Annotated in this window: 52 protein-coding genes (1 of these 52 running past the window's edge); 33 read left to right on the forward strand and 19 right to left on the reverse strand. The window is 45.9% G+C overall.

The window, feature by feature from the left end:
• Positions 1–400: 400 nt before the first annotated feature.
• The 4 genes from phaC to AC2204_RS18830 all read right to left on the reverse strand — a co-directional run bounded on the left by phaC (position 401) and on the right by AC2204_RS18830 (position 4,703).
• On the reverse strand, positions 401–2,182 hold the full coding sequence (gene phaC / locus AC2204_RS18815; protein ID WP_318927358.1) for a class I poly(R)-hydroxyalkanoic acid synthase: 1,782 nt from the start codon (positions 2,180–2,182) through the stop codon (positions 401–403).
• Between the two features lie 68 nt (positions 2,183–2,250).
• Complete coding sequence (locus AC2204_RS18820; protein WP_107285271.1) at positions 2,251–2,598, reverse strand: phasin family protein; 348 nt, start codon at positions 2,596–2,598, stop codon at positions 2,251–2,253.
• A 117-nt stretch (positions 2,599–2,715) separates the two neighbouring features.
• Positions 2,716–3,921: an acetyl-CoA C-acetyltransferase gene (locus AC2204_RS18825; protein ID WP_318927360.1), complete on the reverse strand. Its 1,206-nt coding sequence runs from the start codon at positions 3,919–3,921 to the stop codon at positions 2,716–2,718.
• A 41-nt stretch (positions 3,922–3,962) separates the two neighbouring features.
• Positions 3,963–4,703, reverse strand: a complete 741-nt coding sequence (locus AC2204_RS18830) for an SDR family oxidoreductase (protein ID WP_318927361.1) — start codon at positions 4,701–4,703, stop codon at positions 3,963–3,965.
• A 740-nt stretch (positions 4,704–5,443) separates the two neighbouring features.
• On the opposite strand from AC2204_RS18830, the gene AC2204_RS18835 reads away from it, so the two are divergent.
• From AC2204_RS18835 to gntR, 13 genes are all read left to right on the forward strand, one after another.
• Entirely contained in the window at positions 5,444–6,400 is a 957-nt protein-coding gene (locus AC2204_RS18835) for an AAA family ATPase (RefSeq protein WP_318927362.1), read from the forward strand.
• Positions 6,397–7,365, forward strand: coding sequence for a DUF58 domain-containing protein (locus AC2204_RS18840; RefSeq protein WP_318927363.1), 969 nt, complete (start codon positions 6,397–6,399; stop codon positions 7,363–7,365). Before AC2204_RS18835 ends, AC2204_RS18840 begins: the two co-directional genes overlap by 4 nt.
• On the forward strand, positions 7,358–7,903 hold the full coding sequence (locus tag AC2204_RS18845; protein ID WP_318927365.1) for a DUF4381 domain-containing protein: 546 nt from the start codon (positions 7,358–7,360) through the stop codon (positions 7,901–7,903). Before AC2204_RS18840 ends, AC2204_RS18845 begins: the two co-directional genes overlap by 8 nt.
• Positions 7,896–8,861: a vWA domain-containing protein gene (locus AC2204_RS18850; RefSeq protein ID WP_318927366.1), complete on the forward strand. Its 966-nt coding sequence runs from the start codon at positions 7,896–7,898 to the stop codon at positions 8,859–8,861. Before AC2204_RS18845 ends, AC2204_RS18850 begins: the two co-directional genes overlap by 8 nt.
• Positions 8,854–10,761 carry a VWA domain-containing protein gene (locus AC2204_RS18855; RefSeq protein WP_318927368.1) on the forward strand — a complete coding sequence of 636 codons (1,908 nt, stop codon included), beginning with the start codon at positions 8,854–8,856 and terminating at the stop codon, positions 10,759–10,761. Before AC2204_RS18850 ends, AC2204_RS18855 begins: the two co-directional genes overlap by 8 nt.
• A 4-nt stretch (positions 10,762–10,765) precedes the next feature.
• Positions 10,766–12,448: a BatD family protein gene (locus AC2204_RS18860; RefSeq protein ID WP_318927370.1), complete on the forward strand. Its 1,683-nt coding sequence runs from the start codon at positions 10,766–10,768 to the stop codon at positions 12,446–12,448.
• A gap of 284 nt (positions 12,449–12,732) precedes the next feature.
• A complete protein-coding gene (gene sstT, locus AC2204_RS18865; RefSeq protein ID WP_318927372.1) occupies positions 12,733–13,974 on the forward strand; it encodes a serine/threonine transporter SstT in 1,242 nt (413 codons plus the stop codon).
• A 361-nt stretch (positions 13,975–14,335) separates the two neighbouring features.
• Positions 14,336–15,352, forward strand: a complete 1,017-nt coding sequence (locus tag AC2204_RS18870) for a TRAP transporter substrate-binding protein (RefSeq protein ID WP_318927374.1) — start codon at positions 14,336–14,338, stop codon at positions 15,350–15,352.
• Between the two features lie 93 nt (positions 15,353–15,445).
• The gene (locus tag AC2204_RS18875; RefSeq protein ID WP_318927376.1) at positions 15,446–16,000 is read left to right on the forward strand and encodes a TRAP transporter small permease subunit; all 555 of its coding nucleotides are present in this window, start codon (positions 15,446–15,448) and stop codon (positions 15,998–16,000) included.
• Entirely contained in the window at positions 15,993–17,315 is a 1,323-nt protein-coding gene (locus tag AC2204_RS18880) for a TRAP transporter large permease (protein WP_318927378.1), read from the forward strand. The genes AC2204_RS18875 and AC2204_RS18880 overlap by 8 nt, the downstream gene beginning before the upstream one ends.
• Positions 17,316–17,444: 129 nt before the next feature.
• A complete protein-coding gene (locus AC2204_RS18885) occupies positions 17,445–17,978 on the forward strand; it encodes a gluconokinase (protein WP_318927381.1) in 534 nt (177 codons plus the stop codon).
• On the forward strand, positions 17,971–19,464 hold the full coding sequence (gndA, locus tag AC2204_RS18890; RefSeq protein WP_318927383.1) for an NADP-dependent phosphogluconate dehydrogenase: 1,494 nt from the start codon (positions 17,971–17,973) through the stop codon (positions 19,462–19,464). Before AC2204_RS18885 ends, gndA begins: the two co-directional genes overlap by 8 nt.
• A gap of 124 nt (positions 19,465–19,588) precedes the next feature.
• On the forward strand, positions 19,589–20,590 hold the full coding sequence (gntR, locus tag AC2204_RS18895) for a gluconate operon transcriptional repressor GntR (RefSeq protein WP_318927384.1): 1,002 nt from the start codon (positions 19,589–19,591) through the stop codon (positions 20,588–20,590).
• Between the two features lie 86 nt (positions 20,591–20,676).
• Here gntR and AC2204_RS18900 read toward each other — a convergent pair whose 3' ends face one another.
• From AC2204_RS18900 to AC2204_RS18915, 4 genes are all read right to left on the reverse strand, one after another.
• Positions 20,677–20,874 (reverse strand): YtxH domain-containing protein, encoded by a 198-nt coding sequence (locus AC2204_RS18900; protein WP_318927386.1) that lies wholly within the window; start codon positions 20,872–20,874, stop codon positions 20,677–20,679.
• Between the two features lie 207 nt (positions 20,875–21,081).
• Complete coding sequence (locus tag AC2204_RS18905; RefSeq protein ID WP_318927387.1) at positions 21,082–21,411, reverse strand: hypothetical protein; 330 nt, start codon at positions 21,409–21,411, stop codon at positions 21,082–21,084.
• Between the two features lie 185 nt (positions 21,412–21,596).
• On the reverse strand, positions 21,597–22,070 hold the full coding sequence (locus AC2204_RS18910; protein WP_318927389.1) for a hypothetical protein: 474 nt from the start codon (positions 22,068–22,070) through the stop codon (positions 21,597–21,599).
• A gap of 246 nt (positions 22,071–22,316) precedes the next feature.
• The gene (locus AC2204_RS18915) at positions 22,317–22,631 is read right to left on the reverse strand and encodes a hypothetical protein (protein ID WP_318927390.1); all 315 of its coding nucleotides are present in this window, start codon (positions 22,629–22,631) and stop codon (positions 22,317–22,319) included.
• Positions 22,632–22,990: 359 nt separating this feature from the next.
• On the opposite strand from AC2204_RS18915, the gene AC2204_RS18920 reads away from it, so the two are divergent.
• Entirely contained in the window at positions 22,991–24,034 is a 1,044-nt protein-coding gene (locus tag AC2204_RS18920; RefSeq protein WP_318927391.1) for a GMP reductase, read from the forward strand.
• 398 nt (positions 24,035–24,432) lie between these two features.
• Positions 24,433–25,158 carry a carbonic anhydrase gene (locus AC2204_RS18925; RefSeq protein WP_318927393.1) on the forward strand — a complete coding sequence of 242 codons (726 nt, stop codon included), beginning with the start codon at positions 24,433–24,435 and terminating at the stop codon, positions 25,156–25,158.
• A 78-nt stretch (positions 25,159–25,236) separates the two neighbouring features.
• Here AC2204_RS18925 and AC2204_RS18930 read toward each other — a convergent pair whose 3' ends face one another.
• Positions 25,237–25,491, reverse strand: a complete 255-nt coding sequence (locus AC2204_RS18930) for a hypothetical protein (protein ID WP_318927394.1) — start codon at positions 25,489–25,491, stop codon at positions 25,237–25,239.
• A gap of 379 nt (positions 25,492–25,870) precedes the next feature.
• On the opposite strand from AC2204_RS18930, the gene AC2204_RS18935 reads away from it, so the two are divergent.
• Positions 25,871–26,368 (forward strand): hypothetical protein, encoded by a 498-nt coding sequence (locus tag AC2204_RS18935; RefSeq protein WP_318927395.1) that lies wholly within the window; start codon positions 25,871–25,873, stop codon positions 26,366–26,368.
• Complete coding sequence (locus tag AC2204_RS18940; protein WP_318927396.1) at positions 26,355–27,350, forward strand: hypothetical protein; 996 nt, start codon at positions 26,355–26,357, stop codon at positions 27,348–27,350. Before AC2204_RS18935 ends, AC2204_RS18940 begins: the two co-directional genes overlap by 14 nt.
• 151 nt (positions 27,351–27,501) lie before the next feature.
• Here the strand turns inward: AC2204_RS18940 and AC2204_RS18945 are convergent, their stop codons facing one another.
• The 5 genes from AC2204_RS18945 to AC2204_RS18965 form a co-directional block, all read right to left on the reverse strand.
• On the reverse strand, positions 27,502–27,789 hold the full coding sequence (locus tag AC2204_RS18945) for a hypothetical protein (RefSeq protein ID WP_318927397.1): 288 nt from the start codon (positions 27,787–27,789) through the stop codon (positions 27,502–27,504).
• Positions 27,790–28,084: 295 nt separating this feature from the next.
• Complete coding sequence (locus AC2204_RS18950; RefSeq protein WP_318927398.1) at positions 28,085–29,827, reverse strand: methyl-accepting chemotaxis protein; 1,743 nt, start codon at positions 29,825–29,827, stop codon at positions 28,085–28,087.
• A gap of 274 nt (positions 29,828–30,101) precedes the next feature.
• Positions 30,102–31,286 carry a mannonate dehydratase gene (uxuA, locus tag AC2204_RS18955; protein ID WP_318927399.1) on the reverse strand — a complete coding sequence of 395 codons (1,185 nt, stop codon included), beginning with the start codon at positions 31,284–31,286 and terminating at the stop codon, positions 30,102–30,104.
• Positions 31,287–31,446: 160 nt separating this feature from the next.
• A complete protein-coding gene (locus AC2204_RS18960) occupies positions 31,447–32,235 on the reverse strand; it encodes an FCD domain-containing protein (RefSeq protein ID WP_318927400.1) in 789 nt (262 codons plus the stop codon).
• A 106-nt stretch (positions 32,236–32,341) separates the two neighbouring features.
• Positions 32,342–33,325, reverse strand: a complete 984-nt coding sequence (locus AC2204_RS18965; RefSeq protein ID WP_318927401.1) for a TRAP transporter substrate-binding protein — start codon at positions 33,323–33,325, stop codon at positions 32,342–32,344.
• Positions 33,326–33,626: 301 nt separating this feature from the next.
• On the opposite strand from AC2204_RS18965, the gene AC2204_RS18970 reads away from it, so the two are divergent.
• The 8 genes from AC2204_RS18970 (at position 33,627) to AC2204_RS19005 (ending at position 41,337) form a co-directional block, all read left to right on the forward strand.
• Complete coding sequence (locus tag AC2204_RS18970) at positions 33,627–34,139, forward strand: TRAP transporter small permease (RefSeq protein ID WP_318927403.1); 513 nt, start codon at positions 33,627–33,629, stop codon at positions 34,137–34,139.
• 19 nt (positions 34,140–34,158) lie between these two features.
• Entirely contained in the window at positions 34,159–35,460 is a 1,302-nt protein-coding gene (locus tag AC2204_RS18975; RefSeq protein WP_318927404.1) for a TRAP transporter large permease, read from the forward strand.
• A gap of 75 nt (positions 35,461–35,535) precedes the next feature.
• Positions 35,536–36,999, forward strand: a complete 1,464-nt coding sequence (locus AC2204_RS18980) for a fructuronate reductase (RefSeq protein WP_318927405.1) — start codon at positions 35,536–35,538, stop codon at positions 36,997–36,999.
• 62 nt (positions 37,000–37,061) lie between these two features.
• Positions 37,062–38,486 (forward strand): glucuronate isomerase, encoded by a 1,425-nt coding sequence (uxaC, locus tag AC2204_RS18985; protein WP_318927407.1) that lies wholly within the window; start codon positions 37,062–37,064, stop codon positions 38,484–38,486.
• Positions 38,483–39,451 carry a sugar kinase gene (locus AC2204_RS18990; RefSeq protein WP_318927408.1) on the forward strand — a complete coding sequence of 323 codons (969 nt, stop codon included), beginning with the start codon at positions 38,483–38,485 and terminating at the stop codon, positions 39,449–39,451. Before uxaC ends, AC2204_RS18990 begins: the two co-directional genes overlap by 4 nt.
• Positions 39,448–40,074: a bifunctional 4-hydroxy-2-oxoglutarate aldolase/2-dehydro-3-deoxy-phosphogluconate aldolase gene (locus AC2204_RS18995; protein ID WP_318927409.1), complete on the forward strand. Its 627-nt coding sequence runs from the start codon at positions 39,448–39,450 to the stop codon at positions 40,072–40,074. The genes AC2204_RS18990 and AC2204_RS18995 overlap by 4 nt, the downstream gene beginning before the upstream one ends.
• 89 nt (positions 40,075–40,163) lie before the next feature.
• On the forward strand, positions 40,164–40,823 hold the full coding sequence (locus AC2204_RS19000; RefSeq protein WP_318927411.1) for a hypothetical protein: 660 nt from the start codon (positions 40,164–40,166) through the stop codon (positions 40,821–40,823).
• A gap of 1 nt (position 40,824) precedes the next feature.
• Positions 40,825–41,337, forward strand: a complete 513-nt coding sequence (locus tag AC2204_RS19005; protein WP_318927434.1) for a YgjV family protein — start codon at positions 40,825–40,827, stop codon at positions 41,335–41,337.
• Between the two features lie 110 nt (positions 41,338–41,447).
• On the opposite strand, the gene AC2204_RS19010 is transcribed toward AC2204_RS19005, so the two are convergent.
• The 3 genes from AC2204_RS19010 to AC2204_RS19020 all read right to left on the reverse strand — a co-directional run bounded on the left by AC2204_RS19010 (position 41,448) and on the right by AC2204_RS19020 (position 44,920).
• Positions 41,448–41,825 carry a hypothetical protein gene (locus tag AC2204_RS19010; RefSeq protein WP_318927413.1) on the reverse strand — a complete coding sequence of 126 codons (378 nt, stop codon included), beginning with the start codon at positions 41,823–41,825 and terminating at the stop codon, positions 41,448–41,450.
• 8 nt (positions 41,826–41,833) lie between these two features.
• On the reverse strand, positions 41,834–42,301 hold the full coding sequence (locus tag AC2204_RS19015) for a NanQ anomerase/TabA/YiaL family protein (RefSeq protein ID WP_318927414.1): 468 nt from the start codon (positions 42,299–42,301) through the stop codon (positions 41,834–41,836).
• A 297-nt stretch (positions 42,302–42,598) separates the two neighbouring features.
• Positions 42,599–44,920, reverse strand: a complete 2,322-nt coding sequence (locus tag AC2204_RS19020) for a glycoside hydrolase family 3 protein (protein WP_413466724.1) — start codon at positions 44,918–44,920, stop codon at positions 42,599–42,601.
• Positions 44,921–45,656: 736 nt separating this feature from the next.
• Between AC2204_RS19020 and AC2204_RS19025 the strand changes: the two genes are divergently transcribed.
• Entirely contained in the window at positions 45,657–46,013 is a 357-nt protein-coding gene (locus tag AC2204_RS19025; RefSeq protein ID WP_318927415.1) for a YibL family ribosome-associated protein, read from the forward strand.
• A 114-nt stretch (positions 46,014–46,127) separates the two neighbouring features.
• Here the strand turns inward: AC2204_RS19025 and AC2204_RS19030 are convergent, their stop codons facing one another.
• Complete coding sequence (locus tag AC2204_RS19030) at positions 46,128–46,328, reverse strand: cold-shock protein (RefSeq protein ID WP_318927416.1); 201 nt, start codon at positions 46,326–46,328, stop codon at positions 46,128–46,130.
• Positions 46,329–47,051: 723 nt separating this feature from the next.
• Between AC2204_RS19030 and AC2204_RS19035 the strand changes: the two genes are divergently transcribed.
• The 7 genes from AC2204_RS19035 to fbpC all read left to right on the forward strand — a co-directional run bounded on the left by AC2204_RS19035 (position 47,052) and on the right by fbpC (position 56,663).
• Positions 47,052–48,260: an ammonium transporter gene (locus AC2204_RS19035; RefSeq protein WP_318927417.1), complete on the forward strand. Its 1,209-nt coding sequence runs from the start codon at positions 47,052–47,054 to the stop codon at positions 48,258–48,260.
• Between the two features lie 172 nt (positions 48,261–48,432).
• Entirely contained in the window at positions 48,433–49,062 is a 630-nt protein-coding gene (locus AC2204_RS19040; protein WP_318927418.1) for a response regulator, read from the forward strand.
• Between the two features lie 42 nt (positions 49,063–49,104).
• Positions 49,105–50,718, forward strand: coding sequence for an MASE1 domain-containing sensor histidine kinase (locus tag AC2204_RS19045; RefSeq protein ID WP_318927421.1), 1,614 nt, complete (start codon positions 49,105–49,107; stop codon positions 50,716–50,718).
• 147 nt (positions 50,719–50,865) lie between these two features.
• Positions 50,866–52,197, forward strand: a complete 1,332-nt coding sequence (gene uhpC / locus AC2204_RS19050) for an MFS transporter (protein ID WP_318927422.1) — start codon at positions 50,866–50,868, stop codon at positions 52,195–52,197.
• A gap of 111 nt (positions 52,198–52,308) precedes the next feature.
• Positions 52,309–53,343 (forward strand): ABC transporter substrate-binding protein, encoded by a 1,035-nt coding sequence (locus AC2204_RS19055; RefSeq protein ID WP_318927423.1) that lies wholly within the window; start codon positions 52,309–52,311, stop codon positions 53,341–53,343.
• Between the two features lie 146 nt (positions 53,344–53,489).
• Positions 53,490–55,586, forward strand: a complete 2,097-nt coding sequence (locus tag AC2204_RS19060) for an ABC transporter permease (protein WP_318927424.1) — start codon at positions 53,490–53,492, stop codon at positions 55,584–55,586.
• An 18-nt stretch (positions 55,587–55,604) separates the two neighbouring features.
• On the forward strand, positions 55,605–56,663 hold the full coding sequence (fbpC, locus tag AC2204_RS19065) for a ferric ABC transporter ATP-binding protein (protein WP_318927425.1): 1,059 nt from the start codon (positions 55,605–55,607) through the stop codon (positions 56,661–56,663).
• A gap of 213 nt (positions 56,664–56,876) precedes the next feature.
• Here the strand turns inward: fbpC and AC2204_RS19070 are convergent, their stop codons facing one another.
• On the reverse strand, positions 56,877–57,671 hold the final stretch of the coding sequence (locus AC2204_RS19070) for a Lon protease family protein (protein ID WP_318927426.1). The gene runs 1,581 nt beyond the window's last position; only the last 795 of its 2,376 coding nucleotides appear in the window; its start codon lies beyond the right edge, outside the window; the stop codon is at positions 56,877–56,879.

Genomic DNA, 57,671 nt, shown 5'->3' on the forward strand with positions numbered 1-57,671 from the left:
GACTGTGCCAATATCATTCCTCTGCAGGAATCATACTGTTCGGTCACTCAGTTCATTGATAAATCTTTCGACTTAACTTTTTCACGAGTGCCCACACAGATTGCATGGTCAAATTGTTAAAGAACGTTATTGCCTCGGCTACCTACTCGGTAGTTTGTCGTGACAACGGAATCGAATTATAGGGAGATATTCAAACATAACAATCGTTTTTTACAATTCACCTGCCAATAGCTCAATAATCAAGCATAACAAGGTAAGAATGGCGTGGAATAAACAATATTGTTTTGGCGTTCGTGTAACCCTAACATAGAAAAAGCCGACAAATGTTTGCCAGCTTTTTTCTATCTAGTTATTTAAGCAGCGCTAAGCCGGTTAAATAACTGCTTACACTACTGCTCTTTTACACCGTCGAAGCTTCAATCGGCAATGTTTGTAACACATATGAGCCCGGTGCCGCTGCTATCACAGGATAATTGGCATTTCCTGATGTTCGAGCATCAACCTGTTCACCTGTATTATAGTTCGCCAACCAGCTATTCCAGTGAGTCCACCATGAGCCATCCTGGCGGTTTGCTCCATTTAGCCATTCTTCAGCGTCTTCAACCTGATTATTATTCGTCCAGAAACCATATTTATTTTTATCCGGATGATTAACAATGCCTGCGATATGACCGGACTCACCAAGCACAAAGGTTGAATTACCATTCAGCATTTGAGCTCCACGGTAAGTACCTTGCCAAAGGGCAATATGATCTTCTTGGGTAGAGATAAAATAGGTCGGAACTTTAACTTTCGTCAGATCAATATATACGCCCCCCACTTTATAACCCTTAGGATCGACTAGTTTGTTCTCCAGATAAAACTGGCGAAGCAATGTACTGTGGCAAGCGACTGACACATTGGTACTATCACCATTCCAATATAAAAGGTCAAAATCAATAGGGCTATTACCTTTAAGGTAATTATTGATGTAGTAGTTCCAATACAAACTGTTTTCACGTAACAAGCTGAAGGTTACACTCAGTGAACGACCATCCATGTAACCCTTAGCTTCATTCTGCGCTTCAATTGCAGTAATAATTGGATCATTGATGTAAGCACCAATTTCACCTGGTTGTGAAAAGTCCAGTAATGTTGTAAATAGCGAAGCAGACTTAACACGATTACGCATACGCTTGGCAGAAAAATACGCTAACGCTGTCGCCAACAAGGTACCACCTATGCAGTAACCAGCAGTATTAATTTGCTTTTCACCCGTAATATCTGTAACAACATCAATCGCTTTTACAGTCCCATCAAGTACATAATGCTCAAAATCAATATCAACCATCGTTGCGTCAGGATTGCGCCACGACATTATGAATACCGTGTGGCCCTGCTCTACCAACCAACGCATCATCGAATTCTTCTCACGAAGATCCAAGATGTAGTATTTATTAATAAACGGAGGAACAATAAGCAGCGGTGTTTGATTTACTTTTTCAGTGAGAGGCTTATATTGAATCAGCTCGAATAGCTCATTCTTGAACACCACATCACCCGCCGTATTCGCAACATTGTCACCCAGCTTAAAGGCATTATCATTGGTCATGCGAATTTTGAGCACATCGGCACTTGCCTTCATGTCTTCCTGTAGCAGTTCCATGCCTTTGACTAAGTTCTCGCCATTTGTTTCAACTGTAAGTTTTGCGAGTTCCGGGTTGGTCGTTATAAAGTTGGTTGGTGAAAGGGCATTAATTGCCTGGCGCGAAAAGAACCCTAGTCGCTCTTTAGCTTTTTCATCTAATCCTTCAATCGAGTCGATGCTTTCTCTCATCGTATTACTGAAAAGCAGATAAGATTGTTTAATGTAGTTGTAGTACGCTTCGTTTGCCCATGCGGGATCACTGAAACGCTTGTCATCTTTTGCCGGCTTAACTAGATCGTTGTCTTCACCGCCATTCATGGCGACATTCTGCCAAATTTTCATTTGGTTATCCCACCACTCCATTTGCACTTTTGCAAGAACGGCAGGTTGTGCGGATGCTTTCTCAATCAGCTGTTTTGTATCATTAAGACTTACTTCGTTTAGCGCTTGATTAAGAGGGCTGTTATAGACTGTTTTGCCAGAGTTTTCCTTCCACCATAGCTGGTTTATGTCCTGGAGCTTGGCAAAATAGTCAGAAAAGAAGTTATAGTTCATTACAATGACCTCTGTACCTGGGCTAATAATGCCGCCCTCAGAAAGGGGCGGCAGAGTGGTCATATCACTTAAACTGGATTCACTTGCTTTACATTTTCAGCAACAAGTTCTTCAACATCATTTTTAAACGTCTGAGCCACTGCAGAAAATTTGTTGCTATCATCCATTAGCTGCTGGGAAAGTTTAGTTAATGTTTCTAGCTGCTGGCTATTGAATGCTGTCAACGATTCAAGATCTTTCACTTCACCCACAGCTTTAAGCTGAGATAAACCAAGATCGCTATAAGCACGTACAGCTGCAAGCTGAAGTTCAGTAAGATCTTCGACATTCTTAGTGAAGAGTTTGTTGAACTTGACGTAAGGTGCAAGTGTCTTTTCTGTTTGCTCTGAGAAAGATTTAAACATTTCCGTATACATAATCATAATTCCTTAAATAACAAAAAGTAATTAACGAAGTACCTGTCCAAGAATTAGTTTTTAATTCAGGCTGGTACAATCTGGGAACAACTGCTCTTTATCTGGAGCAACTGAGGGTTAAACCTTCTTCAATACGATGGCAGTACCCATACCACCACCCACGCAAAGTGTGGCCAGGCCATATTCCGTTCTACGACGACGCATTTCGTGTAGAAGGCTGACAATAATGCGGTTACCTGATGCGCCCAGAGGATGACCTAGTGCAATGGCACCACCATTAACATTAGTACGTTCGGCAAGGTCTTCAACCGAAGTGTTTAATTTATTAGCCACTTCATGCAACACACCCAACGCCTGCCCAGCAAATGCTTCATTAAATTCAAACAGACCGACCGACTGAATATCCAAATCAGCTTTACCCAAGGCTTTTACAACCGCAGGAACAGGGCCAAGCCCCATGACTTCTGGCGCAACGCCAGCTTGCGCATAGCTTCTAATTTCTGCCAGAGGAGTCAGGCCATATTTTTCAACCGCAGCTTCAGAAGCGACGATAATTGCGCTACCGGCATCATTAATACCGGACGCATTGCCCGCCGTTACTGATCCATCCTTTTTAAAGGCCGGACGTAGCTTCGACAGACCTTCAATAGTGGCATCGGCTTTAGGGTATTCATCGGTATCAACTAAGCTGGTTTTACGACGAACGGTCACTTCAACAGGTGCGATTTCATCAACAAACTTCCCTTGTTCGATGGCAGCCACTGCTTTTTGCTGACTAGATAAAGCAAAGTTATCTTGTTGTTCGCGAGTGAGGCCAACTTTTTCAACCACATTTTCTGCGGTCATACCCATGTGATAATCGTTGAAAACATCTGTCAAACCATCCGCAATCAATAGATCGGTCAGCTCCATGCTGCCCATTTTCTGACCATCACGAATTTGTGATGAGACAGCGAAAGGAATTTGTGACATAGATTCCGAGCCAGCAGCAACCACTAGGTCGGCATCGCCCGCTTTAATATGTGCAGCGGCGTCCATCACGGCTTTCATGCCACTACCACATACCATATTCAGGCTATAAGCCGGCACTTCATTGGGAATACCGGCATAAATAGCGGCCTGACGACCCGGCCCCATACCTTGCCCCGCCCCCACTACGTTACCGAGTACAACTTCATCAATTGCGTCAGCAGCTACATCGGCCTGGGCTAAAGCAGCTTTGATCGCTACAGCTGCAAGGTTCGCGGGGGAAACCGTTTTAAGAGCACCGTTAAAACTACCAATTGGTGTACGTTTAGCGGCAACAATAAATACTTTAGTCATGATCTTTTTGCGTCCATTCTTCAAACGTATTTAATACAGGCTTAGCGCATGTATAAGCCGCCGTTAACTGATAATGTTTCACCTGTAATATATGCGGCTTCGTCACTCGCAAGGAAAGTCACTGCAGCTGCAATTTCAGCAGGGCGAGCCAGACGTTTCATTGGAACTTCAGCTTTAATCCCTTCAAGTATCTCTGGTTTAATCGCTTCAACCATTGCTGTGCCGGTATAGCCAGGGGCTATCGCATTTACCGTAACGCCGGATCGAGCACCTTCTGCGGCGAGCGCTTTTGTAAAACCAATCATGCCTGCTTTAGCTGCAGAATAGTTGGTTTGACCAAACTGACCTTTTAAGCCATTGACAGAAGTGATATTGATAATGCGGGCATTGCCATGTTCACACATTACACCGAACAGAGGATGAGTCACGTTATAGAGACTGTTCAGATTTGTATTAATCACATCATTCCATTGCTCAACCGACATACGTTTGAATGTCGTATCACGTGTAATTCCAGCATTATTAACCAGCACATCAATGTAACCTTCTTCCTGCAACAATGTTGCAATCGCCTCTTTGCAATAGGCCGTATCTGTAACATCAAGCGGGAACAAGCGAACCTGCTCATCTGAATAATTATTCTGTTTAAACCATTCTTTTGCTTCTGCTTCAATTTTAGGGTAATACGAAGCAATTACACGATAACCGGCCTTCACTAAAGCTTCTGTAATTGCAGAACCCATTCCACCGTTTGCACCAGTCACTAATACTTTCTTACTCATTAAATCAGACTCCATCCTATCAATACAAATCACTATATGCCTGTAATCACTATATTTACCGTCAGAAAACACGTTATAAATATGAATATCAATCCAGATAGAACTTAAGCTTTATCCTTGAATATCTTTCCATCGTAGCGATTTAACATGACACATTTATGTTCCATTTGTTGCACAAGAATTATAAGAACACATACACATATCAACATCAATACACAGCATTGGTGGTCTTACCAATATACCTGAATAGAATCACAAATATTTTTCTTGCTATGCAAATGATACATTTATGCTATAAGCATGGGTTCTAAGATGTAATATTGATAATATGTTAAATAGCAAGGTGCGGATTTATACCAAAGAAGAAACAATAAGGTTAACGAACATCTGGCAGCATTATATTCCATGGCCTCGTGCATCTATGCCCTCGTTTTATTCACTAAGATGATTGAGCGAGCCTGGACATAAGAAACGAGCCAGGCAGTGTCTGGCTATAAAGAGACTGGTAAATAGTTTCATGCCGCAAGGTGGAAGAGATCTTCATACCAGATAGCACTTCTTCATGAATGAACATCTGAATACGCTATAATTCAACAAGGTGGCATCATGATCGAGCCATCACTGGACACCAATCGCTGAATATTATAAAAATCATACTGCGTGAACTTTATTGTATTTTCTTAGTCTGACTCTCACTCTTTCCTGTTGGACTGTTTGTATTCCAAGGACATGACCAATCTATGTTAGCAACAACTTTTCAACGTCTTAAAACCTACCTGGAAAGCCAGGTAATTGGACAGCCTGATCTCGTAAAACAGTTATTGATTGCCTTGCTTGCTGACGGGCATATTCTGGTAGAAGGGCCCCCTGGCCTTGCTAAGACCCGTGCTGTCAAGGTGCTGTCTGATTGCATTGAAGGCAGTTTTCACCGAATTCAATTTACGCCCGATCTGCTGCCTTCCGATCTGACTGGAACGGATATCTTCCGTCCGGAAACCGCTGAATTCACTTTCCAGCCAGGTCCGATTTTCAATTCACTATTACTGGCCGATGAGATCAACCGCGCCCCCGCGAAAGTACAAGCGGCGATGCTAGAAGCAATGGCAGAAAAGCAGATCACTACCGGTCGCAAAACCTATTCTTTACCTGAACTATTTCTGGTGATGGCAACCCAGAACCCTATTGAGCAGGAAGGCACCTATCCTTTACCTGAAGCACAGCTCGATCGTTTCTTACTGCAGCTCAATGTGAACTACCCGGATGAGGCCAGTGAACTGGAAATTCTGCGCTTAAACCGCGGCGAAGCCCTGGGGATTGTAAAATCAAAGCCTGTACAAATCAGCCAGGCGGAAATCTTTGCAGCCCGAACCGATGTATTGAACATCCATATGGCAGAAGATATCGAGCATTACATTATTCGCCTGACCATGGCGACACGCCAGCCTGAACGCTACAGCAAACAACTGGCGAGTTGGTTACAGATGGGTGTGAGCCCAAGGGCTTCTCTGGCTTTAGATCGCTGTTCCCGGGCAAATGCCTGGTTGAATGGCCGTGATTTTGTTACCCCCGAAGATGTTCAGCAGATGGCCTACCCGGTATTGCGTCATCGCCTGTTACTCAGCTATGAAGCACAGGCCGAAGGTATTGCGGCAGATTCCGTGGTGAGCCAGCTAATCGCTCAGGTTGCCTGCGCATGACACAAAGCGACATGACCGCCTCCCTGCCCGCCCACAGCGATGGGGTTAATCTATCGCTGGCAGAGTTGATGCAATATAAAAACCAAGCCATGCGGTGGTTGCCACCGGCGAAAAGTATCTGGTCACAACTTAATGGCCAGCACATGAGTCGCCAGAAAGGCCGAGGAATGAACTTCGCAGAAGTTCGCCCATATCAGGCCGGCGATGATATTCGGGCAATTGACTGGCGGGTTACAGCGCGAACCGGGAAAACCCACACCAAGTTATTTACCGAAGAACGTGAACAGCCTGTTATGTTACTGATTGATATCAGTGACAGCATGAAATTTGGCTCGCAACTGATGTTAAAATCGGTTCAGGCTGCGCACTTCGCCAGCTTATTAAGTTGGCTTGCGGTACGTGAGAAGGACCGAGTCGGTGCCATCATTTATGACGGTAACCAGCTTATAGAGTGTAAACCGACAGCACGCCAGCAAGGACCGCTCCGTGTTATCAACGCGTTAATCGGAGCACATCAGACTTTCGGTGAGCAAAAAAGTACCACGGTGCAAGCAAAAAACGGACACTCACTTCCATTTTCCGCTGCTCTCAAGCACTTGCACCACTTATGTCCGAAAGGCAGTGAAATTGTGATTATCAGTGATTTCTATCAGCTGGAAGATGGTGATAAACGTCGCCTGAGCCAGTTGCGCTATCACAACCGGATCCAATTTGTGCGGATTCATGATCCCTTAGAGCAAGGCCAAACTGCATTCAGGGGGAATGAAAATGTTACTGATAGTAAGCAATCACTCTGGCTCGATTTCTCCTCAAAGAAAACCCGGGAAAAACTCAGCCAGCAGTATGAAGCGCATCAATGCTTTATCCGGGAGATGACCCGGACGCTGGCGATCCCACTCCACGACTTATCTTCAGCTATACCTTTACTTCAGCAGTTAGGAGGTCAACGCATTCATTATGGCTGATCAAACTCTTGCTCCTCTTCCTATCGCCGATATTCATCTTCAAGCTATTCCGGGCATATGGCCCCTGGCTTGGGGATGGTGGTTATGTATTCTCTTTATGATTGGTGGTGTATTTGTTGCAGTTCGTCATCTCAAACAGTACCGCACAACTCAGCAAGCACGGAAAGAAGCCTTGCAACAACTCAAAGCTCTTCGCCAGACAGATCGTCTGGGCGATATCAATGACTTGTTACGCCAAGCAGCTCTGAGTTATTTCCCTCGCCCACAAGTCGCAGGGTTAACCGGTGAAAGCTGGCTGGTATTTCTTGATCAACAGTTGCCGGCTAAACACCGAGGCTTTCAAGATCATGCTGAACTATGGCAACAAGGGTTGTTTTCCCCGCAAGGGATCAACGGTGACGACTTCAAACAGTGCAAACGGCTTGCATCTGTCTGGCTGACAAAAGCGCTGCCACCGAAAAAAACGGCTTACTCCTTAGTAGATAGTCATTTATCCATTGGCTCATCTGGCGACAAAAAGGAGAACCGCGATGTTTGAATTCATCTGGATCTGGGCCTGGGCACTACTTCCGCTGGCCTGGCTGGTCTACCGTTTTAGCAAGCCAGTTATCAAGCCTGCGGCCATTAAGCTGCCTAAACTGCCCGAAGGGATCGGGCAACAGCAGCCGAAAACTATCTGGCGCCAAGTCATGATGGTCATTAGCTGGATCTGTCTGGTTGCTGCACTCGCCCGCCCGGTCTGGTATGGCGATCCTATCGTGATACAGCCGGATCACCGAGACATGCTGCTGGCCGTCGATCTGTCGGGATCGATGTCGATCCAAGATATGGTGACCACTGACGGCGAGAGTATTGACCGCTTAACCGCGGTAAAAGAGGTACTGTCTGACTTTATAGAGCACCGGAATGGTGACCGACTTGGTTTGGTACTGTTTGCCGATCATGCCTACCTGCAGACACCACTGACTTTTGACCGCAATACCGTTCAACAGCAACTGAGCCGGACCGTCTTAGGTTTGATTGGTCAAAGTACCGCTATCGGTGAAGGCTTAGGCATTGCTACCAAAACCTTTATTGACAGCGAAGCTCCGCAGCGGGTGATCATTTTACTCAGCGACGGAGCCAATACTGCCGGCGTTATCGAACCATTAGAAGCGGCAGAACTGGCGGCGAAAAGCGGTGTGACCATTTATACCGTCGGTGTGGGTGCCGAGGAGATGCTTCAACGCAGTTTTTTCTCGACCCGTAAAGTCAATCCTTCACAGGATCTCGACGAAAGAGCCTTAACCAAAATCGCCGACATGACGGGTGGTCAGTATTTCCGTGCCCGTAACCCGCAAGAGCTAAAAAATATTTATCAGTTAATCGATCAAATGGAACCTATTAATACTGCGCAACAAACCTGGCGCCCTCGTGACGAGTTATTCCGTTTCCCGTTAACCATTGTTTTGACCCTTTCCGTTGTCATCGCAATGATGAGGAGACGTCATGGTTGATTTCACCTTTCTCCACCCATACTGGTTACTCGCCATACTGCCCTTGGCACTGCTTTTGCCGTGGTTAAAAGGCAAAGCTCACCATTCGGGACTAATTGCCCCCCATCTGGCTAAACAGCTCGGATTTGAGCGTGGCAAAACAACAGCTAAACCTTTCTGGTTGTTAGGGATCGGTTGGTTACTGGCAGTCATCGCCCTGGCTGGGCCAAGCTGGCAGAAAACAACCCTGCCCGCATACAGTCTGTCAGGTGCACGGGTTTTAGTCATGGACATGTCACGTTCAATGTACGCCACCGACATAACCCCGAACCGCTTAACCCAGGCACGCTTTAAAGCACTGGATATGCTGCCCGGTTGGAAAGAAGGCAGTACCGGTCTGGTCGTTTATGCCGCCGACGGTTATATGGTCAGCCCGCTGACCGAAGACAGCAGTACATTGAAAACCCTGATCCCCAACCTGTCGCCGGAGATCATGCCGATTCAGGGCAGTGATGCCGCAGCAGGAATAAGAGAAGCGATCAGCTTATTAAAGCAGGCGGGTCACGCTGGCGGTGACATTGTTATGGTCACCGATGGCATGAGTAAGAGAGAATCGGAACAGGTAATGGATTTACTCGAGGATCAGGCATACCGTTTATCGATTCTTGCCGTAGGCACTCAACAAGGGGCGCCAATAAGACTGACGGATGGCAGACTGCTCAATGATAGTCAGGGGAAACCGGTTATCGCTCGGGTTGAACTGGATAATCTATTGCCACTGGTGCGCGCAACCAGCGGGAGCTTACAGTTATCGCAAACAAGCAACCGGGATGTCGATGCTATCATTGCTGCTACGGCCACACCGAGAGAACAAGCCAATAAGGATAAAGAGAAAGAGCTGGAAGATCGTATTAATGGCGGCTTTTGGTTATTGATCCCACTAATGCTATTTGCACTGCTCGGGTTCCGTCGTGGCGTGGTGATTGCAGCCATGCTGGTATTGATGCCTGTTGACCACGCTTTTGCATCACCATGGGAAAACAGCGACCAGCAAGGATACCAATCCTTCCAGCAAAATGATTATGTTGCCGCAGCCGAGCAATTTTCGGATCCTCAATGGAAAGGCATTGCTCAGTACAAAGCCGGTAACTATCAACAAGCCATCGAAACCTTAGCACCGCTTACTGATCCGACTTCTCGCTATAACCTTGGTAACGCTTACGCCCAGGCCGGACAGCTTGATGAAGCCATCAAGACCTATCAAGATTTGCTGGCGAGCAATCCGGAGTATACCGATGCACAAAAAAATCTCGATATCGTCAAAAAGGCCAAAGAGCAGAAAGAAGAAGAACAACAGCAACAGCAACAGCAACAGCAACAGCAACAGCAACAGCAACAGCAACAGCAACAGCAACAGCAACAGCAACAGCAACAGCAACAGCAACAGCAACAGCAACAGCAACAGCAACAGCAACAATCTGAGCAGAATAGCTCAGACAATAAAGAGCAATCATCAGATTCACCGCAAAACGACAGTCAGTCAGAAGATCAGCACAATTCCGAGAACAATCGTGACAGATCACAACAGGATAGCGGCGATAAACAACAATCCGCTGACAATGCTGATCCGCAACAAAATCCGGAGCAACAGCAGGAACAGGATCAACCACAAGATCCCAACCAGCAACAATCAGCTCAGCAATCCGCCGAACAAGCATCTTCCGAGGGGGTTGAAAACACCGAGCAACCGTCTCAGGCTATTGCGGCCAATGATGACAATACCAATCCGCTGTCAGCCAGTGACCCGATCCTTAAGAAGCTGGAACAGGTACCCGATGACACCAGCGGTTTGATCCGTGCTCAGCTACTATTACAGGCTCGTCAGAAACAAGCACCACAGTCTACCGAGAATTCATGGTGATACGATGAAAAGGAAAATGAATATTTTGTCTCAGTCAAAACGCCCAACAACTGCATTCCTGTGGGCAACAATGCTGATTATCGCCGGTTTCATGCCAGCCATTGCTTCGGCTGCACAGGCTGTGGCGACGGTATCGAAGAATATTGTCGGGGTCAATGAGGTATTCCAGCTGACCGTTTCAGTGGATGCCAGCATCAATACCAATGCACTGGATTTATCTCCATTATCCAATAGCTTCACTTATGGACGCCCGAGCGTCAGTACTAACACCTCAATGGTCAATGGTGTGATCACCCGCAACACGGAATGGAAAGTGGCAATGGCAACCAACGCTGTCGGGGAATTTACCATCCCGAGTTTTCGCATTGGCAGCTCAACGACTGAGCCAATCGTTATTCAGTCCTTAAAGAGCAGCAAAACCAACACGACGGATTCCACCAAGCCGGATATCAAACTTGATACCGAGATCGATAAAGAGCAGCTCTATATCGGCGAAAGTCTGCGCTATCGGGTGCAAATCCACATTGGCGAAAAGATGGATCAGGCCGCTTTGATTGCTCCTCAGGGCGACGGACTCGATGTTGTCCAAGACGGTGATGACAGACAAGCTGAAACCGTTATTAACGGCCGCCGCTATATCGTGATCACCCGTTACTATCAAATCACCGCCAATAAAGCCGGTTCGATCCTGCTGGAAGGTGCACAATTTAAAGGTAACGTAATAAAAGGCAGTCGAGGTTTTGGCTCCACTGTCAGTTTCCCGGTCGATAAACAAGCTCAAAACCTGTCACTTGATGTCAAAGGCAAGCCTGCTGGTTATCAGGGCTTATGGCTTCCTACCCCGGAGCTACAGCTTGAACAGGAATGGCAACCACAATCAAATGAAGTACGTATTGGTGAACCTTTAACCCGTATTATTACTCTACGTATTAAAAATGCGGCCCAAAGCAGCATGCCCAATCTGTCGCTGCAATATCCGGCCTCCGTTCGAGTGTATGACGAAACACCGGTGTACAGCAGTAACGATGGCTTCACCAGCATGACCGTCAAGCAGGTGATTATTCCCCGAGAGCAAGGTCAGTTAACCTTACCAGCCCTGCCGATAAACTGGTGGAATACGACCACAGGCCAGCAGGAAACCAGCAAGCTCGATGGTTTGTCCATTAATGTACTGCCAGGTGATAGCAGCAATACTGTCAGCATGCCACTGCTACCGGCGTTGTCAGATCCCCGCCCAACAGAAAACGCCACCCCGACCGAAGTCAAAGTAGTGACAAGTAGCGGATGGTGGCCATGGGCGACGGCCTTATTTGCCACTTTATGGCTTATCACCCTGGTACTATGGCTAAGGGCAAAGCACAATGCTCAAGCAACAAGGCCAACAGAAAAATCAAGTCAAGCGCAGGCAGTTATGAACCCGGTTCAACAGCTGATTGCAGCAGTAAAATCCGGACAGCCGCTCCGGGTGCAAACCTATTTCCAGCAATGGCCGAAGCAGCATTTGGACAACGCACTCGTCAGCCAATTAGAGAAAGAGGTTGCCGCAATGATGGCTGCCACTTACGGCAAAGAAAAAGGAACATGGGATAAAGCGGCCCTGCTGGCTCTTTTGCAACAGGCACAAAAAAACAAAGCTTACACAATTAAGCCTCCAGCATTGCAATCATTGGTGCCACCAAAAGGGTGAAAATCATTCAATAGGTGAATGAAAATCCGACTGAAAAGCTCATGCTGTGGTATGAGCTTTTTTAACAAATAGCAGCCGTTATTTATGAGTAAGGTTAACACCACAAACCAGGACTAAGACCGTTTTGTGATATTGGTCGGCTATCACAAAAATAAGGTTAAATAGATGTGACACAATAGTTTCTAAAAAGAGATCTGGTAATCTGTCGCAGATCCTGTTAAAAAATGTTTCTGAAGCGAAATATAACGCTTCAATACATATATAATAATTATGCAGGATGTATTATGAATCAAACACAACAACCTTTTTTAGCCCGAGTCGCCAACGGAAGTTTGGTTCTCCAAATTCTCGTTGGTATCATTGCAGGTATCCTCCTTGCGTCCATAGCACCCGAGTCAGCAGTTAATGTTGGTTTCTTGGGTGGATTATTTGTTAGTGCATTGAAAGCCGTCGCTCCGATCCTGGTTTTCATCCTGGTTGCCTCTTCGATTGCCAACCAGAAGAAAGGTGCCCATACAAATATGAAGCCAATCATTATGCTGTATCTTTTCGGTACACTGATGGCGGCACTTACCGCAGTAGTCATGAGTTTTCTTTTTCCAACCACTTTAACTCTTGTTGCTGGCAGCGCAAATGCAACGCCACCTGAAGGCATTGCAGAAGTACTGAATACCCTGCTATTTAAGATCGTAGACAACCCAGTCAACGCGCTCATGACAGGTAACTTCATCGGTATTCTGGCATGGGCTATCGCACTTGGTTTTGCCCTGCACAAAGCAAGCGACGCAACCAAACAAGTGTTCCACGACATGTCTGAAGGCGTAACCTCGATCGTTCGCTTTGTTATTCGTCTGGCACCAATCGGTATTTTCGGCCTGGTTGCGAATACGTTCGCAGAAACTGGTTTTGCCGCACTGGCTGGTTACGCACATCTGCTTGCGGTACTGCTAGGTTCAATGGCAGTCATTGCCTTTGTGGTAAACCCAATCATTGTTTATGTGAAAACCCAAGAAAACCCGTATCCGCTAGTATTTAAGTGCATACGCGAAAGTGGTATTACCGCTTTCTTTACCCGTAGTTCGGCGGCAAACATTCCCGTGAACATGCAGTTATGTAAAGATCTGGATCTGCATGAAGATACGTACTCAGTGTCTATCCCGCTAGGTGCGACTATCAACATGGCAGGTGCCGCGATCACTATTACCGTACTGACTCTTGCAGCCGTACATACTATGGGTGTTCAGGTCGACATTGCGACAGCTATATTACTGAGTGTTGTAGCAGCCGTATCAGCTTGTGGCGCATCAGGTGTTGCCGGTGGCTCACTGTTGCTTATTCCACTCGCTTGTAGCCTGTTTGGTATTCCAAATGAAGTGGCCATGCAGGTTGTTGCCGTTGGCTTCATTATTGGTGTGATTCAGGATTCAGCGGAAACCGCTCTGAACAGCTCTACGGACGTTATCTTCACAGCAGCAGCCTGTAAGGCCGCTGAAGCAAAGATGGTAACAGCGCAGACTAGAATTTAATTCTCTGATTAACACCATTTCTCCTAACATTAAAAGCGGCGGCCAACAGGTTGCCGCTTTTTTTTACACTCACCCCAAAGACTATGTAAATAATTGATAATCAAGAAAAATAATAAGTGTGTGATTTTCTTTTAATCATGCTTGATATTGCACCAATCCATACACACTGCACTTGATCAAAAGGTCCTTGGCTGACCCTTCACTCCCCCCTATTGTTATTGACATGTGAATATTTGTGATCCAATTCAAAGACAAGCAATCAACGTTACCGGTAACATGCACCCACAAAGGTTACCGGTAACATATTATTATTAGCAATAGAAATGCCCTATAACGACGTGAACAACCAAAGGATACCAATATGAAAAAAATAACGAAGACCTTAATCGCCGGAACGATCGCAAGCCTGTTATCAACAACAGCATACGCTGCTGATTTTACCTTCAAAATTCAATCTTCTGATCCTTCAGGTGATAAGAACTTCCAGGTTCAGCAGGCCTGGGCTGACCGCATTGAAACAATGTCAGCGGGCCGCATTGATATTGATTTGTTACCCGTCGGAAGTATCGTAAAACATACTGAAACATTAGGTGCGATAAAGATGGGCATCATCGACGGTCACATCACTGCAACCGGTTACTTTTCTGGTAAAGATCCCGCTTTTGGCCTGATTGGTAATATGGTCGGCGCCTGGTCTGACACGACTCAGTTACTGCAGTACATCAACTACGGTGGCGGCTATGAGCTAATGACGGAACTATATGCACCCTACGGTGTGAAGTTTGTTGGAGGCTCCACCACCGGGGTTGAATCATTTGTATCAAAAGTACCACTTAATAGCGTGGCTGATCTAAAGGGTCTTAAGCTACGTGCCCCTGAAGGGCTGGTACAGCAAGTCTTCGCGGCTGCCGGCGCATCTCCTGTTAACCTGCCTGGTTCTGAAGTATTCACCGGCCTGAGTAAAGGCGTTATTGATGCTGCTGACTATACGGTGTTCTCAACCAACCAGAAAGCCGGTATGAACGACATTGCAACACATCCCGTCCAACCGGGTTTCCACTCACTGCCTTTGATCGATATCTCTGTCAGCCAGAAGAAATGGGACAAACTACCAGCAGATCTGCAAGAGATTCTGACAACGTCTGTACGTGATCTTTCATACGATATTACCACTCAGCTTAAAATTGCCGATCAGCAAGCGGTAAAAGAAGCTGAAGAAAATCCAAACATCACGATTCACAACTGGTCTGCAGACGAACGTAAGAAATTCCGCGAAATTGCCCGTGAGCAATGGAAAGTATTTGCAAAACGTTCACCAAATGCGGAGAAAGTTTACGACTCAGTGACTCAGTTCTTAGAAGAAAATGCGCTGCTATAACACCTGATTTTCAGGTTACTTACAACAGCAAGCTCAATAGCGGTTTCATTATGAGGGCTAGTTCAGCCCTCAGCTCCACATGGACATCCTGCGATGAATACCAACAAATCAGCTCAAGAACCTGACGATGAAAAGCCTCGTAATCTGCTGGACGCTTTTATCATCAAACTTGGAAATCTCCTTAGCCTCTTTTTTATTTTTACTGTTGCGATTTCATTTTACGAAGTCCTGATGCGTTACGTCTTCAACTCTCCGACTATCTGGGTCCATGAAACGGCCTCGTTCATCGGCGGCTCACTCTTTGTATTCGGTGGTATTTATGCCTTTGCCACCAACAAACATGTTCGGGTGGTACTTATTTACGACGCAGTTTCGGTTAAAACACGCCATATCCTGAACATTTTCCACCATCTTGTAGGATTAGCCTTCTCTGGCATGATGACCTGGGCTTCTTACCAAATGGCTCACGAATCCTGGTTTTCACCATGGGGAGAATTGAGATTAGACTCCTCAGGCTCTGCCTGGAACCCGCCCTTTCCAGCACTGCTTAAAGCCATTATTTTTATAACATTTTGTGTATTAGTGGTTCAGTTTATTCTTCACCTTATTTTTGAAATCAATATCCTGAGGAAACAAAAAGATGTTTGATTTATCAGCGTTAGGTCTTGGCTACGGCAGTTTGCTAATGCTGGTTATGATGATTGCCCTTTTGCTAACGGGCATGCAACTGGCATTTGTTACCGGTTTTGTGGCTATATTTTTTACTCTGGGCTGGTTCGGCGTAGATGCCCTTCCTCTGGTAACCAGTCGCATGTATGGCTTTGTCGATGGCTACATCTTCCTTGCCGTTCCGATGTTCGTATTAATGGCAGCACTGTTAGATCGCTCAGGTATCGCTCGCGATCTATTTGATGCCATGAAAGTCTTTGGTCGCCGTCTTCGTGGCGGTGTCGCCGTCCAAACCTTGCTGGTTGCCGTGGTACTGGCATCCATGTCAGGCGTGATAGGCGGTGAAACTGTTCTGCTCGGCATTCTGGCCTTACCGCAGATGCTTCGTTTAGGTTACGACCGCAAGCTCGCAATTGGCACCACCTGTGCTGGCGGCGCATTAGGTACCATGCTGCCACCCAGTATTGTCCTGATCATCTACGGTTTAACTGCCAGCGTCTCTATTGGTGACCTCTTCAAAGCCTCGTTTTTACCTGCGCTACTTTTGGCGCTGCTGTACATCATTTACGTGTTAGTACGCTGTAAGTTGAATCCGGCTTTAGCTCCTCTTCCTACCGAAGAAGAACTGGCTCAAGATGCCAAACAACATCCTAGTTACTTTAAAGCCTTGTTTTTCCCCATGCTGTCGGTAGCCACCGTGCTCGGCAGTATCTACACAGGCGTCGCATCAGTCACTGAAGCTTCGGCATTAGGGGTTGTTGGTATCATGATTAGTGCGGTGATCCGTGGCGAAATGAACACAAAAATGCTTAAAGAAAGTGCCGTCGCTACCATGAAAACCTGCGGCATGATCATGTGGATTGGTATTGGAGCCAGCGCACTGGTCGGCGTCTACAACCTGATGGGGGGAATCCATTTTGTAGAGCAAACGATCTTCGCGTTAAGCGGTGGTAGCCCGACAACGACATTGTTAATAATGATGGCCATTTTGCTGGTTCTGGGCATGTTCCTCGACTGGGTAGGTGTCGCGCTACTGACCATGCCAATTTTCGTACCGATAATTACCAACCTTGGCATGGACCCAATCTGGTTTGGTGTCGTGTTCTGCCTAAACATGCAGGTTTCATTCCTTTCACCACCATTCGGACCCGCAGCATTTTATCTGAAATCGGTTGCGCCTAAAGACATCAGTCTGGGTGAGATTTTCAGTTCGCTACTGCCATTTATCGGGTTACAAATCATTACATTATCTCTGGTTATTATCTTCCCGCAGCTTGCTCTGTGGTGGCAATAAACTGATCTGAATATATTTGCTTTATTGCTGACAGATATATTCAGTGCCCGCAGTTCAAAAGAGATTTGTGATTTAAAAGATTGATCAAATATTGCCCTGCTGTAAGGCAGGGCCAGGAAAATACGCCTTATGAACAATAAAAAAATATTAGTTATGGGAGTATCTGGTTGTGGAAAAAGCCTTATTGGCCGGAATCTGGCCACAGCTTTAAATCTACAATTTTTTGACGGGGACGATTTTCATCCTCAGGAAAATGTCGAAAAAATGAAACAAGGTATTCCACTCACCGATAATGACCGTTTTGACTGGTTAACAAAACTGAATCAGGTGTTTTGTTCTGAACCAACCGCAGTGATCGCGTGCTCAGCGTTAAAACCAGAATACCGAGATATGCTGCGTCAAAACAATACCGAACTGACCATCATCTATCTTCAGGGTGATTTCGAGACCATCTGGAACAGGCATAAGAAAAGATCCGATCACTACTTCAATGGCCACACGATGCTTAAAAGTCAATTCGCCACGTTAGTTGAGCCGGAACAACACGAAGCTATCTTTATCGATATCTGCCACTCTGCAGATCAGGTATTAACCGACATCTTAGAAAAACTGGCTATCAATCAGTCATACCAGACTGAAAAAAAGGGAAAATATAATGACTGATACTTTGTGTAATATCGCCATGATTGGTCTGGGTGTCATGGGCAGAAACCTGGCGCTCAATCTGCTCGATAACCAGTTCAAGGTTGCCGGTTTTGATCTGAATCCCAAGCTCGTAAAGCAGGCTCAGGATGAAGCGAGCCAGCTTGGTAAAGGACAGTTTCTATCCTGCCAGTCTTTAGCTGAAATATTAAGCAGTTTGGAAAAACCACGGATCATCGCCCTGTCAGTTCCGGCAGGTAAGGCCGTCGACAGTGTCATCGCATCGTTAATCGATGCGGGGATTGAAGCCAATGACATCGTTATTGATACCGGCAATAGCCTGTGGACTGACACCATTGCTCGCGATGAAACGTACAACACGCTATTTAAGTTTTTCAGCACAGCCGTTTCAGGCGGTGAAATAGGTGCTCGGTTTGGCCCCGCACTCATGGCCAGTGGCTGTGCCGCTTCCTGGCAGCATATACAACCGATGTGGGAAGCTATCGCGGCAAAGGTTGATCAGAGCGGTTTACAGCTCCCACCGCTAAGCAGCGGAGAGCCTTGCGCAGCTTATATCGGCCCAAGCGGCTCTGGTCATTATGTCAAAATGGTCCATAACGGTATTGAATATGCCGATATGCAGCTTATTTGCGAAGTGTACCAATTCCTGCATCAGGTATTGAATATGCCCGCCCGTGAAATTGGCCAGGTATTTGCACAATGGAATAAAGGAATACTGAACAGTTACCTGATGGAAATCAGTGCTGATATTCTCCAGCAGCAAGATCCAGCGACCAAGAAACCTCTGGTCGAGATGATCCTCGATAAAGCCGGTCAAAAAGGGACTGGGTTGTGGACGGCAGTCACCAGCCTGGAAGCCGGCTGCCCAGCCCCGACAATAGCTCAGGCAGTGTATGCTCGTTCACTGAGTGGCTTAAAAGATCAACGAACGCTGGCCGCAAAATCACTGCAGGTGATCACGGACACGGCAATCTCAATCAATAAAGACACCGCTATCGAGCAACTTCACGATGCCCTCTATTGCGCCAAACTCTGCGCATACGCCCAGGGCTTCGAACTCATGAAAACCACAGCACAGCAACAAGATTGGCAGCTGGATTTTGCCAGCATCGCCAAGATATGGCGGGCGGGATGCATCATTCGGGCAATCTTTTTGCAATCCATCGCGGATGCATACACCGCTCAGCCAGAATTGAATAACCTGCTGTTAGATTCAACGTTCAGCCATGAATTAGAACTGCGCCAGCTCAACTGGCGCAAGGCTGTCGCTAACGCCAGTCTGCTCGGTGTCAGCTGCCCGGGCATTAGTTCCGCGCTGAACTATTTTGATGCAATGTGCAGCGAAACTTTACCGGCCAATCTGCTTCAGGCACAACGGGATTATTTCGGCTCACATACTTATTCTCGCATCGATCGGCCCGAAGACGAAAAATTCCACTTTATGTGGAATCAATCACCAAGAACAGAAGTAAAGATTAGCGATTAACCGGTCAATGGCCCTTAATAGCGAGGGCCTTTTTCTTGCAATCGCTTTCCTTGTTATTACATTCATATTCCTGCAAAAACTGTGTTAATGTTACCAGTAACAAGTACAGTGACGATGTGGAAAAATGGTAATTAAAAAGAAACGGCCGACCCTTCAGGATGTCGCGAATTTAGTGGGTGTAACCAAGATGACAGTCAGTCGTTTTTTGCGTAACCCCACTCTGGTTTCCGAGCCTCTGCAAACCAAAATTTCTGATGCCGTCGAAGAGCTAGGTTATATCCCCAATCGCGCACCTGATATCCTTTCTAATGCAAAAAGTAATGCGATCGGCGTACTGGTTCCGTCATTGAGCAATCAGGTTTTCGCTGAAGTAATACGCGGAATTGAAAAGATAACGGGGCCCGCAGGCTATCAAACCATGCTTGCCCACTATGGCTACAGTAAGACTCTCGAGGAACAAAGTATTGCTTCGCTGCTGTCATACAATGTGGATGGCATCATTCTCTCGGAAAGCTATCACACCGACCGAGCCCGGAAGATGCTCAAAACAGCGGGTATTCCTGTCATTGAAATCATGGACTCTGTATCGCCGGCAATCGAGCAAGCGGTAGGAATTGATAATCAGGCTGCAGCCAGAGCAATGACAACAACAATGATCGCCAAAGGGCGCAAGAACATTGTCTATTTCGCAGCACGACTGGATGCCCGCACTCGACTGAAAATGCAGGGTTACGAACAGGCAATGTTAGAGCATGGCTTAAAGCCGATCAGTTTACAGACTGAAGATGCCTCTTCCTTTACTCTTGGGGCAGCCTTGTTACATCAAATGTTAAGAGACTACCCTGATGCTGACGGCATTTTTTGTACCAATGACGATCTTGCCGTCGGGGCTATTTATGAGTGCCAGCGTTTGGGGATCAACGTTCCGCAGCAGATTGGTATTGCCGGTTTCCACGGTCATGATATCAGCCAGATAATGGTGCCTAAGTTAGCCACGGTGATCACGCCACGCGAACGCATCGGCCAAACAGCCGCAGAACAATTATTAGCACGTTTAAAAGGAGAAATGCTTAAAGAACCAATTATCGACTTAGACTTCCAAATCGCATCTGGTGAAAGCATATAATGGGGAATCGTGTAGCAGGAGCCTGCTAGGCCGAGTACAAACAATCCAAATTGGTAACGGTGTACCAATCGGTTTTACTCAATCATTTAACTCTGCAGTTCTTCCAATTTTTCGGCTAGCTCATCGGCGGTATCAGATGCTTGTTCTTTAGCGCCTTCATACATATTTTGAATCTGTTCTAGTGGACTCGCGTTAGTCGCATCTACGATCAGATCTTTGTAAGTCACACCAATATAAACACCGATGCACATACCTAGCAGCATTGTTACGATATATTTCAACATCGATCCATCTCTTATCATTTCCTTGATGATTCATAGTATCGGAAACAGGTGAAATGGCATACTGCCATCTGTCTCAAAACTAACAATTTACTGGTCTAGGAATATGACCGGTAAAAAAAGGCGGATGCACTCATTACTAGAACAAGACATTACCGCCTTTGCAAACATGGTTTCACACAGAGAAACGGCCATCATAATGGCTCGATGCTAGCGATTCGCGGGTCTCTCTGCGTAAACGTAATTATCACCCGATTTCTTATAAAACACATTTTCAACAATGGCATAAGAGGCACCCGCGATCACCGCAAAAGTTGCAATCTCAGGTAATCGAGAGCGGTGATAATGGTGTTGGGGTTGATTTACCACAACAACATTCTGAGAATAATGATGATCGTCGTGGTGATGATGGTGACGCTTCTTTTTATGTTTCACGACGACAACATCATGATGATGACCGCCGTGATGGCCTTTCTTTGCCCAGGCAAACGAAGGCAGGACAAATGACACCATTAATAAACAAGTGATGAGTAATTTCATAAGCTACTTTATGTTGTTATTGATAGTGAACATTGTATCTTTGAGTGCTCTGGCTATGTCAGCTTCAGGTCAGCAGTCTGTCAAATCTATCAACCAGACTCGGTTACAGAAAAGGTGTGAAATTTTAATAAAGCCTTCCCACACAATCTGGAGATCCCCGCCCCGAGTTCAGTGAATCCGTGATTTCAGCTTATTTGTCGCTGACACTGCATAGTAAAATGCTCAGCGGGCGTAATGTGATACCACATATCAAACTGCGCTTTATTTTCACTCAGTAAGTTCGGTTTAAAGAAAATACGGTAGCCGGTTAAGTCACGACGCTGGTCATAATCAAATGGGTTGGTATTGTAAGTATCAGTAATTATTTTGCGGTTCAACAGCACTGGCTTGAGTACATAATCCTGCCCTGTTTGCTTATAGCTGTAATCGACAAACAGGTTATATTCCAACTTCGTCTGTTTCTCTTCCTGATAGCGAATCCATTCTTGCGACTTTATCGTGCCATCCGGACGAAAATCATACCTTACCCAGCTTTGTTCACCTGCAGCAGCAACCTCTTCCGGTACGCACTGCCACAGCCCCACCATGTCAGGCAACGAAGATGACATAGCCATAACCGGAAACATTAACCCTGCAGCCAGTAAAAGTCTTTGCTTCATTCCTATGTCCTTTTAGTATTCTCTCGTACATTCTGCTAACAATAGCTTAACTTGCTCAGCGAACTCAATCATTGTATACCCAAACCACTCTCAGTCCTGCATCTTAAAATGACTTGAATCTCGCGACGCAACGATAGCCAGCATAAAAAAACGGAGTGGCCACAAGTCGGACACTCCGTTTTTATTTTATTACCATCACGGTCAGCTATTAGCTAAACACAGGCTTAGATAAAACAAGGGTGGTTTTTACCGCCGCCATTTTTTTAAGATCACGGAGATCGGCACGATAGGCCCCATCATATTCACCCGCAGAGGCGCACCGCCTAAACCATAATGAACTTCTGATGAGTCAGATGACGAATAATTATACTTATAGTTAAATTTATCCGTTGCTATATGCAACAAATCAAAATCCTTCCGGTGGCATGAAATATATGCCCGCCAATACATGGCATCGATGATTTCGTCTGGATGATCTGCCCGAATGATGAAGCGCCAACTTCCGTCTTCCCCGTAAAAATCAAGCGGGAATATCTTTTTAATTTTTCTTTTGCTTAACAAGGTAACCTATCCACATAGCAAGCTCTTGATACCAATCAGGTCAAAAAATCGACCCTTTCATTGTTTAATACTATTGGTAGAGGGAATTATGCAATGTTCCAGCGAGAATGGAAGAGGACAGGAAGAGAAAGAAGAATATTTTACTAAAATTCAGGATGCTGCGGGTTCAATCTTCGAAAGGATAACACAAAAAAAAACATATTATCAGACTTGTTAATTAACTTTCTGGGCCTATAATGCTGAAAACCGGAGCGTCTGCCAACGCTCCGGTTTTTTTGTGCCTGCTCATCTGACGCAATCGGTTATCTGCCAATAACCGGAAGGCTGAGAGCAATATTCGATAATACTAAGGAAATACTATGCGTATCGAACAAGACTTGAAATTGGGTTTTAAAGATGTACTGTTTCGTCCAAAACGTTCTACCCTGAAAAGCCGCTCTCAAGTCGAATTAACCCGCGATTTTACATTCAAGCATAGCGGTCGTCAATGGTCTGGCGTTCCTATTATTGCGGCAAATATGGATTCAGTCGGTAGCTTCGAAATGGCCGCCTCGCTTGCGAAACACGGGGTAATGACAGCCGTACATAAGCACTATACCGTTGAAGACTGGGCTGGTTTCATCGAATCCAATGAAGCTACCGTGTTAAACAATGCGATGGTATCGACCGGCACATCAGAAGCTGATTTCCAAAAAACCAAAGACATCATGGCGCTGACAGATGACTTAATCTTCATCTGCATTGATATTGCCAATGGGTATTCTGAGCACCTTGTTGAGTACGTACAAAAAGTGCGTGCTGAATTCCCAGACAAAGTGATCAGCGCAGGTAACGTCGTGACCGGTGACATGGTTGAAGAACTGATCCTTGCCGGAGCCGATATCGTTAAAGTCGGTATCGGTCCGGGCTCTGTCTGTACGACTCGTGTTAAAACCGGTGTTGGTTACCCGCAGCTTTCAGCCATCATTGAATGTGCTGATGCGGCACACGGCCTGGGCGGTCGTATCATCGGTGACGGTGGTTGTGCATGTGCCGGCGATGTTGCTAAAGCCTTTGGTGGTGGTGCAGATTTCGTTATGCTTGGCGGTATGCTGGCGGGCCATGTAGAAAGTGGCGGCGAAGTAATTCATCAAGACGGCAAAGCTTTCATGAAATTCTACGGAATGTCATCTCAGAGCGCGATGGACAAGCACTCAGGCGGAGTGGCTAACTACCGCGCCGCTGAAGGTAAAACCGTGCTATTGCCTTTCCGTGGTGAAGTTGACAATACCATCCAGGATATCATGGGCGGAATCCGCTCAACCTGTACCTACGTTGGCGCGGCGCACTTGAAAGAGCTGACGAAGAGAGCAACTTTCATCCGTGTTCTCGAGCAGGAAAACAACGTATACGGTAAAGAATAAACTCGGTATTTGCGAGTAATTAGAGGCCACTTTTTAGTGGCCTTTTTTGTGCCTAAAAACGGCCAGTGGCGACAGACAAAAAAACGTCCGTTATAGGTGGTGGGTGGTTAACTCACTTTACCGCTGCTTACATCCACCTCTGCGTTCTGTTCAATTTCGTCGACTACTGCATTAGCAATGCATGCAGGTTTGGTTGTGATTGCTCCGCCAATCGCGACTCCCGAACAATTCCGAGTATTAGAAAAGCATTATTGGCGTGGGACCCACTTACACTGAAGCAATGGCTACAATATAGCCTGAATGGAAGAAACCCCTAGTTGCTGCATGGAATTAGTTGACAGGTGCATTTTTTTTCATAATTTATTATGAGCTTTAACATTGAACTCATAGGTATAAAAATGAAAAAGACACAATTGGCTATAGCGGCGTTAGGTTTTCTGCTTTCTTCTTCTGCCTTGGCTGAAGGTAAGTGGAGCTATACAGGCGAGCATGGTGTTGAGCACTGGGGGGATACGCACCCGATATGTGCAGCGGGAAATAACCAATCTCCAATTAACATAACCCAACCTCTTGAAGTAGATCTTGCGCCGCTAAATATCCAATATCAGGGTAAAGTGACGGAATTGATCAACAACGGCCATACTGTACAGGCGAATGTTGAAGGGCTAAATACGCTGCTAGTTGATGGGAAGTCTTTCGACCTGAAGCAGTTCCATTTCCATACACCGTCAGAGAACTATATTAAAAACAAACAGTACCCACTTGAAGCGCACTTTGTTCATGCCAATGAGCAAGGTAATCTGGCTGTAGTGGCGGTAATGTTTGAAGCAGATCCAGCCTTCAATAAGAACTTATCTAACTTACTGACCGAAATTCCGTCGGAACACGATGAAGTAGAGTTGGATGCAGAGGTTAAGCCAAGCGAGTTGTTGCCGAGTACTGATTATTACTACCGTTTCAATGGTTCTTTAACTACGCCGCCATGCAGTGAGGGTGTTCGCTGGTTTGTTCTACAAGAGCCAGTGGCAGCTTCGACAAAACGAATTTCTATGCTAAGAGAGGCAATGGGAGCTAACAACCGTCCGCTACAACCGTTAAATGCACGTGTCGTAGTCGAGAAATAACGTCAGCAACCTTCATCAGTCATGATATAGCTCCGGTGATGAGGGAGCTATATCAAGCCTATAAAACAGCATCCATGACTACCTTATAAGCTCTCGTTTGATTCGCTGAAATTCACCACCATGATCTGGAAATTTCAGTTCCGACCTAATATCACCAAAGTTCATTGCGATTGTCATTTTTTCTTCGTCAATATAAAACCAAACAAGCTGGCTTTTGTTTATATAGGCCTCACGACTTGGACTATATTCGATTCCTCTTACTCCCCCAGACATTTCGATAAGATCTTTAATCCCATTCTTTAAACTGATTTTCATCACAGTATTATCAATCATCACTTCCCCTAAAAAATACTACCAAGCAAAGACTTACTGGGATTATCATTCAAGTACAAATCAAGTATATGCCATCAATTAAAAACGCAACACTTAATGTATTTCGTTCTCTATGGTCAATTGATGGCACTGAACCATTCCATTCTTTGTCTCTACCTGGACGGCAAGCGACGACTCAGCAGCCAGCAGGACTCTAACCATTTCCATTTGGCCCGCATCTCACTGCCCTTTCTTCTCTTTCATTACCAGCGCTAACGACCAGGCCCCGTCATCAGTACACATCACATACACTTACAAAAAGTATGTCTATAGTTATAAATAAGACTTCATACAGTGTACTGGTATGACAGCGATAAAATAACAAAAAGAGCGATGGTAAATGCCATGTAAAGCAGAAATATACCAACTGGCAGCAGCGCTATCCGCCTTGTTAGGAGGGCTGATACTCTATCTATTCGCACGCCCCGCAGAAAGTATCTACCTTTTCGCTCTGTTTTCTTACTCCCACTTCCCAGATTACAATTTGCTTGGAGTCTTCGGCCAGTGGCTACCCAGTCTTGTTCACACCTATGCCTTTATCCTGCTTACGGTGATAACTGTTGGCAATGGCCCACGGATAATCTTCATCAGCTCTCTTTTTTGGGTGGGAGTTAGCTGGATATTTGAACTCGGCCAACATCCGGCTATCTCCGCTCGATTGATGAAGCATATTCCTCCATGGTTCTCAGAAATACCGTTCTTGGAGAACAGTGCCAACTATTTTCAACGCGGAACCTTCGACCCACTTGATCTATTTGCAACACTTATCGGCGCTTTTGCCGCATGGCTAACGTATCAAATAACCCGGAGAAGGAGTCACAACGATGAAACTGAATAATACAGCGAAGCAACCGCTTCGTTACCTTATAACAGGGTTCATTATCGTCATCGGTCTGGTCATGATTATTAGTAGTGGCGGCGGTGGTGGTGGTGGTGACGGTAATATCATCTATTCCGGCTCGACCGAAATGGCGACTATCAGTGCCGACAACGCAACCGAGTTGGCGGTAGGTGCCTTAATGGGTGGCCCGGCGATAAAGATCACCTCAGCGAGCAGGACGGATATTGCCAATAGTGATGAAAAGGAGAGCTTCTTACAGAGTAGCGCGTTATTGCACTTTTGGCCGACGATGTCAGGACTTGAAAATTTCACATTCTCGGCGAAGACGTCACCTGAACCACGGACCATTCTCACGGAAACTAATACATTTGATGGTAACTGTGGAGGCCGCTTAACTATAACGATCAATCTGGACGATACAAACGGCAATTTTACCGGTACTCAACAGTATGACCAGTTCTGTGAAGATGGCGAAACGGCTAACGGCACTATCACTGTTTCAGGCTCTGCCAACCTTGTGACATTTGATATTATTGCTATCGAAATGGCTTATAGCCAGCTGTCCTTGGAGAATAGTAGCAGTTCGGTCACAATGAGCGGTACAACCAGCGTTAATTTCTCCTCCTCCACCCTCTCACTGACAATGAACGGCCTGATCCGGAACAACGATACGGGCAAGGTCTATAAAGTAGCAAATTATGATGTATCTCTGCTTGAGGGAGAAACGTGGATTGAAATGACTTTTTCTTCCGGCCGGTATTATCACCCCGACTATGGCTACGTGGAAGTCGAATCAAGTACACCGTTTATGCAATATGATAACAACGTCGGTCCGTCTTCCGGCGAACTCATTATCTTAGGCATCGGAGAGACTAAGGCGTCGTTGGTGGCACTGACAGCCGACACATTCGAGGTTACAGCCGATACCAATGGAGATGGCACTTTTGATTGGAGTTCCGGTACCCTCTACTGGCTCTAGGCATTATGGCGCCAACTGCCAATGCCTGCTGGCTAGGTCGCACTGAACACTATAACGTAGCGTTGGATGTCGATAAATAACGTACGCAACCTTTGTAGGCCATGATATAGCTCCGCTGATTAGGGAGCTATATCAAGCATATAAACTGCATTTACGACTGACTGGTAAGCTCGCTTTTGACCCGCTGAAATTCACCACTATGATCTGGGAATTGTAATGTCGACCAGGCATCACCAAAGCTCATGGCGATTGTCATTTTTACTTCATCAACCTTAAACCAAACAAGCTTACTTTTATCAATATAAGCCTCTCGATCTACACTGTATTCAATCCCGCGCGCAGGTACTTCGAAGAGGTCTTCAACCTCGGCCTCAGGCGTTTCAAAAAGGTCTTTTACGCCATTCTTCAAGCAAATTTTAACAAAATTATTATTGCTCATGACTCTCTCTAAAGAATAATTTCAAGTAAAAAATCGGGGGGATTATCCTTCATTTCACATAATAAATCATGAGGTATCACACACAAAAAAACATATGCCATCGAAAAAAATCCCCAGCAGATGACTCAATTGGGGATCGGTGTTTCAGAAAACATGACTCGAATGGTTGATTATCTTGTTTCGCTTAGATAGCTGATGCGCAATCCCTTTATCGCAGGCTGCAGGCAAGCCTGAAGAAGACCACTCTCGCTGAAACGAGCCTCTTGAAGCTGCTTATAATCTGTTGTTAAAACAGCTAACTCAGTTTAAAACGACCGACAACATCATGAAGCTGGGTATTGGTCTGGTTTAACTGATGAGTGCTGTTTACGGTTTCCTGCCCATTGTGATTAATGTTGTTAATCATCTCCCGAATGGCCGTCATATTGCGGTTAATTTCAACCGTCACTGTACTTTGTTGTTCAGCAGATGCCGCGATCTGTGCCGTTAAATCGTTAATCTCAACTACGGATCCGGTCATTGAATCGAGTGAATCCATTACCCGAGTCGTATTTTCTGCTGTGTGCTGACAACTGGCTTTTGTCGTTTCCATGGCGCTGACAACCTTGCTGGTCCCATTTTGCAGTTTAGCCAGCATGTGGTTGATTTCAGTCGTACTCTGCTGTGTGCGCGCGGCCAATGCCCGTACCTCATCAGCGACAACGGCAAAACCACGGCCCTGTTCACCGGCTCGAGCAGCTTCAATCGCGGCATTCAGTGCTAACAGGTTGGTTTGTTCAGCAATATCACCAATAACCCCCAACACAGAACCAATCTGCGACGCATCATTATTCATGATCACAATAGACTCTGACATACTCTCCATTTCGCCCACTAAAGCTGAAACACTTTGCACTGCTTCTTGCACTACAATTTTTGACTGCTCGGCCTCATTGTTTGTTTTCTGTGTCAGCTTAGCCGCACTCGCCGCACTTTGCGCAGCAGAGTCAACGGCTGAGCTCATTTCGGTGATTGCAGTTACTACCTGTTCGGTCTCTTCAGAATGGGCGGTTAACAATGTCTGGTTGGAATCGGTCTGCTCACGCAACTGATTGATTTCAGAACTAATAAGGTGACTGGATTGGGCTACATCCAGCATCATTTCCTGAAGATTAGCAATGAATTGGTTAATACCGGCCGCAATTTTACCAAGATCGTCCTGCGTATAGACATCCAAACGACGGGACAAATCGCCGTTGCCTTGCGAAAGCTCAGTCACGATATTACGCAGGGAAACAATCGGTTTAAATGCCATGTTAATAGCAGCAATACTGAGTGGAATAATCGCTAGGACAGCAACTAGCAAGGCAATAGTAATGGAATTGTTAAGGATGTCAGTGTTTTTCTGAATGTAAGCCTTGTCAATATATCCGGTCAAGCTCCACTTCTGGCCACCAACATCAAATTCACTTGGCAGGGGAATAAGATCACCCGCTTTTTTGTTTGAGAACAGTACATTATTATTAGCGTCAAGCAGTTCCATATAGCTACCATCTATTGCTGTTTTTTCCAATAATGCCTGAGTTTGGCTGAGATCGATAAAAAATATGTCTCCGATCCCTTTTTGTCTCGGTACAGTGATAGTGATCAGTGGCTTATCTTCATCATAGAAGACATCGCTTACAACAACGGACCCGTTAGCGTTTTCTACTTGATCAATATATGACTGGGCCTCATTGCTATCATCAACACTGCCATCAGGTGTAAAAACCAAGTCACTGACCACTTTTACTATATTATTAAACCCCGTTTTTTCTTGTGTTTTTTTTATTGCTGCCAGACCAAAGTTTAAGCTTTCAGTTAAAATTATTTTATTGTTTATGTCTTCAATCAAATTATCTTTTATTAAGTTAACCTGAGATTTTATATTTGTCGTATCGGTCTTATAGATATAATTGCTAATATAATAATTGACACTGAAATAGGATGTGACAATTGTAATCAAAATAATAGCAATGAACATGGAAAATATGTTCATTTTGAAAGATAGTTGCTTCATGGCTAGTGATCCTTTTTACCCACCGAATAGATAACTCATCTTTCTGAAGATATTTATCGTTAACTAAGGTACGTATTTAAAAATAATTACAACATCACGATTCGAACATTAATGGTTTAAGGTCTAGACGTAATCAAAGATAGGAACTACAAGGATTTATCAAGTGTGACAGTTTTTAATCTTGTGAAGGCAAACATTAACACCATGCTAGCATGGTGTTAATGTTTATTTTATAAATACGAGATTACTAATTGTTATTTTAATTGTGAATAACTTATTTATGGAAGAAAGTTCGCTTTAATGCCATTTCCAAGCCGCGAACTTCGGCAAGCCCTTTCAAGCGACCTATCGCAGAATACCCCGGATTAGTTTTCTTCTTTAGATCATCCAGCATCTGATGGCCATGATCTGGACGCATCGGGATCAAGCGGAGATCACCGGCTTCATTGCGGCGCTGCTCTTCTTTTAGAATTTCCATCACCACATTATACATATCAACATCGCCATCTAGGTGGGCGGCTTCATGAAAGCTTAGCTGATTATCTTCACGTTGCGTTGAACGTAGGTGAGTGAAGTAAATACGATCCCCGTGTTGTTTAATCATATTGACTAAATCATTGTCACCACGGACGCCATAAGATCCGGTACACATAGTAATACCATTCATCTGGCTCGGAACTTCTTTGGTCAGCCAGTCAATATCATCTATAGTCGAAACAATTCGCGGCAGCCCTAAGATTGGACGCGGTGGATCATCAGGGTGAACCGCCATCTTCAGCCCGTTTGCTTCACAGATAGGCATCAGTTGCTTAAGAAAATATACCATATGCTGGCGAAGTTGATCTTTATCGATCCCTTCATATCGATTGAGCTGCGCCTGGAACTCTTCCAGTGTATAGCCTTCCTCTGCACCAGGAAGCCCTGCAATAATATTGCTGGTCAGTTTGGCAATTTCGGCTTCCGACATATTATCGAAATATATTTTTGCCTGTATCTGCTCTTCATTCGAATACGACTGTTCTGCTCCGGGACGTTTCAATATATACAATTCAAATGCCGCAAAAGCAATTTGATCAAAACGTAATGCTTTAGAGCCATCTGCCATTTCGAATTCTAAGTCAGTACGTGTCCAATCTAGAACCGGCATGAAGTTATAACATACTGTATCAATACCGCATTCAGCTAAGTTATGTAGTGTTTGTTTATAATTATCAATCCACCGCTGAAAATTCCCCGTCTGAGTTTTGATTTCTTCGTGAACAGGAACACTCTCGACAACTGACCACGTCAGTCCTTTCGCTTCAATTAATGCTTTACGCTTTTGTATTTCTTCTTTCGTCCACACATCCCCATTAGGAATATGATGAAGCGCATTAACAATACCCGTTGCACCAGCCTGACGAATATCATCTAGCGATACAGGATCATTAGGGCCATACCAACGCCAGGTTTGTTCCATGATAATCACCTTTTATAAACATACCTAACCCGCTCGAATAATATTTCAAGTTAAGTATTTAACGACTTTAATTAACGGCCACTTAGATGTGACAGTCCTAAGTAAAGGCCAATAAGGATATTGGCCTAATTTTATTTACCGCTACATCGCAGTATCGATATTATTTTTCATCCCCAAGAAGGACGACAGGATTAGAACTGAAGAGATAACCATCAAAATTAGGATCATCAATATCGGACAGTTCTAATAATCGTTGTTTTACATTTTCAAGGTGTTGCCACATGGCGTTTTTGGCAGCAATTGGATCTTTCCTTTGCATCGCAGCAAGGATACGAGCATGGTCATCTAGCCACTCTTCGCGATAAGCTTGATCGACAATATGGGAATGCAGTTTCTTCCACATAGGGCTTTGCTCACGACGATCCCAGGAATGCTTCAGCATATCCACCAGTACTGAGTTCTGGGTTGCCTCAGCAATACACAGGTGGAATTGTTCATCACCGTTACAGTTTACCGAACCACAAGCGATTTCATTTCGCTCAAGCTCCAGGGCTGCACGCATTTTAACAATATCTCCCGGTGTCACCTGAATCGCTGCAAACTCTGCAATATTACTTTCCAGCAACTGCCTCGCCTGGAGCATTTCAAATGGACCTGCATCATCACTTATCACATTTTCGCGGCTATTGTTATCACTCGGAATATTCAGGACATACACACCCGAACCTTTCTTTACTTCAACGAGATTTTCAAGCTCAAGCATAATGATGGCTTCGCGCACGACCGTACGGCTGACATTCAGTCTTTCAGCAATGTCACGTTCCGGCGGCATGCGATCACCCACTTTGTAGTGCCCGTCGATTAATTCCCGTCTCATTACCAACCCTAACTCTTGGTAGGGTCTTTTTGGTTCAAAAGGCATCATGATGATATTGTCACTATTTTCCATTGCACTCTTACGCCATCATAATGACCAAATAAAATTGGTCAACCTGTATATGTTAAAGTGTTACAACACCTTGATTTTTTTCTGCTAAATAAAGCAATTCTCAATGTTATTGAACGGCTTTGATACGCTCAACAACTTTGCTTAGCTCTGGATTAGATTCATCCAGCGTGTCGTACATCGGTTGCACGGCCTCGACGAATGCCGTTTTGTTTGGCGTAATAAATTTCACGCCCATTTTTTCAGCTTTCGCTCGCTCTTTCTCTTCAGACTGAGTCCATAGCGACTTCATCAATTCCATAGAGCTCATTGCTGCCGTTTTTAGGGCCTTGCGATTTTCTTCTGACAAACCATCGTATGCTTTGGTCGAAATAACCAGCACATCAGGAACCATCGTGTGCTCGTCTAAGCTGTAGTATTTAGACACTTCGCTGTGACGACTCAGGCTGAACGATGGGATATTGTTTTCAGCAGCATCAACAACACCTTGCTGAAGCGCGGTATATAACTCGCCGTATGCAAGTGGAGTCGGGCTACCGCCAAGTGCTTTTACCATATTAATTGCTGATGGACTCGGCTGGACACGGATCTTCAAACCTTTAAGATCAGCAGGCGTATTGATTGGCTTTGAAGTATAGAAGCTACGTGCGCCGGCATCATAATAGGTCAGGCCAATGAAGCCACTGTCACGGGATGAAGCCAGAATATCTTCACCGACAGCACTTTCTTTTACATTGGAGTAATGTGCTTTGTCACGGAAAAGATAGGGTAAGTTAAAGGCTGAGTAAGCCGGTGCAAATGCTTCCAGTTCTGCCGCATTAGTCTTAACCATATCCAGCGCACCGTTCTGCATCAGCTCCATAGATTCACGCTGGGTACCAAGCTGAGCATCCGGATAAATACGAATGCGTACGTCACCATCAGTCAGTTTACGAACCTCTTTTGCCATATGATCCATCGCTTTATGCACAGCATGGTCACGTGGGTGGTTATGACTTAGCTTCAATGTGGTTGCAGCAAACGCTGAAGCTGAGGCACCAATTGTTAACGCTGCACCGATTACAGCAGTAAGTACTCTTTTACGCGTCATCATTGTTATATCTCCGTGAGATTGGTTGTCCATTTTGTAGGGTACATTTGAATACGGGGCCAATATTGACGTCAACACGGCAAGCAGTCAAAACAAAAACATCAATTGGTTGACCTAAATCACATTAAACCCCCTAAAATTGGTCGACCAATGTAAATGTGAACCACGTCACATGACAAATCATCCACGTTTCTTATAATCCATCCCAGAAAAGAGTGTAACGACTGTATAGCTGAGTAACCCCCTTTACTTATTGGTTAACCAAAATTCAGTTAGTACACTCCCTCATATAAAGGAACTAAAGATGAATAAATTGGTTGGATATGTAAATAGAGGGCTGGCAATGTTCACCGTGTCTCTCTCTACCTTCCTGGTTTTCTGTGTTATTTGGCAGGTAATTTCTCGCTATGTCATAGGCAAACCAAGCACAGTTACGGATGAACTGGCACGTTACCTGTTTATGTGGGTCGCATTAATTGGAGCGGCATACACCACTGGCCTCAAACGCCATCTGGCGATCGACTTGCTTACCATGAAGCTAAGTGGCAAACGAAAACTCATTAATGAAATATTTATCCAGCTGGCCATTGCTGCTTTTGCTTTCGTTGTTCTGGTCTACGGCGGTACCAACCTCGCCCTGAAAACCTTGACGACCGGACAGGTGACACCAGCACTAGGCTTTGAAATGGGCTACATCTATTTCTGTCTGCCGATTAGCGGTGCATTAATGATTTTCTACTCGGCAACTTTCACCGTTGAAAAATGCAAGCAGCTCGTATCCGGTAATTCACTCGCCGCTGATACTCAACAAAACTAATTAAAAAAGGAATTCCATCATGGAATGGCAAGTCATTCTTACTTTATTTGGCAGCTTTGCAGTTCTTCTCACGTTGGGGATCCCGGTTTCATTTGCTATCGGTCTTTCTTCACTGGCAACGATTATGTTGAGTTTACCGCTTGAACCCGCTATCGCCGTGGTATCACAGCGTATGGCAGCAGGCCTTGATAACTTCGCCCTGCTGGCCATCCCGTTCTTTATCCTGGCCGGTAACATCATGAATCAGGGCGGCATCGCGATTCGCCTGATCAACTTTGCAAAAGTGCTGGGAGGCCGTCTGCCAGGCTCGCTGGCGCACGTAAATATCATGGCTAACATGATGTTTGGTTCAATTTCCGGTTCGGCGGTTGCCTCTGCGGCAGCGGTTGGCGGAACCATGTCACCCCTGCAGAAAAAAGACGGTTATGATGAACACTTCTCTGCGGCCGTGAACATTACCTCCTGCCCGACCGGCCTGCTGATCCCGCCAAGTAATACACTTATCGTCTTCTCATTGGTATCCGGTGGTACGTCTATTGCCGCCCTGTTCCTGGCCGGCTATATTCCTGGTATTTTGATGGGGCTGAGCCTGATGCTGGTCGCGGGTTTTATCGCCAAGAAACGCGGTTACCCACTGGCGCCAAAGCCAAGTCTTTCAGAGGTTTGGAATACCTTTATCAAAGCCATGCCTTCTCTGCTGCTGGTCATTATCATTATGGGCGGGATCATCGGCGGGATCTTCACTGCTACCGAAGCCTCAGCGATTGCCGTCGTCTACACGTTCGCACTGGCGGTACTGATCTACCGTGAAGTAAAGCTGCGTGACTTGCCGGGCATCATTCTCGAATCGGCGGTAACAACTTCGATTGTGCTGTTGCTGGTAGGCGCATCAATGGGGATGTCCTGGGCAATGGCGAACGCCGATATCCCTTATATGATCGCCGATGCTCTGCTGGCTGTGTCAGAAAACCCTGTGATGATCCTCCTTATCATCAATCTGATCCTGCTGATTGTTGGCATCTTCATGGACATGACGCCTGCGGTACTGATCTTTACGCCAATCTTCTTGCCGATTGCACTGGACCTGGGCATTGACCCAGTCCACTTCGGTATCATGATGACCTTTAACCTGGCGATCGGTATCTGCACTCCGCCGGTAGGCAGCGCCCTATTCATCGGGTGCTCAGTAGCAAAAATATCTATCGAGAAAGTGATCAAGCCGCTGCTGCCATTCTATGCAGCCCTGGTTGCCGCCCTGCTCGCAGTCACCTTCATACCAGAACTCAGCCTGTTCCTTCCGAGGCTAGCACTTGGCTACTGAGGCCTGAATTAAACACCACACCATTCACCAATACATATCTCGCGGGTAACTGCCGGCGAGATAAAGGAAGTAAAAATGACAAACATTGCAAATACAGACGTTAATGCTCGGGTTATTCGCCCAAATTACGACAGAACGGCCCTTAAGAGCCGTATCGTTCATCTGGGTTTTGGTGCGTTCCACCGTGCCCACCAAGCATTGTTTACCAATGAAATGTTGGAAAAAACCGGCAGTGATTGGGGCATTTGTGAAATTAATTTGTTTGGTGGCGAAGACCTGATCACTCAACTTCGTGAACAAGACCATTTATACACGGTAGCGGAAAAAGGCGCTGACGCCACAGCGGTTAAGATGATCGGCTCTGTTACTGAGTCCCTGCATCCGAAGTTTGATGGCCAGCAAGCCATCTTAGAAAAAATGGCACAGGAACAAGTCGCCATTGTTTCAATGACTATCACTGAAAAGGGCTACTGTGCAGACCCGAGTACCGGGCGCCTTGATAAGAACAACGCCCTGATCAAAGCCGATTTAGCCAACCCAACAGCGCCTAACTCCGCAATTGGGTATATCGTCGAGGCATTACGTTTGCGTCGAGACCGCGGCTTGAAGCCGTTTACTGTAATGTCTTGCGATAACGTACAAGAAAACGGCCACGTCGCCCGCTCTGCCGTGTTGGACTTCGCCAAGCTTGTTGATCAACAGCTGGCAGGCTGGATTGAAGCCAGTGTCACCTTCCCGTGCACCATGGTTGACCGCATTGTTCCTGCGGCAACGCCTGAAACATTAGCAGAAATTACGACCCTGGTTGGTGTTGAAGACCCGTGTGGTATTGCCTGCGAGCCTTTCCGCCAGTGGGTTATCGAAGACAACTTCGTCAACGGCCGCCCTGACTGGGATGTTGCTGGCGCTGAATTTGTTACCGATGTGGTACCTTTTGAAGAAATGAAACTGCGTATGCTAAACGGCAGTCACTCTTTCCTCGCTTACCTTGGCTATCTTGGTGGCTATGCCCATATTTCAGATACCATGACCAATGAAAGCTACCGCAAGGCCGCTTTCGACATGATGATGAAGGCACAAGCCCCAACGCTTAACATGCCTGAAGGTACCGACTTAGAAGGGTATGCCAAACTGCTTATCGAACGGTTCACCAACCCAAGCCTGAAACACCAGACTTGGCAAATCGCGATGGACGGCAGCCAGAAGATCCCTCAGCGGATGGGTGGTTCGCTGCGCTTCCACTTAGAAAAAGAGACTGATTACAAGTGGCTGGCAATGGGCATCGCAGGCTGGATGACCTACATCAGTGGTGTTGATGAAAAAGCACAACCGATTGATGTGCGCGATCCAATGGCCGATCAATTTAAATCCATCTACCAACAACACGGTATCAATACCTCGGTCGTTAAAGAACTGCTCGGTATTGAAGCCATCTTCGGTACCGACCTGATCAGCAACGATAGCCTTGTTACCGAAATTACAAAAGCATACCAGCAGATCATCATTAAAGGCGCTCGTGCTGCGGTTGCCTCTCTGTAATCATTTTCTTCTTCCCCTCAGCGAGACGCCGTCTTGTTGAGGGGAATTTATTGGAGCCTTGTATGAAAGCATTCCTATGTGAAGATTTTCTTCTCTCTAACGAAGTCGCGCGTCGCTTATTCCACGATTACGCTAAAGACATGCCAATTTACGACTATCACTGCCACCTGAATGCTCAGGAAGTCGCGGAAAATCGTCGCTTCGATAACCTTGGTCAAATATGGCTGGAAGGCGATCACTATAAATGGCGTGGAATGCGCGCCGCCGGTATTCCGGAAGCACTGATCACCGGCAAAGATACAACGGACTTTGACAAGTACATGGCATGGGCCAAAACGGTTCCTCAGACGTTAGGTAATCCCCTCTATCACTGGACTCACCTAGAGTTACGCCGCCCGTTTGGCATTACCGGCCAGCTATTCGGTCCCGCAACCGCAGAAGGTATCTGGCACAAGTGTAATGAGATGCTTGCCAGCCCTGAGTTCTCTGCCCGAGGCATCATGAAGCAAATGAATGTGGTGATGGCTGGTACAACCGATGACCCAATCCACACGCTAGAACACCACAAAGCGATTGCCGAAGACGAAAGCTTCGATGTCGAAGTGGCACCAAGCTGGCGTCCAGATCGTGCGTACAAAATAGAGCTCGAGGGTTTTGCTGAGTACATGCAACTTCTAAGTGAAGCCGCCGATGTTCACATTACCTGCTTTGCTGATTTGCTGACGGCACTTGACCGTCGCCTTGATCACTTTGCTGCTCACGGCTGTCGTGCTGCTGACCATGGTATTGAAATTGTCCGCTACGGCAAAGTACCTGCTGAAGCCGCATTGAATGCCATGCTGACACGTCGATTAAACAACGAGAGACTAACAGAGCAGGAAGTTGACCAGTTCAGTACGGCGGTGCAAGTTTGGCTAGGAAAGCAATATGCCAAACGCGGCTGGGTGATGCAGCTGCACATTGGCGCACAGCGTAACAACAGCACCCGCATGTTCAAGCTACTTGGCCCGGATTGTGGCTTTGATTCTATTGGTGACCGCCCGTTTGCCTTCCAACTCGCCTCGCTGCTGGATGACATGGACGTCACCAATGAACTGCCGAAAACGATTCTGTACTGCCTCAATCCTCGCGATAACGAAATGATGGCGACCATGATCGGCAATTTCCAGGGTGGCGGTATTGCCGGCAAAATCCAGTTTGGCTCAGGATGGTGGTTCAATGACCAAAAAGACGGTATGGAGCGCCAGATAGAGCAGCTTTCCCAGCTGGGCCTGCTTAGCCAGTTTGTCGGAATGCTGACAGATTCTCGTAGCTTCCTGTCGTACACTCGCCATGAATACTTCCGCCGTATTCTGTGTAATACCATTGGTGGCTGGGTGCAAAATGGCGAAGTGCCGAATGACTTGGCTATGCTTGGCAAACTGGTACAGGATATCTGTTGCAACAACGCAAAAACCTACTTTAGGTTGCCAGGAGAAGTAGCATGAAACGCATCGCAATTATTGGCGAATGCATGATTGAGCTCAATGGTGCCCCTTTCGGTGCCATGGAGCAGGGCTACGGTGGCGACTCGCTTAACACCGCCGTATACATGGCGCGGACCGCGGGGCAATCGGTAGCGATCGATTATGTCAGCGCGCTGGGATCTGATGCCATCAGCGACGGCATGTTGGCACGCTGGCAGCAAGAAGGCGTCAATACCGAGTGTGTACTGCGCGATCCTGCCCGTCAGCCAGGTTTGTATCTCATCCAGCTGGACGATGAAGGTGAACGTACCTTCCTATACTGGCGCAATCAATCGGCTGCTCGTTTTATGCTCCAGCACCCTTTGTTTGCTACGGTAGAAGAGCATCTGCACAGTGTTGATATGGTTTATGTCAGTGGCATTAGCCTCGCTATTTTGCCTCCAGCCGATCGTCAACGCTTATTAGAACTGTTGGAAGATCTTAAAAAGAATGGCACAGAGATAGCCTTTGACTCCAATTACCGCCCCGCTTTATGGCAAGATGCTGAAGAGGCCCGTACCTGCTACGAGCAGTTGCTGCGCATCACGGATCTTGCTCTGGTTACCGATGACGACGAGCAGGCGCTATGGGGAGACAAAACGTCCGATAGCACATTGAGCCGCTTACAGCGTGCCGGTGTTGGCCAGGTTGTGCTCAAGATGGGTGCGCAAGGTTGTCACTACGTCAACTTTGCAACCGGCGAATCCGTACATATCGACACCACCCCCGTCGCTAAGGTTGTGGATACAACATCGGCGGGTGATTCATTCAATGCGGGTTTTCTAGCGGGGTATCTCACCAATAGAACACCGCAAGAATCCGCTCTTCAGGGCCATCAACTTGCTGGTACTGTGATTCAGCATAAAGGGGCAATTATTCCCGTATCGGCCACTGAATCAATCAATTTCAACATAACAACGAAGACAACCAAGGAAGTAACACAATGAGTACTGTCTCTGAACAACTAGCTGCCATTAAAGTAATCCCTGTAATTGCCATTGACCGTGCAGAAGATATCGTTCCTCTGGGCAAGGCCTTGGCCGAGAATGGTCTGCCTGCGGCTGAAATCACCTTCCGTTCAGATGCTGCCGCTGAAGCCATTCGACTCCTTCGTGAATCTCAGCCAGATATGTTAATTGGTGCCGGTACGGTGCTAAACCGTGAGCAGGCCATTGCCGCTAAAGAAGCCGGAGCGACCTTCGTCGTGTCACCGGGCTTCAACCCCAATACGGTAAAAGCCTGCCAAGAGATTGGCATTGATATCGTACCGGGCGTTAACAATCCTTCAACTGTTGAAGCTGCACTTGAAATGGGCATTACCACGCTGAAGTTCTTTCCTGCTGAAGCATCTGGCGGTATCAATATGCTGAAATCCCTGCTTGCTCCTTACACACAGGTGCAATTTATGCCGACAGGCGGGGTGAATATTAATAATGTGAAAGACTACCTTGCGATTGATCGCGTATTTGCTTGCGGCGGCACTTGGATGGTTGATAAAAAGCTTATTAATGAAGGTCGTTGGGACGAAATCGGTCGCTTAGCACGAGAAGCTGCTGACCTGGTTAAATAAACATATACCTTAGCCAGTTAAAATAACCGTAAGGCTTCCTACAGGAAGCCTTACTCGTAATCTCAATAAAAATAATGCAAGGGCAATAAATGAAAATTGCTTTTCTTCATACTCTATCGTCAAATATCAATCTTTTTAAACCTTATATAAACCAGTATTTATCTAATACGGATAGAAGCTTTACCGTAGAAGTAAACCATCATCTACATGAAGAATTGTTAAAAGAGGCGATGACCACGGGTATTACTCCGGAACTTCGCAACAATGTCATTAGATCGATTGAAACAATCGCGAAACAAGGCGTTGATGTTATTGTATGCACCTGCTCTACCATTGGCGCAATGGCAGAAGAAACGCAGATAAATGGCTGCCGTATATTGCGTGTTGACCGTCCGATGGCTGAAGCCACAGTCCAATATCAGCGCGTATTAGTACTGGCAGCAGTGGCCAGCACGCTGGATCCCTCTCTGAATTTATTAGAGCAAGTCAGAGGATCACATTCGACACACATCGACTCAGCTCTCGTCCCTGATGCCTGGGCTTTTTATTTTGCCGAAGACTACGAAAACTATGCGCGTACCATTGCTCGCTATATTAGTACGATCGAAGCAAAATATGATGTGATTATGCTTGCTCAGGCGTCCATGACACCCGCTGTAGCTTATTGCCAACCTTCCTCTGCATCAATATTAACAAGCCCTGAAACCTGTCTCCAATACCTTCTGCATCAGGTAATAAACAATGCCTGAAATGCCCGAACTCAACCTTGCACAAAGTATAGGCTTAGTTGCTTATTTTGTTGGTGTCACCGCATTCTTTCATCAGGATGGAAATAAATTCCGCCTTCACTTAACCTTTTTTCAGGTCATTATTTGCATCCATTTTATCTTTATGGGTGCGATGACCGCAGCCTTTGGTTGCGCAATAAGTGCCGTAAGAAGCTATGTGTCAACCCGGACTGATTCTAGCAAAGTCATGTGGGGGTTTATTGCTTTGTTGTGGATAATGGGAGTCTCTAACCTCCAGCACAATTATGAACTGCTAACACTCGTTGGTGCTTCAGTCGCCACATGGGGTTTATTTAAGGCTCAGGGCGTCCATATGCGCTTACTCATTTTGTTTAATTCACTTTGTTGGTTGACTAACAACCTATTGCTCGGCTCTATCGGCGGTAGCTTGATGGAGGCCACGTTTATCGTAGTCAATATTATTACCATTAGTAAGTTACTTAGGCGTAATCTAGCGGTAACACAAAATGATTAGCCAAAAATTCAAACAAAAGAAAAAAGAGTTCATGATAATAATTAAACATGAACTCTAAATTAGCATAGTCATCATAAATCAAACATTCATATAAAGCCTAATTTATAATATCATTTAGCTATCAACTTATTTTTGTATGCTTTCATTCCAGGAACATAAGTTAATTTATCCGCTGACATTTTATTACCATCAGGCATTTTAATATGAGTTACAGCCCATATTACACACCCCTCATTCAGATTGAACAGTACCCTTGTTTGAGCAAATAACTGACCATCATCAAAAGCATTGCTCACGGCCATTGCTTGACCAGACCAGCTCTCATTCACAATGTGCTGCTTGAACGGTAATTCAAGTGTTAACATTTCCGGTTCAACATCTTTAATCACTTTCATAAAAATGCGTGTACCTGAGCCGTGTTTCTCTGTCCATAATTTATGAGGAATATTCTTGTCATTCCAGCTTAGAATAGAAATTTCTTGGTTCATATTATTACCTAGTTAATTAGTGACTTATCTATTTTTATTACCGCTTTTCTAACTGGTCCAGGTTGTTTCACTGCAATCAATGGTCGATGTGGTTGGCCGGGATAGAAAATCACAAAGTCATTTTTAGTTAATGTGATATATTTTTCATCGACAACGGCCTCACTAAACGCCACATCTTTTTCTGTCAAAAGATCATCTTCAATTTCATTAAAAGGATGGAGGCTATAACCGAACATTTCTTCACCTTCAAGAACGATTTGTACATCAATATATTGTTGATGTATTTCCGACCGTCTTTTTTCTAAGTGTTCTGTTCTGTCATTGACGACAAAAAAAAATACGTTATTCCCATCTAAAGGATAAGTACCGTTATGAACGTTACTTTCCAGTCTATTTTTCACACGGGAAATAATTTCTATTAACTTAGGTGACAAGCTTGAAATTAATGATAATTGGTTCAGGTTTCCTGAAAACAAGTTGACTCCTAATATATTAACATTTAAAAGCAATAGCTAAGCTATGGTAATACTAACCACTTTTTTGATTAGTACAGTTTGAAAACATTGGATGTATTATAGCTACACACCAAATTGGTTGACCAAAAAAACAATTGAAAAGTCGATCTAGTTCAAAAAATATTTTCACTATAGATAACTGACAGAGGAATAACTCTTATTTAACAGCTATGATGATACAAACTCTGCCTAATAAAAATACGGCGCCATTTCTGGCGCCGCTGGTATTCACGATTCTCTTCCAGTGTAAGGCGATAGTTACTCGGAGTAGCTCAGGCCGTGACCGAATGGATACAGGGTATCTGCCGCTGCATAACCCGGAGCATCAGACGCTTGGTCAATAATTGCTTGGGCACTATTAGCAAGTGCAAATGGCAGTTTACCAGACGGGTTGAATTTACCAGTTACAACATCCATCAGTGCATTATCCTTAGAACCGAAGGTAGCCAAAATAGCGCCGGCATCTTTCAGTCCGCTGACTCCATCCATAACAAACGGCTGGCGGAAGTAGACGGAGAGAACAGTATTCTCGGCACCGACTTCGCTCATCACCGCTTGGATATCTGCCAGAGATGGGCTGATCTCCCAGGTATTCGATGCCGCCATACTGGTGAAGTCGAGCACATCCACTTCTTTGAAATCGGCACCACCGAAAACCAACAAGCCGGTATCTTTGTTAGTCACGCGAACACGGATCAGCGCATAGTCGTGATTAGCCGCACTCGGACGGGCATCAAGATCTGAAGCATCGCCTGTGGTTACAGTCTGGTAGCCATATTGCTCGGCTACACCTTCATTCACACCTAGTGTATAGAGCTTCTTACTCGCGGCGGCGTCGCCAGCAGGCAGAGGTAGCAAGGAATCCTTATTATCAAGCAGTACAACAGACTTGCGCTGTGCCTCGCGGGCTTTATCCTGGAACTTTTCGTTGCCCACAATATATTCTGCACGCACCGGATCCACATATGGATTTTCAAACAGTCCCAGCTCGAACTGTACTTTCAGCAGGCGCTTAACTGATTCGTCGATACGGTCCTCGGAGACCAGGCCTTGCTTGACCACGTTGAGGATATCAGCATTCTTGTGGAAACCGGAGAAGACATCGGTACCGGCATTGATAGCGGTCTGGAACAGCTCGTCTTTAGTCTTGTCTTGCAGACCCCAGGCGCGGTTATTCTGGATAGTCTGGGTATCAGGCAATCCCACATTCGGCTCGTTGATAATGCCGGTGTCAGAATTGATCACACCAGTAAAGCCAAGCTCATCGCGCAACAGATCATCCAAGATCCCTTTGGAGAAGGCGACTCCAACGTTACCTGCCGGTGTGCCGACAGTGGTGCTGTATTTGTTATACGGCACACGTGCTGTATTTTGAACGCGTTCAGACGTCACATCGACAAGCGACAGATCGATTCCACTATTCTTATCAGTACCTACATACAAATTGGTTCCGTCTGACGCCACGGTCTCGCCTTGTCCCAGATCAGCCAACTTCCACTCACCGCCACCGACAACCCCGTAGTAAGGCATAAGCGCCGCTACCCCAGCGTCGATGGCCGCTTTAAAGGGCTTAACATGATAGTCGAAATTCCCAGTCGGATAGCTCTGGTGCTGACCGGCAAGATAGTGCGGATCCAAACCCAGGAACTGCGGGCCGCCACCGGGGAAGTGCTTCATGGTCAGCACAATGCTGTTGGAGTCGACTTTCTTACCCTGCAGGTGAGTCACAAGGCTGGTCATAATATCAGCGGCCAGAGCTGAGTCTTCGGTAAACGTTTCATGAACTCGGTACCAGCGCGGCTCAGTCGAGAGGTCCGCCATATAACCGTACATGCCACGTAGGCCGATCGCTTTCCACTCCGCATTCATGATATCGGCAAACTCACCGATCAGCTCCATATTACCTTCGCCGAGAGAGGCAGATGCCAGACCGGCCTCTTTCGGCCACTCGGAGAATGCGCCGGCAGAAACGTTGATCCCAGGTTTGGCATTAGGGTCGTTATGGTTACGGGCGTTGGATTTGAACAGCGCCGGTATCCCCAAACGAGTGGCCTCGCTCAACTCCTGCACCATATTCATATACTGGGCGGCTTCATAAGGAGAGATGGGGGCACTGGCGCGACCACCGACAGAGGCAGACGCCGGATCACGCAGAGCCGGATCCATCGCATCCAGCTCATTTTTAGTCAGGATCGGGTTGCGGAAGATAAAGCGGTTCATCATCTGCTTCTCGATATAATCAACGTGACTGCTGGTCACCCTGCCATAGGCCGCAGAATTCATGGTATCGATAAGCATCATACCGACTTTTTCTTCTAGGGTCATTTGGGAAACCAGATCGTCGATACGCTCGTCAACGGGCTTACGCCAATCCTCGTAAACATCCAATTTGTCGTTTTTGTTGAGATCTTTAAATTGGTATCCGCTAGAGTTAATAAGATTTACTGCGCGCGCGCTAAGCTGTGCCTGCGGATACTCAGGAGCGATAACCTCTGTTGTTGTGTCGTCATTACAACCGGCTAAAAAGACGGCTAAAGCGACAGGGGTAAAAGTGAATACTCTCTTCATCGTATTTTTCATATGTAACCTCCGTGTAAGTCTTAGTTATTTTACGCAGGGACTATATATGACACAGCAATATTGGTTAACCACCTGGCGTTAAAGTAGCGACAGAGATCAACCAAAAAGTTAACACTGGATAACCAGATCACAAATACCATAATAAAAACAAATTAAAACATAAAACTGCACGTTATATCACGGAAATAGATTATCCAGCAGGCAACAGGTGAACCAATTAGGTTGCTCTTATTTTGCTTATAACAGTGCAGAGATTATTAACAAAATCATAAAACATTTATTAAAAGCGGTGATCTTTGAGCATTTTTTCCTGCGGGTAGCTAAGTGGAAAAAGCACCCGCTGAATAATTGACAATAACCAAAAAAAACATCAAGCCAAGATCTTGTAACTAAAGCAATTAACATAGCGAAGAATGATACGATTAAGGAGAGGTTGTTCGAGGTTCAATCTAAACGGATAACTCACTTGAAAATTAACCATTCTGTTAGAAAAACCTCACGAGTAAACAACTCCAGATTAGTTAAACGATGAAGATAATGGTGACAAAAAGTATGTTGCCTCTGATTTAAATGAATATAGATGTCTGATAAAAGTCTAAATACTCCCAGATGACATCATGTTGCAGTAACGAGAGCGATAGACTTTCTGTTATAATAACGACAAGGTCAACACAGTACGCCGACAGATGATGTCGGAATCGCTTGGTGTTGTGTGCGTGTATTTTAAGGTAACAACATGAATTTAAAGCAAGAACTTCAGCAGCTAAACAACAAATTAGATAAGTTCCGTCGTAAACTGGCAGGTGCGGAAGAGCGTGGTGATAAGGCTATCGCGGGACAAGCTAAGCTGGAGATAGCAAAAACGACTAAGCTGATCGCAAGTATGAAAAGTCAGCAAACTCGTCAGATAAACGACCAAGGTGCTGATCTAAAATCACTGCCCTTTAAGCGTGAGCTGACTAAAGCTGAGCAGGCTGATATGGGTAAATTGAAAAAATCAGTTAAAGGATTGGTTGTTGTACACCCGATGACAGCACTTGGTCGTCAAATGGGTATTAAGAAAGTGACAGGTTTTGCTCCGGCAGCCTTTTAATGACTTTAAGCTAAATAACGGTTAATCGTTATTTAGCTTTTTGATAGCGGCTGAAAGAAAATAAACGTGGTGCGTTTCATTCTATATTTACGCCGCTATTTCTAAACATCTATGTTAGATAAAGCGAACTTCAACCGCTTGTAGCTTGTTTGATGAGTCATCCATGATGAATTCAACAAGGCTGCCTGATACTGGCTGGTTATTGCTGCTAATACTGGATATATCAAAGCAAATGTCACCACCTAAATCGCTGGTAATCAACCCTTTTTTTTCTTTAGGGTTAAAACTGCGGATGATACCGGTTTCTGAAGTCATTGTTATTCCTTATACCCAAACCATGCATCGAGTGCGGTAGGTTTGCGGCTATCAAATTGAGTAAATAGTTATTTCCGGCCACAACAGTGAATGTCACTTTTTTGTGGCAAGTATCTTTTTAGCTCATTGACCTTTATCTCTTCACAACTATGAGTGATCACCTTAACTCAATAGCTCGTCACTGCTTAATATCGTTTTTCTTTTGTAACGACAGCAATGAACAGAAATCTCTTCCATGATTTTTTGGGTTCTTCTTTACAGCTGGCTTTGGCGAGAAGCAGGACGTGCGAAGGGTTCTTACAAAATCACATAATCAGGTCTGAGTTGCAGACGTATGGACAGTAAACCCTATCCGCCGTCCTGTAAATACTTTTTTCAACATTGTTTTTATATTGAAGGGTAATCTTCCTCTAACAATTAAGCACTAAATCGGTGCAACCTAATAATATATTGCACCAAAATTTATCAATGCTTTCTGACCCATAACGATTTAACAGAAACGCCATCTTCTACCGCACGAAAAACGTGCAATATGTAATACTGCAAATCATTATAAAACAATGATTTAAATGCTAAAAAATCAATTTGCACCATACCCGCACCCAATATTGGTTCACAATGGCATAAAAACTGCTTAATGTTGCTCAACAGGAATAATGCCAAGTTAAAATGACGAATAATTTAGCGTAATAGGTATATACCCCCAAGGATGTGGAGACGTTTGTGGAAAACATTAACAGTGCAGTAGAAACATTAATTCAGAGTTCAAACACCCTTTTTATTCTCTTGGGTGCCATTATGGTACTGGCGATGCATGCCGGTTTTGCCTTTCTTGAGCTCGGTACCGTCCGGCAAAAAAACCAGGTCAATGCGCTGGTTAAGATCATTGCTGATTTTGGATTTTCGGCCATTGCCTACTTTTTCTTTGGTTACTGGGTCGCCTATGACACCACCTTTTTCGCCAGTGCCGAGCAGCTAAGTGCCAACAATGGCTATGAACTGGTTAAATTTTTCTTTTTAATGACCTTCGCCGCAGCCATTCCGGCAATCATATCGGGTGGCGTTGCCGAACGTGCCCGCTTCTACCCGATGCTGATTGCCTCTTTCTTTATCGTTGGCCTTGTCTATCCTTTCTTTGAAGGCGTGATATGGAATAACAACCACGGCTTTCAAGATTGGTTAACCGCCACTTTCGGCGCTCCGTTCCATGACTTCGCGGGCTCAGTTGTTGTCCACGCCGTAGGTGGCTGGATAGCACTGGTTGCCGTGATCATGCTGGGCTTACGGAATGGCCGCTATCGCGACGGCCGTCTGATTGCTTTTGCCCCGTCTAATATTCCGTTTCTGGCACTGGGTGCATGGATCCTGACCATCGGCTGGTTTGGCTTCAACGTTATGTCAGCGCAAACAATGGATGGGATCAGCGGTCTTGTGGCGGTTAACACCTTGATGGCGATGGTCGGCGGTATTGTCGCGTCACTGTTTGTCGGTAAAAACGACCCCGGCTTCATTCACAACGGCCCTTTGGCTGGCCTGGTTGCGGTCTGTGCGGGTTCCGACTTGATGCACCCAATTGGAGCACTTATCACCGGTGCCATTGCAGGTGCGCTATTTGTCTGGCTCTTTACTTATATTCAAAACAAATTACATCTCGACGACGTACTCGGAGTCTGGCCACTGCACGGTGTCTGCGGTGCCTGGGGCGGAATTGCAGCCGGTATTTTTGGTAGTTCAGCTTTTGGCGGATTAGGCGGTGTGAGTCTAGCCAGTCAGGTAGTCGGAACCATCGCTGGTATCATCGTTGCGTTGGTTGGCGCCTTCATTGTCTATGGCGTGATTAAGAAAACCGTCGGCCTGCGATTAACTGCCGAAGAAGAATATAACGGGGCTGATTTGTCTATCCACCAAATTGGCTCAACCAGCGAAGATTAAAATCTTCTCGCGGAGCTTTATACAATAGACCGAAAAAAGCCGCGCTTTACAGCGCGGCTTTTCTTTAGGTTATTGAATTGATTTCGCGATTGTCATCACATCATGTCATCAGTAAATTGAATGCTGCAGCCAGTTTTGCGACGATGCGGATATAACAGCATAGGATGTGAAAATGATTTCAGTAGCCTTAGTCGACGACCACATCATGGTACGTTCAGGTTTTGCTCAGTTACTCAATGTAGAGCATGACATTGAAGTCAGAGGGGAGTTCGGTTGTGCCAGCGAGGCGTTTGCCGCACTGTCAGCATCAGACGTTGATGTTGCCGTCATTGATATCTCCATGCCTGATGAAAGCGGTCTGGTATTATTAGAAAAACTCCGCAAATCAAAACCGGCCTTTCGCGCCATTATCCTGAGTATTTACGATTCGGCCTCTTTTGTCAGTAAAGCCATCGAAGCCGGAGCATGTGGTTACCTGTCAAAGCGATGTGGCCCCGGCGAGCTGGTGACCGCTATTCGCACCGTCGCCCGAGGCGATCGTTATCTCTGTGCCGATGCCTTGTTTAACCTCAGTAATGCCCCTAGCCAACCGCAAGCCCTCAATGCACTCACCAAACGGGAACAAGAGGTCTTCAACTACTTAATTCAGGGTAAAGATGTCAAAGAAGTCGGTGTCGAGCTTTCCATTAGTCATAAAACCATTCATGTTCATCGCGCCAATATTCTCAGTAAGCTGGAACTATCCAATAACGTCGATCTGATCCGCTTCGCCATTCAACATAAGTTACTGGCAGAATCATGAATACCGCTTCCATCAGGCTGGTGAAAAGAGCATCCATTACTAATGGATAAAGCCAACCCTTTTGCCGGCAGCTATTTCTCGTATGCCTTTAGTTTTGTCATCTACAGCATCAGCTGGTTCTGCCTGTGGAGCATCAGCAGCTACCTGTCGCCCGACTTATTGCTAGCCGGGTTATTTCTGCCGACCGGACTTAAGCTCGCGGTATTAGTACTGACAGCACGCCGTTACTGGAAATTGTTTGTCATCAGTGAATTGATCATCTCGGGTTGGCTGATCTACCTGATAGGGGATCAACAACAAGACATCTTGCTTTTATTGTGCCCTTTTCTAAGCTATCTGCTCGCCATTCCCTTTGCGGATATCTGGCAACAGCTGAAAACCTATTGGCAAAAATTACTGGCGCTGGTGTCATTGGTATTGGTACATGGGATCCTGCTGGGAGGCATGATATTACTGTTGATCAAGCCGCTGGATCTCCCTCTTAACTACGCATTTTCCAGTGCTATTGCCGCGATTACTGGCGGAGTATTGCTGACGCCCTTCTTGTATCTGCTTTACGACTACCTCCACCATAAAGTCTGGGTGCCGCTAAGCCCGGCATTGATACACCAGGAAGTCACGCTTCGTCCTTCGGCATTACTGTGGGCCATCACTTTTTTCACGGTCGGACTGGTTGCCGAGCTGACGTTGCTTGATCAAATGGAACCTTTAGGTTTGTTGATCATACTGCTACCGAACATTTTCATGGCCTATAAATATGGCTGGCAAGGGGGCGTATTAGCCACCGTAATGAACAGTATTTTGCTGACCACCGCCCGTCAGATCTCGGGATCGTTTGCTACCGACCAAGAACTACAAATATTCATGACCACGCAAGCACTGGTCGGGCTAGGGCTGGGGATCGCGATCAGCCGTCAGTATTTGCTGGCACAGAAATTACAGCAAGCGAATCAGGATCTCGCCGCTGAGCTCACTAACAAACAGGATCTCGCTCGGCAGCTGGTTCAGGTTGAAGAAAATATTCGTAAATCTGTCGCTCGTGAATTACACGATGAAATTGGCCAGAATATTACCGCGATTCAGATCCAGGCCATGCTGGCCGATCGCACCACCCAGGAAGAAAATACCAAAACTATTGCCGATGCCATCAATACGTTATCAATGCGAATACACAGCGCAACCAAACAGCTATTAACCCAATTACGACCACATATTCTCGATGAGCTGGGGTTAGAAAATGCGCTACGGCAGCTTGCACATGAAATGAAGTTTGCAGAGCGTCAGATCGATTTTAAGATCAATATCGGAATTGCCGCCGATAAACTCGATGACATCACCGCCGTCACCCTATATCGCATAGTGCAAGAGCTACTGAACAATGCCACTAAACACTCACAGGCAACTGAAGTGCAGCTAAGTCTGATGCCCGGTACAAGCTTCAGCCTTGAATTGCGTGACAATGGTTGCGGCTTGCCTGAAAATTGGCGCACCAAAGGGCAAGGCTTGAAAGGCATTGAAGAACGTGTCAGTGCGCTGGGTGGTCACCTTTCAATAGAAAGCAATGACAACGCCCATATCCGGGCTGGAAGCGAACTCAATTCAAACAAAGGCACGCGGATTATTGTTACCTTGCCCACAAAAATAAACCCCAGTTAGCCAAACTAGGAATTCTTCTTAGTCATTTAAAAACCTGTCTCATTCTTTCTGCCAATTCTTACCGTAGTATTTATACCCAAGTGACCTCAAGATGCAGGATTCAGAGTGAGGTCACTTGGGTATAGTGCAACAGGGAGACTGCGCCGAATGATGGGTTTTCTAGTATCAGAACAACCTGTAAAAGCGATTACCGATCAACAGCAGATAGATGCCACGTATAAACACTGGCGACTGCATTTGATGTTTTCGATGTATATCGGCTATGGCGTTTTTTATTTCACCCGTAAAAGTCTTAACTTTGCCATGCCAGCTATGTTGGCCGATCTTGGCTTAGAGCATTCAGACATCGGGTTTCTCGGCACCCTGTTCTATATCACCTATGGCATATCCAAGTTTGTCTCTGGCATGGTCAGCGACCAATCCAACCCGAGTTACTTTATGGGATTAGGCTTGATAACCACAGGGATCATCAACATTGCTTTTGGCTTAAGCTCATCGCTCACAATGTTCGCCATATTGTGGACATTGAATGCTTTTTTTCAGGGTTGGGGCTGGCCACCCTGTGCAAAGTTGCTCACCACATGGTATTCCCGTTCTGAACGTGGATTCTGGTGGTCAATTTGGAATACCTGCCACAACTTAGGTGGCGCTTTAGTTCCGCTGATCATCGGTTTTGCCACCATTACATGGGGCTGGCGATACGGCTTTATTATCCCCGGTACCGTTGGCATTTTCGTCGGTTTGATCTTGTGCTTTCGGATGCGAGACAAACCTTCCACCATGGGATTACCGACGGTCGGACAATGGCGTAACGATCAACTAGAGCTGATGCAGGAACAGGAAGGATATGGGCTATCGTTCCGCCAAATATTAAAAACGTATGTCATCGGCAATAAATACATCTGGCTGCTTTGCAGTTCGTATTTGTTGGTATATGTGGTGCGAATTGCCATTAACGACTGGGGCAACCTTTATTTAACCGAACGCCATGGCTTTAGCCTGTTCTCAGCCAATGCCGCGGTGTCGATGTTTGAAGTGGGTGGTTTTCTCGGGTCGTTATTTGGCGGCTGGGGCTCCGACCGCTTTTTTCACGGTAACCGTGCCCCGATGAACCTGATTTTTGCACTGGGTATCTTTATTTCCGTCGCAGCGTTATGGCTCACCCCGCTGGATAATATTGCGGTGCTATCAAGCTGTTTTTTCTCTATCGGTTTCTTTGTGTTCGGGCCACAGATGATGATTGGTATGGCTGCAGCCGAATGCTCGCATAAAGATGTCGCCGGGACCGCCACCGGATTTGTCGGTCTGTTTGGCTATTTGGGTGCAGCACTGGCGAGTTACCCGATGTCACTGGTTATCGAACAATTCAGCTGGGAAGGCTTCTTCTGCGTTATTACCTTCGCCGCGGCCTCGATTGGCCTGCTGATCTTGCCTTTTGTTAAAGCACAACAGCGCTCTGTGTCTGTCGCATATAAGTAGCTGGCACCGAATGAATATAACTCGATTTACCGCAGGGTTGCGGTAATAGCTCAATGTCACCTACCACCGATCTCGGCATTGAGTTCATAATAAAAAGCAGAGGAAATAATGATGAAAGCTAGAACTCAACGCAGCCTGTTAGCTGCCTGTATACTCGGATCGACATTTGCTGCTCCACAAGTAATGGCAGAAGGCCGTCTGGTTGTTTATTGCAGTGCAACTAACGCCATGTGTGAAGCTGAAACCAAAGCCTTTTCTGAAAAATATGATGTAAAAACCTCATTTGTTCGCAACGGTTCGGGGAGTACATTTGCGAAAATTGAAGCTGAAAAGAAAAATCCTCGTGCCGATGTCTGGTATGGCGGTACATTGGATCCCCAATCGCAGGCGGGGGAAATGGATTTGCTGCAGGCATATCAATCACCTCAGCTTGAAAACATCATGGAAAACTTCAAAGATCCAGCCAAGCGCAAAGGCAACTACTCTTCTGCGGTCTATATGGGAATTTTAGGCTTTGGGGTCAATACACAGCGCTTAGAAGAGAAAGGCTTAGAAATTCCACGCTGCTGGAGTGATTTAACCAAGCCCGAATACAAAGAAGAAATTCAAATCGCCGATCCACAAAGCTCCGGTACAGCTTATACCGCACTTGCTACTTTCATCCAGCTTTGGGATGAAGATAAGGCATTTAATTACTTCAAAGAGCTCGATAAAAATATCTCGCAATACACCAAATCTGGTGTAACCCCTTCCCGTAACTCTGCCCGTGGCGAAATAGCTATCGGTATCGGCTTCTTACACGATTATTCTTTGGAACAATCAAAAGGTGCACCACTGGAGCTAATCTCACCTTGTGAAGGAACGGGCTACGAAATTGGCGGTGTCAGCATAATTAAAGGCGCGCGCAATATAGACAACGCCAAGCTGTTTGTTGACTGGGTACTGTCGAAAGAAGGCCAGCAATTAGCATGGCAAGAAGGTAAGTCTTTCCAAATCTTAACCAATACTCTGGCCGAGCAATCTCCTAACGCACTCGATCCAACCAAGCTTTCCCTGATCAATTACGACATGGAAACCTATGGTTCATCTGACGAGCGTAAGCGTCTGATCAACAAGTGGGTCAACGTGGTTAAGATGGGCGAATAATACCTTTGTAATCATTGAGCAGTGCCTGGCGCTGCTCAATATTTCCAACACTAGTAACACTAAATAGAACAAGAACTTTCTTGGGGCAGCTTACACCCTGAAATTAGTGAAACATCAATTAAATAACTCGATTTTGGTAATTAACCATGAATGACTTAGCAGCTGAATCAACCTCAAGACAGCTCCAAAGTTCAGCGCAACGAGATCCTATTTTTTACTGGATTATCGCGCTGATCGGAGCCTTTGTGTTATTGCCCTCTTTCTCCCTCGATTACGGTGTTTTCGAGTCGACGTCTCAAGAATTTAAAGACGCGATGGGCTGGAGTGGCATGAACATTTCGTGGCTATGGTTTGCCATGCCTCTGGTATTATTAATCAGGCCTTTTCAGGCACAAGACAAATACGCCAAGCAACGCCATCACTTTGATATTATTTACGCCAGTTTTTGCATGTTGTTTACCTTGCTCTCATCTTGGTATACCGAGCAAGGCTTAGGCTACGCCAGCATTATCTTGTTCATCGCCCTCTGCTGTGTGATGACCCTGGCACTGGCTCGCCTTGAATACTTAGGTGGCGACGTCTTTGTTATTGGCGCGCTGGTCAGTATTGTCTCACTGATCGCTATCTTCATTATTTATCCGAGCATCGCCATTTTTGTTCCGATGTTCCAGGATGATATGGGTGATTTTGTAATGTGGCAGTTTGTCGATATTCTGACGCGATCTCAGATCGTTCAGATCATCCTCAACTCCATCACACTGGGTACATCCGTGGGGATTACTGCGACTTTCTTTGGTTTGGTCTTCGCAATTTACACCACCAGAATTGCTAAACGTTCTGCGTTCCTTGCCCGAATTTTCTCCATTCTCCCTATCGTTACACCACCATTTGTAGTCGGTTTGGGGGTCACCTTAATGCTCGGCCGCTCAGGTTATATTACTGAGCTGATGGTTGACTGGTTTGGTTTACAGCAAACCAACTGGTTATACGGTTTTACCGGGATCTGGATGGCACAGGTGCTGGCATTCTCGCCAATGTCTTTTATGATCCTTGATGGTGCAATGAAATCACTGCATCCGTCACTGGAAGAAGCATCATATACCTTACGCGCTAACCGCTACCAGACCTTCTTTAAGATTGTGATGCCACTGCTTAAACCCGCACTGGCAAACTCTTTTCTGATCATCTTTGTTCAGTCACTTGCTGATTTCAGTAACCCGCTGGTTCTCGGTGGCAGCTTTGACGTACTGGCAACCCAAATCTATTTCTACATCGCCGGCGCGCAACTCGATTATGCTTCAGCAAGTACTTTAGGTGCGGTGCTGCTATTGTTCTCACTGGCTATTTTCGTCATCCAGTATGTCTGGATTGGTAAGCGTTCTTACGTCACGATTTCAGGTAAATCATACCGGGGTGATGTACAGCCATTGCCGCCATCACTCAAGCATGGTGTCTCGGGAGTGTTGTATTTATGGATGGCATTCAACATCTTGCTTTACGGGAGCATCGTCTTCGGTAGCTTTACCGTAAACTGGGGGGTAGATTACAGCCTGACGCTGAATAACTATATCAACCTATTCGGTATGGGTATGAGTGAAGGCGCATGGCCGTCACTGCTGACCACCATGACCTATGCAGGTATCGCAGCTCCTCTTACTGCGCTCTTCGGCTTATTGATTGCCTATATCGTTGTCAGGCAGCAATTCCATGGCAAGAAAGTGATCGAGTTTGCCACTATGCTGTGTTTTGCCGTACCGGGAACCGTTGCCGGTGTGTCTTACATTCTTGCGTTCAACGATGCGCCGGTTTACCTCACAGGTACGGCCGCTATCGTCGTTATTTCGATGGTAATGCGTAACGTGCCTGTAGGTATTCGTGCCGGTGTCGCGGGGTTAGGCCAGCTAGATAAGTCGCTTGATGAAGCCTCGTTGAGCTTACGTGCCAACTCCTTTAAAACCATTACTCATATTCTGATCCCATTGCTACGCCCGGCAATACTGTCAACGCTGATCTACAGTTTTGTCCGCGCAATGACCACGGTAAGTGCAATCATATTTCTGGTTACGCCTGAAACCCGAGTAGCAACATCGTACATCTTAAACCGTGTTGAAGATGGGGAATACGGTATTGCTATCGCCTATGGTTCCGTACTGATCTTTGTCATGCTGGCCATTATTTTGATCTTTGACTCCCTCGTGGGCGAAGCCCGCGTATCCCGTTCACGAGCCAACAACCAAGACTAACGATTGGAGATAATTCTTATGGCAAACGACAACTTTGTAGTTCTGAAAAATGTCTGCAAGCGCTTTGGTGACAATACGGTTATTGGCAACCTTGATCTGGAGATCAAAAAAGGCAGCTTAGTAACCCTGCTAGGGCCATCCGGCTGTGGTAAAACCACAGTACTACGTTTAGTGGCAGGGCTGGAAAAGCCCACCAGCGGTCAAATTTTCATTGACGATGAAGATGTTACCAATACCTCGATACAACAGCGTGATATTTGTATGGTATTCCAATCTTATGCACTATTCCCCCACCTGTCGCTGCATGAGAATGTGGGCTATGGCCTGAAAATGCTGAAATTATCTGCTGCTGAAATTAAACAGCGGGTCGACGACGCATTAAAACTAGTTGACATGGAAGGGATGGGCGATCGCTTTGTTGACCAGATTTCTGGTGGACAGCAGCAGCGCGTGGCATTGGCGCGAGCACTGGTGCTTAAACCTAAAGTACTGCTGTTTGATGAACCGCTGAGTAACCTTGATGCCAACTTACGCCGCAGTATGCGTGAAACCATTCGTGAATTGCAGCAACGTTTTAATATCACGTCACTATACGTTACCCATGATCAGACCGAAGCGTTTGCGGTCTCTGATACCGTTATTGTAATGAATGATGGCGAGATCATGCAGCAAGGCTCACCGGGCGATCTCTACCAGTCGCCAGCATCGATGTTCATGGCAAACTTCATGGGGGATGCCAATATCTTCTCAGGCAGTTTTGACGGTGAGCAGCTGAATATTAATGGCTATCGTATTGCGGCGGATCCGGAAGTGATCCGTGGAAACCCCACGGGCGATTATCAGATCGGTGTGCGTCCGGAAGCTATTTTACTGGCACACGAGGGCGAGCCTTGTCAGCAGTGTATCGTCAACAATGTCGTGTATATGGGCTCAATGTATGAAGTGGCAGTAATGTGGCATGATCAGGAATTATTGTTGCAACTGAACTCTTCGCAGTTTGATGCCGGTCTGTCAGACCATGCCTACCTGACGATTAACCCGACCGGTCTCTTCCTTCTACCAGCTGATGCCCGTTAATACCTGACTAAGTAATACTCCTTTACTCCGTCCCTGCTTTGCAGGGGCCGACGTCATAGCATAATCAAGACATTCATAACCGTTGGTCATAAATACCTATCACTAGAAACTGCTCATTAATATTGTGAATTTATATAATAAATGCCAAACGGTATATAGAATTTACACTGTAAAAAAGGCTGCCGGCTAGGCAGCCTCAACCACGCTATCGCGTTATTTTCTTAAGGCATTCAATTTTGCCTGGGCGATGCCATAGATAGAACCGCTGGCATAGCCGCCTTCTTCATTCCACGTGCCTGCCGATTTTGAGGTAAGGATCTCAATCGCTTCCGTCACATGACCGATTGCCCAGATATGAAATTCACCTTTCTCAACGGCTTCAATCACATCTTTTCGCAACATCAGATTGTGAACGTTCGACTCAGGAATAATCACCCCTTGCGTTGACTGGCGTCCTTTAATCGTACAAACATCGAAGAACCCCTCTATTTTCTCGTTTACCCCACCAATAGGCTGGGCATCGCCGAACTGATTCATCGAGCCCGTTATGGCAATATCCTGACGTAACGGTTGCTGAGAAAATGCCGAAACAATGGCGCATAATTCCGCCATTGATGCACTGTCACCATCAACGCCACCGTACGATTGTTCGAATGTAAGGTGCGTGGACAATGGTATTTTGGCGGTTTTACCAAAAATCGATGCTAGATAGGCCGATAAGATCATGACTCCTTTCGAGTGGATACTGCCACCAAGCTTTACTTTTCTCTCAATATCAAACACATCACCTTCACCAAACGCCGTAGTGGCAGTAATGCGATTCGGTGCGCCAAATTGATAGTCTGAGGTTGCAATCACCGATAATGCATTGATCTGACCGACGGCATCACCTTGGGTATCGATCAAGGTCGTACCGTTCATAAAACTTTGCATTACCTGATCTTTTAATCGGCTGACACGCTTTTCCTGGTTCATTAATGCCTGCTCGACATGGCTACTGCGGATCAC

The organism is Photobacterium sp. (assembly GCF_057456235.1).

Excerpts from the sequence above, each read along its gene's own strand:
- phaC (WP_318927358.1), bottom strand. The coding sequence starts at position 2,182 with ATGAACTATAACTTCTTTTCTGACTATTTTGCCAAGCTCCAGGACATA.
- AC2204_RS18820 (WP_107285271.1), bottom strand. The coding sequence starts at position 2,598 with ATGTATACGGAAATGTTTAAATCTTTCTCAGAGCAAACAGAAAAGACA.
- AC2204_RS18825 (WP_318927360.1), bottom strand. The coding sequence starts at position 3,921 with ATGACTAAAGTATTTATTGTTGCCGCTAAACGTACACCAATTGGTAGT.
- AC2204_RS18830 (WP_318927361.1), bottom strand. The coding sequence starts at position 4,703 with ATGAGTAAGAAAGTATTAGTGACTGGTGCAAACGGTGGAATGGGTTCT.
- AC2204_RS18835 (WP_318927362.1), top strand. The coding sequence starts at position 5,444 with ATGTTAGCAACAACTTTTCAACGTCTTAAAACCTACCTGGAAAGCCAG.
- AC2204_RS18840 (WP_318927363.1), top strand. The coding sequence starts at position 6,397 with ATGACACAAAGCGACATGACCGCCTCCCTGCCCGCCCACAGCGATGGG.
- AC2204_RS18845 (WP_318927365.1), top strand. The coding sequence starts at position 7,358 with ATGGCTGATCAAACTCTTGCTCCTCTTCCTATCGCCGATATTCATCTT.
- AC2204_RS18850 (WP_318927366.1), top strand. The coding sequence starts at position 7,896 with ATGTTTGAATTCATCTGGATCTGGGCCTGGGCACTACTTCCGCTGGCC.
- AC2204_RS18855 (WP_318927368.1), top strand. The coding sequence starts at position 8,854 with ATGGTTGATTTCACCTTTCTCCACCCATACTGGTTACTCGCCATACTG.
- AC2204_RS18860 (WP_318927370.1), top strand. The coding sequence starts at position 10,766 with ATGAAAAGGAAAATGAATATTTTGTCTCAGTCAAAACGCCCAACAACT.
- sstT (WP_318927372.1), top strand. The coding sequence starts at position 12,733 with ATGAATCAAACACAACAACCTTTTTTAGCCCGAGTCGCCAACGGAAGT.
- AC2204_RS18870 (WP_318927374.1), top strand. The coding sequence starts at position 14,336 with ATGAAAAAAATAACGAAGACCTTAATCGCCGGAACGATCGCAAGCCTG.
- AC2204_RS18875 (WP_318927376.1), top strand. The coding sequence starts at position 15,446 with ATGAATACCAACAAATCAGCTCAAGAACCTGACGATGAAAAGCCTCGT.
- AC2204_RS18880 (WP_318927378.1), top strand. The coding sequence starts at position 15,993 with ATGTTTGATTTATCAGCGTTAGGTCTTGGCTACGGCAGTTTGCTAATG.
- AC2204_RS18885 (WP_318927381.1), top strand. The coding sequence starts at position 17,445 with ATGAACAATAAAAAAATATTAGTTATGGGAGTATCTGGTTGTGGAAAA.
- gndA (WP_318927383.1), top strand. The coding sequence starts at position 17,971 with ATGACTGATACTTTGTGTAATATCGCCATGATTGGTCTGGGTGTCATG.
- gntR (WP_318927384.1), top strand. The coding sequence starts at position 19,589 with ATGGTAATTAAAAAGAAACGGCCGACCCTTCAGGATGTCGCGAATTTA.
- AC2204_RS18900 (WP_318927386.1), bottom strand. The coding sequence starts at position 20,874 with ATGTTGAAATATATCGTAACAATGCTGCTAGGTATGTGCATCGGTGTT.
- AC2204_RS18905 (WP_318927387.1), bottom strand. The coding sequence starts at position 21,411 with ATGAAATTACTCATCACTTGTTTATTAATGGTGTCATTTGTCCTGCCT.
- AC2204_RS18910 (WP_318927389.1), bottom strand. The coding sequence starts at position 22,070 with ATGAAGCAAAGACTTTTACTGGCTGCAGGGTTAATGTTTCCGGTTATG.
- AC2204_RS18920 (WP_318927391.1), top strand. The coding sequence starts at position 22,991 with ATGCGTATCGAACAAGACTTGAAATTGGGTTTTAAAGATGTACTGTTT.
- AC2204_RS18925 (WP_318927393.1), top strand. The coding sequence starts at position 24,433 with ATGAAAAAGACACAATTGGCTATAGCGGCGTTAGGTTTTCTGCTTTCT.
- AC2204_RS18930 (WP_318927394.1), bottom strand. The coding sequence starts at position 25,491 with ATGATTGATAATACTGTGATGAAAATCAGTTTAAAGAATGGGATTAAA.
- AC2204_RS18935 (WP_318927395.1), top strand. The coding sequence starts at position 25,871 with ATGCCATGTAAAGCAGAAATATACCAACTGGCAGCAGCGCTATCCGCC.
- AC2204_RS18940 (WP_318927396.1), top strand. The coding sequence starts at position 26,355 with ATGAAACTGAATAATACAGCGAAGCAACCGCTTCGTTACCTTATAACA.
- AC2204_RS18945 (WP_318927397.1), bottom strand. The coding sequence starts at position 27,789 with ATGAGCAATAATAATTTTGTTAAAATTTGCTTGAAGAATGGCGTAAAA.
- AC2204_RS18950 (WP_318927398.1), bottom strand. The coding sequence starts at position 29,827 with ATGAAGCAACTATCTTTCAAAATGAACATATTTTCCATGTTCATTGCT.
- uxuA (WP_318927399.1), bottom strand. The coding sequence starts at position 31,286 with ATGGAACAAACCTGGCGTTGGTATGGCCCTAATGATCCTGTATCGCTA.
- AC2204_RS18960 (WP_318927400.1), bottom strand. The coding sequence starts at position 32,235 with ATGGAAAATAGTGACAATATCATCATGATGCCTTTTGAACCAAAAAGA.
- AC2204_RS18965 (WP_318927401.1), bottom strand. The coding sequence starts at position 33,325 with ATGATGACGCGTAAAAGAGTACTTACTGCTGTAATCGGTGCAGCGTTA.
- AC2204_RS18970 (WP_318927403.1), top strand. The coding sequence starts at position 33,627 with ATGAATAAATTGGTTGGATATGTAAATAGAGGGCTGGCAATGTTCACC.
- AC2204_RS18975 (WP_318927404.1), top strand. The coding sequence starts at position 34,159 with ATGGAATGGCAAGTCATTCTTACTTTATTTGGCAGCTTTGCAGTTCTT.
- AC2204_RS18980 (WP_318927405.1), top strand. The coding sequence starts at position 35,536 with ATGACAAACATTGCAAATACAGACGTTAATGCTCGGGTTATTCGCCCA.
- uxaC (WP_318927407.1), top strand. The coding sequence starts at position 37,062 with ATGAAAGCATTCCTATGTGAAGATTTTCTTCTCTCTAACGAAGTCGCG.
- AC2204_RS18990 (WP_318927408.1), top strand. The coding sequence starts at position 38,483 with ATGAAACGCATCGCAATTATTGGCGAATGCATGATTGAGCTCAATGGT.
- AC2204_RS18995 (WP_318927409.1), top strand. The coding sequence starts at position 39,448 with ATGAGTACTGTCTCTGAACAACTAGCTGCCATTAAAGTAATCCCTGTA.
- AC2204_RS19000 (WP_318927411.1), top strand. The coding sequence starts at position 40,164 with ATGAAAATTGCTTTTCTTCATACTCTATCGTCAAATATCAATCTTTTT.
- AC2204_RS19005 (WP_318927434.1), top strand. The coding sequence starts at position 40,825 with ATGCCCGAACTCAACCTTGCACAAAGTATAGGCTTAGTTGCTTATTTT.
- AC2204_RS19010 (WP_318927413.1), bottom strand. The coding sequence starts at position 41,825 with ATGAACCAAGAAATTTCTATTCTAAGCTGGAATGACAAGAATATTCCT.
- AC2204_RS19020 (WP_413466724.1), bottom strand. The coding sequence starts at position 44,920 with ATGAAAAATACGATGAAGAGAGTATTCACTTTTACCCCTGTCGCTTTA.
- AC2204_RS19025 (WP_318927415.1), top strand. The coding sequence starts at position 45,657 with ATGAATTTAAAGCAAGAACTTCAGCAGCTAAACAACAAATTAGATAAG.
- AC2204_RS19030 (WP_318927416.1), bottom strand. The coding sequence starts at position 46,328 with ATGACTTCAGAAACCGGTATCATCCGCAGTTTTAACCCTAAAGAAAAA.
- AC2204_RS19040 (WP_318927418.1), top strand. The coding sequence starts at position 48,433 with ATGATTTCAGTAGCCTTAGTCGACGACCACATCATGGTACGTTCAGGT.
- AC2204_RS19045 (WP_318927421.1), top strand. The coding sequence starts at position 49,105 with ATGGATAAAGCCAACCCTTTTGCCGGCAGCTATTTCTCGTATGCCTTT.
- uhpC (WP_318927422.1), top strand. The coding sequence starts at position 50,866 with ATGATGGGTTTTCTAGTATCAGAACAACCTGTAAAAGCGATTACCGAT.
- AC2204_RS19055 (WP_318927423.1), top strand. The coding sequence starts at position 52,309 with ATGAAAGCTAGAACTCAACGCAGCCTGTTAGCTGCCTGTATACTCGGA.
- AC2204_RS19060 (WP_318927424.1), top strand. The coding sequence starts at position 53,490 with ATGAATGACTTAGCAGCTGAATCAACCTCAAGACAGCTCCAAAGTTCA.
- fbpC (WP_318927425.1), top strand. The coding sequence starts at position 55,605 with ATGGCAAACGACAACTTTGTAGTTCTGAAAAATGTCTGCAAGCGCTTT.